Below are 57,671 nucleotides of genomic sequence, written 5' to 3'. Positions count from 1 at the left end.
TTCTTTTTCCATTTTAGCCCATGCTTCAGAACTCATGTGATAATTTTGAATATACATATCATAAGCACTTACTCTCATAGCTGTTATTAAAATTTGTTGTAAGTTTTTTGGTAATTTTTTGAATTTTCTTTCATTTACTAAAAATTGTAAATCTAATCCAGGTTCATGCCATCCTGTATAATAGTTTGATGCAATTTTATGAAATCCCATTTTAATATCCATACCAGGTCCAACCCATTCTAGTGCATCAACAGTTCCTCTTTCAAGTGAAGTATATAACTCTCCTGATGGAATATTAGTAACTGTAAGACCTAGTTTTGCCATAATTTCACCAGCAAATCCTGGAATTCTCATTTTAAGACCTTTTAAATCATCAAGAGTTTTGATTTCTTCTCTAAACCATCCACCCATTTGACTTCCACTACTTCCACCAGGAAATGATAGAACTTTATGCTTTTTATAAACTTTTTCCATAAGTTGCATTCCACCACCGTGATAGAACCAAGAATATTGCTCAGGAGTAGTCATACCAAATGGCATTGTACTAAATGGTAGAGTATTAATATCTTTACCTTTCCAGTAATAAGATGCACTATGACCCATGTCATACTGACCACCCTTAACCATATCTAAAACTCCAAATGGTGCTTTATGTTTATTTGAAGCGTCAACTCTAATTTTTAGTTGTCCATTAGACATTTCTTCAACCATTTTAGCCATATTTGTTGGTGCATCAAAGAATGGACTTAGAGTTGATCCCCAAGTTGTAGCTAGTTTCCATTTATAAACTTTGTCTTTTGCCATTGAAGCTGTACTTAATCCTGCAATTAAAGCTGAAGCAACAAGTAATTTAGTCGTTGTTTTTAACATCATCATTTTCTCCTTAGATTTGTTATTATCAATTCTAACGATACGAAATGATAATAATATGATATTTTATATCATATTATATAAAATTTACTTTGTTTTGAATATATACCCAGTATCTACTACAGTTTGAATATAATCGTGTACAAGTACCTTTCTTAGGCGTCGTATTAAACTTCTTATTGATTCTAAAGAAGCAAACTTTCCTTCCCAAACGTAATTTTCAATTGCTTCATATGATAAAACTTGATTTCTTTTAGTTAAAAAGAGATTCATAAGTAGTCTTTCTTTTTTAGTAAGTCTTTGCTCTTTTTTATTTATTACAAGTAAAGATGATTTATAATCAAAGTGGCAATCTTTATCAAAATGAATTAAATCATCTTGTATTTTGCACAATTTTTCTATTTTTATTTCTAACTCATCTATAAAAAATGGTTTTTTTAAGTAGTCATTACAGCCAAAATCATAGGATTGTTTAATATCATCAAGTTCAACACTTGCAGAAATAATAATTACAGGTATCTCCCTATAATATTCTCTAATTTTTTTCAATACTTTAATTCCATCAATATTTGGAACATTTATATCCAAAACAAAACAAGAAAAACCATCACCAATTTTTTCAATTGCATCTGATCCATCTATACATGATTCAACTTTATAACCTTTTATTTTTAATCTTTTTGTAATAGTTTCATTTAGTTTTTTATTATCTTCTAAAAGTAGAATATTCATGTTAAACCTTTTTATGAGGTAGTTTTATTGAAAAGATTACCTTTTCTTCTTCATTTCGAACAGTTATTGTTCCTCTCATTTTATCTTCAATAATTACTTTTGCCATATAAAGACCTAATCCTGTTCCATCATTTTTAGTTGTAAAGTATGGCTGAAAAATAGAGTGGATAATCTTTTCATCTATTTTTCCTGCATCGTCTATAATTTCAATTGTGTTAAAGTTTACACATCTTTGAATATTAATATCAATTGTTCCTTTTTTATTATCTACTAATTGCTTTTCAATAATTTTATTTTTTGCATTATTAATTAGGTTTAATAAAACCTGTTTAAATTCGTTTTCATAACCATAAATTAACAGTTCTTCATTTTCATTTTTATAGTTAAAATTCATTTTTATATTAGAATAAAATACCTGTTTTCCAATAATTTCATTAATTTCACTTAATGATTTTGAAATTGAGAATAGTTTTTTCTTAGTTGATGGTTTTAAAAAGTTTCTAAAATCATTTAGTGTTCTAGACATATATTTTATCTGAACCATAGAGTCTTTTACAAAGTCATTAACCTCAATATCTTTTAATTCATTTAGTATATATGATGTTTGAATATCTTGTACAAGAGCTGATAATTCAACTAAAGGCTCATTCCATTGATGAGCAATTGCTGCAATCATATCACCCATTTCTGCTAATTTACTTTGTTGAATTAGAAATTGTTTTTGTTGAACACGCTCACTAATATCATCCATAATACAAACAATACCCCCAACAGTTCCGTCAATATTTTTATAAACGGCTTTGTTTAAAATAATATGTTTCATTTGATTTGATGGAGTATAAAAAGTAAATTCTGATGTTGATGTTGAAAAAGTTTTTAATAGTTCTTTATCAATTGTTGTATTTTTTGATGCAACTTCATTTGTAAAAAAATCAAAGGCAGTTTTCCCAATAATTTGATCTCTATTTTCATTTACTAAGTTTGCAAAACCTAAATTACATCCTAAAAACTTTCCTTCAATATTTTTGTAATATATGGGATTTGGTATAGTATCTAGTAAAACTTTATCAAATTCTAACCTATTAGATAAAGCTAATTCAACTTTTAATCTTCTTTGAATATTTGCTCTTAAAGTTACTACTATAATACTTAAAATTAAAATTATAAGTATTGCAAGTATAAGGAATTTTGTAACTTCTTTGTACTGAGAACTAGGTTCATTTATAATAGTATAATCATTAAGATATTTAGAAACATCTAGATTAAATCTTTGTAGTTCATTGTAATCAAAAATATACTCATTAGGAGATTTTTCTAAGATAGGAATTTCAGATATTTTTTTGCCATTTAGCACTTCAATAGCCATCTTTGAAACAGCTTCCCCTTGACCAATTGCAGAAGTTAAAAGTCCACCTACAATTCCATAATTAAGATAAAAATCCCAAAGCCCGTAAATTGGAGAAGTACTTGATTTTCTTATTTGTTTGAAACTCTGTTTATATGTGAAATATTTTCCAGTAGTATCTTTAAAAAGAAGTACAAATAAAACAGCACTATTTTCATCTAAATTTGAGACTTTTTTAGTAATTCTATCAATCTCTAAGTTATCAATATACTCTATTTCAAAATCTTTTTCATATTTTTTAATTATTGGTCTTAAATCCCTTTTTACAGCATAACCTGTTTTAGAGGTGTCATTTATAATAAGTAGTTTTTTTAAGTTTGGATGTAAATCTTTTATTAGTTCGAAGTTTTTTTCTAAATCAACTTGTTCTACAACTCCTGTCATATATTTTTTCATATAATTTTGTTCTAAAAAAGCTTTATCAAAATTATTTATACCACAAAAAAGTACAGGTAGGTCTTCAAAAAGATAAGTATGGTAGTTTATAGCAAAATCAAAAGCATTATTATCACTTGCAATTATTAAGTCAAAATTTCTTTTTTGGAATTGTTGTTTATAAAGTTTCGCTAACTGATCTAGATATATTGGGTCTGCAACTCTTTTAGTATCCATATAAACAGTTGTTAGTTCAATATCTTCAAAATTTTTTAATTCTTTCTCAATAGTTTTAGAGATGTCATCACTCCAAATATATCCTTTATGATATGAATGAAGTAATAAGACCTCTTTAGGTTTATTTGCAAAAAGAAAGGTGATAAAAAGTAAGCTAAATAGTATTATTTTTTTCATTTAAGTCCTCTATTTAGCTATTATATCAAGATTTTGTAAAAATTACATAACCAGATTTTGGACCATGAGCACCAATTACAAGTGATTGCTCAATATCAGCTGTTTTTGAAGGTCCTGATATAAACACTCCATAGCCACTATTTTCAAAATTTATTTTTTCATATGCTTCATGCATATTTGAAATAATTTCTTTTTCATCAATTACAATTACAATATTTTGTGCAATAAAATATAAAGACCTATGTCTATTCTCTTCATTTTTCATCCAGATAGCGCCATTTTCTGCAACTGCAAAATTACCTTTTACAACTGCTAAATCAATATCTTTTAAATTATATGGATCTTCTTCTTCATTTGAATCTAAATTACCTAAAGTAAAACCATCTACATTAGAAGCAATTATTTTTTCATCTTTATATAATTCATTAATAGTTTTATCTAAATCTTTTTTATCAATTCTTAGAGCTTTCCCTCCAACACTTTCAATCATTGTTGCGAATTTCTCGAATTTATCTTCGTAAGTAATCCCAAAGTTTTCATAAGAAGGAAGTTCTACATCTACAACTGCATTATTTTTCTTGATGTTTTCTAATATTTTTTCTTTACTAGTCATCTAAGTCTCCTTGTTCAAACATTTCTTTAAAACTTTTCTCTGCCATTTTTGGCATATCTCTTTGTTTTCCCCATGCATTTGCTTTGTTATAAACAATAGAATCAGGAAGTTTAGGAACAATTTTTCTAGCCATTTTTCCTGCAAAATCAAATAGTTTTGGTTTAGTCATTAACCATGCAGTTACTTTCATAGCCATTTTCTTTTTTGAATCAATTAAATTTAATTCACTTAAATCTTGTCTTCTTGCATATAATTGTGAATCTAAATCGATTTTTACAGGACATACATTTGTACAAGAACCACATAAAGTACAAGCAAATGGTAAAGTATTGTGTTTTTCAGGCTCTTTAACGGATCCTAAAATAGAACCAATTGGTCCTGGAATTACATATTCATACGAATGACCTCCTGATCTTCTATAAACAGGACATGTATTCATACAAGCTCCACATCTAATACAATTTAATGCCTTTTTGTATTTAGGAGATGATAAAAATTCACTTCTTTTATTATCAACAATAATAATATGCATTTCTCCACCTTCAATTGGTGCATGAAAATGTGAAGTATAAGATGTAATTGGTTGACCTGTAGCTGATCTTGCTAATAGTCTTGTAAATACAGATAAGTCTTTTAATCTTGGAATTACTTTCTCAATTCCCATTGAAGCTATATGAAGTTTAGGAACAGAAGCTCCCATATCTGCATTTCCTTCATTTGTACAAACAACAACTCCTCCAGTTTCGGCAATTGCAAAGTTTACTCCCGTCATTCCAGCTTCTGCTGTTAAAAAATCTTCTCTTAAACTAGCACGTGCAGCACGTGTAAGATAAGTTGGATCATCATTTCCAGGTTCTGTTCCTAAGTGTTTTACAAAAGTATCCGAAACATCCATTTTTTTAAGATGAATTGCAGGAAGTACAATATGAGATGGGGGTTCATTTCTTAATTGAACAATTCTTTCACCTAAATCTGTATCAATTACTTCAATACCTCTATCTTCTAAAAAAGGATTTAAATGACACTCTTCTGTTAACATAGATTTTGATTTAACTAGTTTTTTTACATTTTTTTCTTTTAAAAGTTTATAAGCTATTTCATTATGCTCTTTAGCATCTGCTGCATAATGAACAGTGATACCTTTGGCATTTGCATTTTTTTCAAATTCTAAAAGATATGTATCTAAATTTGCCATAGTATGAGATTTAATTCTATTTGCAAACTCTCTTAATTGTTCCCATTCAGGAATTGTTTTACTTGCTATATCTCTTTTTTCTCTAACAAACCATAAAGCTTGGTCATGCCAATGCATTCTCTCATCATCTGCTACAAACTCTTTTGCATTTTGTGGATGTTTTGTACTCATACTTCTTCTCCTAATAGGATTTGAACAATATGTTTTACTTTTATTGGATGATTATTTCTATTTATAATTCCATCCATATGCATAAGGCATGACATATCTGCACCTGTCATTACAGCTGCCTCTGAATCTAAATGATCTTTTATTCTATCTTTTCCCATTGCAATTGAAAGATCTTCTTCAGCAACTGAGAATGTTCCACCAAAACCACAACACTCATCTTCTCTTTTTAAAGTTACAAGTTCAATTTGTGGTACTTTATTTAGTAAGTTTTTTAATTTAGAGTTATATGGAATATTAAGTTCACTAGCAGTTGCTAGTTTTAAAACTCTATGACCATGACATGAATTATGTAAACCTACTTTATGAGCAAAGGGCTTATCAAAGTTTAAATTTTCAACTTTTACTACATCATGTAGAAATTCACATACTTCATAAATAGAAGCTTTTACTTTATTATAATCTTTATCATTATTGAAAAAAGTTGCATAGTGTTCTTTTACCATTGATACACAAGAACCACTAGGTGCAACTATATAATCATACTCTTTAAAAGTTTTAACAAATTGTTTTGCTAAGACTTCAACATCTTTAGAACATCCTGAATTTGCCATTGGTTGACCACAACATGTTTGATTTAAAGGATAATCAATATCCAAACCTTGTTGCTTTAATATTTTATAAGTTGATTTACAAATATCAGGGTATAGCTCATTCATAAAACAGGGGATAAATAGACCTATTTTCATATAAACTCCTTTAAACTAGTTAAATAATTTTATTCTTAATATATGAAATAGGTATGATATTTTATTTTTTTAAAAAAATTGATATGTCATTTTCGAGGTAATCATCTTTTATTTTTATTTGTGAGCAGATACTTTTACAAAATTTAAGTACTGTATTTATAGAGACATTCGTTAAAGAATCTTCTTTTAAGAAATTAAAAACGAAACCCTTTTTAGAAGCTTTATATGAGCGCTTTATAAAAGTTAAAACTTCATCTTCATTTAACGTATTCATAGCTCCACTACATATATAATAATCTGCACTAGGAAGCTTGTCTTCAAGTATATTTTTCAAAACGAATTTTGTATCTAAGAATCTTTTTACAGCTTCGTTTATCATCTCTTCTTCACAATCAATACCAAGATAGTTTTTAGGTTTTAAATCTTTGTCAAATAAATAGTTATAATACTCTCCAAAACCACATCCTGCATCTACAATCTGACAATCTTTTATTTCATCTTCTATAAACTCTGTTAATATTTTAAATCGAAGATATTGAGTTTCTTCACAATTCCAATGAACACCTCTTGCACTTATTCCATATCTTTTTATAACTCTTTTATAAAATTGAGTGTTGTTTTTATATCCAATATTTGCCATAGTTTAACAGTTATCAATTTGTTCAATTATTACATTATTGTCTTTTAAGAATTTTGTAATTATTTCTGAGTTTGTATGTTCATAAGCTTTATCATATACAATTCTTTTTATTCCACTTGCTATTAAGTTTTTTGAACACTCACTACAAGGTTCTAATGTTACATAAATAGTTGCATCCTCTATGCTTATTCCCTTTCTAGCTGCCCAAATAATTGCATTCATTTCAGCATGTATTTCATAAGTTTTTGACCAATCATGATGATCTTTTGTATACTCTTCATTCCAGTGATCACTACAATTTGTAAATCCTGCTGGAGTTCCATTGTATCCTGTTGAAAGTATTCTTCCATCTTTTACAATTACAGCACCAACTTGTTTTGATACACATTTTGAAGCACTTGCTATCTCTTTTGCAATATTTATAAATGTTCTGTCTTTTAACATTTTTTGCCCTTAGTAAATTTTATAAGATTATAGCTAAAGATGATTTATTTTGGTATTTAATACTCTTAGTGGATAAAAATTATTCATATTAACTTAAATTGAGCTGATTTATTTTACTAAAAATAAAATTATAATTAAACTTGTGATAATATGTTAAAAATTTTAACAAACGATAAGAAAAGGCTGACTATGGATTTTAAAGAAATCAAAGAATTAATAAGAGTATTTGACAAGAGTGAATTAAACAAACTAAAAGTTAAAGATGGTGAATTTGAAATATCTATGCAAACTGGATTTGAAGGTGGTACTGTTGTAACTACTACTGCAGCACCTGTTGCTGCACCTGCTGTTGCTGCTGCACCTGTTGCGGCTGTTGATACAGTAGCACCTGTTGCTCCTGCTGCTGCAATTGCTGCTGATACAATTGATTCTCCAATGGTAGGAACATACTACTCTTCTCCATCACCTGAAGCACCTGCATTTATTAAAGTTGGGGATACAGTTAAGAAAGGTCAAACTTTATGTATTTTAGAAGCAATGAAAATTATGAATGAAGTTGAAGCTGAATTTGATTGTAAAATTGTTGAAATATTAGTAAAAGATGGTGATCCAGTTGAGTTTGATATGCCTATTTTTACTATAGAAAAAATATAAGAGAAGCTGAATATGGCTGAAATTAAAAAAATTCTAATTGCTAATAGAGGAGAGATAGTTCAAAGAGCTATTCGAACTATTAGAGAAATGGGCAAAAAATCAGTAGCAGTTTATTCTGCTGGTGATAAAAACGCATCATATTTAAAACATGCAGATGAAGCTGTATGTATTGGTGGAGTTAAATCTATTGATTCATATTTAAATATTCCTGCTTTAATAACAGCTGCTGAAATGACAGGTTGTGATGCAATTTTTCCAGGTTATGGATTTTTATCTGAAAATCAAGACTTTGTAGAAATTTGTAGACTTCATAATATTAAGTTTATTGGTCCATCTGTTGAAGTAATGGAAAAAATGGCTGATAAATCTAAAGCAAAAGATGAAATGATTAAAGCTGGTGTTCCTGTTGTTCCTGGTTCTAATGGAGCAGTTCATTCACTAGAAGAAGGTAGAAAAGTTGCAGAAGAAATTGGTTATCCAATTATGGCTAAAGCATCTGCTGGTGGTGGTGGTCGAGGAATGAGACTTGTTAACACTGCTGAAGATTTTGATCAATTATTTATGGCTGCCTCTTCTGAAGCATTAGCTGCTTTTGGTGATGGTACTATGTATTTAGAAAGATTTATCAATAACCCAAGACATATTGAAGTTCAAGTTATTGGAGATTCTCATGGTAATGCTATTCACATAGGGGAGCGAGATTGTTCTTTACAAAGAAGACATCAAAAAGTTATTGAAGAATCACCTGCAATTTTATTAAATGATGAAACTAGAGCACATTTACATGATGTTGCAGTAAAAGCTACAAAATTCCTTAAATATGAGGGTGCAGGTACTTTTGAATTCTTAGCAGATGATAAACAAAATATTTACTTTATGGAAATGAATACAAGACTTCAAGTTGAGCATCCAGTTTCTGAAATGGTAAGTGGAATTGATATTGTTGAATTAATGATTAAAGTTGCTCAAGGTGAAGAGTTACCACCACAAGAAAAAATTAAATTTAGAGGTCATGCTATTGAAGTAAGAATTACAGCAGAAGATCCTAATTCATTTTTACCAAGTCCTGGAAAAGTAACACAATGGATGGTTCCTGGTGGAAGAAATGTAAGAGTTGACTCTCATTTGTATGCAGGTTATGTTGTTCCTCCTTATTATGATTCAATGGTTGGAAAACTAATTGTTTGGGGTAGAGATAGAAATAAAGCTATTAATATTATGAAAAGAGCTTTAAACGAGTTTGAAGTTGAGGGAATTAGAACAACTATTCCTTTCCATAAAAAAATGATGGAAAATGAAGACTTTATTTCAAATAATTATGATACAAAATACTTAGAAAACTACAAATCACTTGATGATATTTAAGAATTAAGGGCAAAAGCCCTTCTTCTTAAAGCTTAAATTTATATTAAACTAGCTATAATCCGCAAAATTATACACATATATATACCCATTCAACTTTGATAATATAACCTCAAAGATTTACTTTTGATAATCTAACTAAATTTTACAAGATTAGAAGTACGTTATTCGTGCATTAATGGGATTAAATCCAACTTATATAAACGTGTGTATCAATTTTATAAATACATACTAAGGTAAAAAATGACTTTTAACGATTTTAATTTTAAAGAACAGTTACAAAAAGCAATCGATCACGCAGGTTTCAAAGAACCAAGTCCTATTCAAGCAGAAGCAATTCCTATTGTTCTACAGGGTAAAGATATGGTAGGACAAGCACATACAGGTACAGGTAAAACTGCTGCATTTGGTCTTCCTGTTATTAATATGATGAAAGGACAACAAGGTGTTGAAGCAGTTGTTATTGTTCCTACAAGAGAACTTGCAATGCAAGTTTCTGACGAATTATTTAGATTTGGTAAGAACTTAAACTTTAATACAGCAACTGTATACGGTGGACAATCTTACTCTATGCAATTAAGAAATATTGATAGATCTTCAATTATTGTTGCAACTCCAGGTAGATTTTTAGATTTATTAAGAGGTGGAAAAATTAATATTAAACCATCTTATGTAATTTTAGATGAAGCTGATGAAATGCTTGACATGGGATTCTTAGATGATATTAAAGAAATCTTTACTTTCTTACCAAAAGAAAGACAAACTTTATTATTCTCTGCAACTATGCCAATGGCTATTAAAAAACTTGCACAAACAATTTTAAAAGAACCAGAATTTGTTACATTAACTAAAAAAGATGTTACAAACTCAAAAATTACACAAACATATTATGTTGTAGATGAAAGAGAAAGAGATGATGCTTTAATTAGATTATACGATTTCAAAAACCCTACAAAATCAATTATTTTCTGTAGAACAAAAAAAGAAGTTGATAGATTATCTACTTTCTTAGTTTCTCAAGGATTTATGGCAAAAGGTCTTCATGGTGATATGGAGCAAAGACAAAGAGAAGAAGCAATTAGAGCTTTTAAATCATCTAAGTTAGAAATCTTAATTGCAACAGATGTAGCTGCTCGTGGTTTAGATGTAAATGATGTTTCTCACGTATTTAACTACCACTTACCATTTGATTCTGAATCTTATGTACATAGAATTGGTAGAACTGGACGTGCAGGTAAAGAAGGTGTTGCTGTTTCTATTGTAACTCCACATGAATTTAGAATGCTTCAAAAAATTGAGAAAAATATTGGTACAAAACTTGAAGGTAAGATTGTTCCAAATATTGATTCAGTTAAAATAAAAAAAGTTGCTGATTTAAAAGATAAAATTACAGAGCAAGACATTAAAGATTATGCTTTAGAATTAGTTGAAGAATTAAAAGAAGAGTTTGATATTTCTACAATTGCATTCAAATTAGCTTCAATGGTTGCATCTTCTACTTATGTAAAAGGTAACAACACTATTGGTAAATCTGAAAGTGATATTAAAAGATTAATCGAAAACGCTCAAAGAGGCGGTGGAGATGATAGAGGTCACAGAGGTGGTCGAGGTGGTGGATACCGAGGCGGAAATAGAGGTGGCTCAAGAGGCGGAAGATCTGGCGGTGGTAGATCTGATGGTCGTTCTGGTGGAAATCGAGATGGTAGATCAGGTGGTGGAAGATCTGATGGGCGTTCAGGTGGAAGATCTGAAGGTTCTAGATCATCTGGTGGTAGATCAGGTGATAGAAATAGAAGAAGAGATTAATCTCTTTTTCTATTTTCTATAAATATTCTCTGTATTTAAATAAACAATCTACTTTTTTCTTCAATTATTTCCATATCTTTACATCTATATAGTTTTTTTTCTATTTAAATTTACAAATTCTTTTGCCATAAATTATAGATATTTTTCATATATTAAATAGTTTATCTATAAATAGTTTAAGCTCTTTTAAAGGTTTAGTAAGTAAGTTTCCACTAAAATACTACCCACAAAAAATTACATATTGATTACAAAAGGGTTCCTTTGGATATTAAAACTTTCGATTCATTAGATAAGGCTACTGAAAAATCTGTTTCAAGCTTTGCTAAACTTTCACTTGCTCTACTTTTTATGGTAGTTGTATTTTTATGGTCATATACTTCACACGGAGATGTTCCTAATAATACATTTTTAGTTATTGGTGCTGTTTTTGGTGCATATATGGCGATGAACATTGGTGCTAATGATGTAGCAAATAATGTTGGACCTGCTGTTGGTTCAAAAGCAATGACTTTAATGTGGGCTATTATAATCGCTGCTACATTTGAAGCTCTAGGTGCTTTTGTCGCTGGTGGTGATGTTGTTAAAACTATTAAAAAAGGTATTATTGATCCTGCTTTAATCTCAGATCCTCAAATCTTTATTTGGGCAATGACTGCAGCACTTTTATCAGCTGCTTTATGGCTTAACTTTGCAACATCTGTTGGAGCTCCAGTTTCAACAACTCACTCAATTGTTGGTGGTGTTATGGGTGCAGGTATTGCAGCAGCTGGTTTTTCTATTGTAGATTGGGGAACAATGGGAAAAATTGCCGCTTCTTGGGTTATATCTCCTGTTTTAGGTGGAATTATTGCTGCAGCTTTTCTTTATCTTATTAAAACTAAGATTGTTTATAAAAAGGATATGGTAAGTTCCGCAAAAATAATTGTTCCTTATTTAATAGCTGTTATGACTTGGGCATTTTCTACTTATTTAATTTTAAAAGGTATTAAAAGATTAATAAAATTAGACTTCTTTACTGCTGCTGGAATTGCTTTAATAATTGCAGTAATAGCATATATACTAGTAAAACCATTAATTGCAAAAGCTGCAGTTAAGCTTGAAAATACAAGAGTTAGTGTTAATACACTATTTACAGTTCCTTTAATTTTTGCAGCTGCACTTTTATCATTTGCTCACGGTGCAAACGATGTTGCAAATGCAATTGGACCATTAGCAGCTATTAATGATGCTGTTATGAATAGTGAAATTCATTCAAAAGTTGATATTCCATTTTGGGTAATGGCTGTTGGTGCTATTGGTATTGCTGTTGGTCTTGCTTTATATGGACCAAAGCTTATTAAAACAGTTGGTTCTGAAATTACTGAATTAGATCAAATGAGAGCTTATTCTATTGCAATGGCTGCATCTATTACAGTTATTATTGCATCTCAATTAGGTTTACCTGTATCTTCTACACATATTGCAGTTGGTGGAGTATTTGGAGTTGGATTTTTACGAGAATATTTAGATTCTAATGAAGCTAGATTTTTACAAGGTTTAAGAAAAAAGTTTAAAAAACATAAAAAAGAGTTAGATTCTATGACTAAAGAGCTTGATGAACTTGAAGCATTAGAGAAAAAATCTAAATCTAACTATGTAAGGATTGTTGAACTTTATAAAGATATTGATGAAAAACAAGAAATTGTTAAACAAGAGAAAAAAGATGTTAAAGAAGCAAAAAGTGTTAAATATGTAAAAAGAGACGCTGTTAAAAAAATTGTTGCTGCATGGGTTATTACTGTACCTGCTGCTGCTATTTTATCAGCTGCTGTATTCTTTATGATTAAAGGTATTATGGGATAAGTAGGACTTCCTACTTATTCATATACACTTACACTTGGTTCTATTTGAAAGATTTTATTATTTTATGATAAAATCACCAAAAAAATAGGATTTTAAAATCGAAGCTATCTTATCCGTTCTTCCAATTTATTTTTTCATTTTATTAGGCTTTACAGCTAAAAAAGTTTTTAATGATGAAATTAATGAAAGAACTTTAGTTCTAATATCACTTTATTTTTTCCAACCTATATTAATCTTTTGGGGATTAACAAAAGCTCCAATTGATTATGCATTTATAGCTTCACCTTTAGTTTATTTAGCAATTGTTTTAATTGCTTTAGTAATACTTCTTTTAGTTAATAAAAAGATATTTAGAACTAGACAAGATCAATCAATCTATTTAGCAACTGCCTTAGTTGGAAATACGGGTAATTTAGGTATTCCTTTAGGAATTGCTCTTTTTGGGATTGCTTCAGTTCCTTATACTAGTATTATTAATATTGCAAATATCTTCTTTATTTATATATTCTCTGTTTACTTTTTTGCAAGGGAACAGTTTTCACTAAAAGAAGCAATTTATTCAATTCTAAAGATACCTGGAATTTGGTTTGCTTTTTTAGCTTTATTGGTTAATTATAGTGCTGTGGGAATCAATAAGAATATATATACTGCACTTGAAATGGGTGCATATACTTCTATGGTAATTCAGCTATTAATTTTTGGAATGTATTTATCAAAAATAAAAATAAAAGCAATGCCTTGGTATTCGTCTTTACATATAAGTTTTGTTAAGCATATTTTTCTGCCACTATTTGGTATTTTTATAATTCTTTACTTTACAGATTTAAACGCTTATGTAGCGTCTATTTTAATTATGGAGCTAATGGTACCACTTGCTGTTAATAATGTGAATTTAGCAGCTTTATATAACTGTAAACCCTATGATGTTACTGCTTCGATTTTAATATCATCTGTAATCTTTGTTGTTTTCTTATATCCTTATATTCAAATTATTGAATATTTTATTAAATAGGACTATTTATGTGTGGAATACTAGGTACAAATTTTTTATCTGCTAATTTTGAGCAAGCTTTGCAAATACAAAATAATCGTGGTCCAGACTATCAAAATAGTATAAAAGTTGAAGGTAAACAATTTGGTCATAACAGATTAGCAATTATTGATTTAAACCAAGAAGCAAATCAACCTATGGTTTTTGATGATATTTTAATTGTATTTAATGGGGAGATTTATAATTATAAAGAGTTGATTATTGATGAACAATTAGAATGTGTTACTGCATCTGATACTGAAGTATTAATAAGACTTTATCAAAAATATCAAACAGATTTTTTAAATAAATTAAATGGAATGTTCTCTTTTTGTCTTTATGATATGAAAAAAGAAAAATACTTTTGCGCTCGTGATAGATATGGTAAGAAACCATTTTTTTACTATTTTAAAGATAATAAATTTATTTTTGCTTCTTCTATTAAGTCTGTATTAAAACTACTTGATAAGAAACCAAATTTAAATAAAGTAGCAGTAAATAAATACTTGCAATATTTTGTTTCATATGGGGAAGATACTTTTTATCAAAATATATTAAAACTTGAAGCTGCAACTTATTTTACTTATGAGCCAAAAAAGTCAAAAGAATTAGTAAAAAAAAGATTTTATAAAATTAATACATATAAGAAAATAAAAGATGAACCGACAGCTTTAAAAGATATTGAAGAACTTTTATTTAAAAGTGTTGAAAGTAGATTAGTAGGAGATGTTGAAGTTGCATCACTTTTAAGTGGTGGAATTGATAGCTCACTAATATCTGCACTTTATACAAAAATATCTGGAAAGAGAATAAACACTTTTTCTGTAGGTTATGATGAATATAAAAACTATTGTGAGTTAGATTATGCAAAAATAACTGCAAAACATATTAATTCAAATCATCACCCTGTAATAATAGGTAAAAAAGAGTATATAGATAACTTTCATGATACTTTAGATGCTCTAGAAGAGCCTCATGGAGATTCTGCTGCTATTCCTTTGAATATACTAACACAAAAGATTCATCAAAGTGGAATTAAAACTGTTTTATCAGGTGAAGGTAGTGATGAAATCTTTTTAGGTTATGATAACTACTCTAAATTTTTAAAATATTATGAGTTTGAAAAATCATTGTCTCAAGGCCAAGGTGAGTTTTTAAATACTATAATTTCTGCTTTACAAAATAATACAAAAGAGAGTGAATACTTAAGAAGAATTGTAAAAAAGCAAACTTTATACAACTCATTTGGAGAAATTTATACTGATATTCAAAGAAAAAAACTTTTTAATAAAGTGCCAACTTACAAAGCAGAAAAACCAAAAAATGATCCTGTTGACTGGATGAGTTATATTGATTTAAAAATATGGTTAGGAGAATCTCTTTTATCAAAAGTCGATAGAATTTCTATGAGAAACTCACTTGAAGTTCGAACTCCTTTTTTAGATTTTAATTTAGTTAATTATATGTTTTCTATAGAATCTTCTATAAAAGTTGGAAACACAAATAAGCATTTGTTAAAACAAATTGCAGGAAAATATATACCTCAGACTATTATAAATAGAACGAAAAAAGGATTTAATTCACCTTTTAATGAATGGTTAAATGAAGAATATGGAAAATCAATGTTTGATACTATTATTGATGTAAATAATACAACTAAACTATTTAATGAAGCATATATTAGACACATATATGAACTTTCTTTAAATAGAAAATTTAAGCAACATTTTTATTCTTTATTTATATTTTCTTTATGGTTTAAAAAAGAGTATATTTCTTAAGAAACAAAATTGTAAAATGAATTTTTATATAACTTATAATATTTTAAAGAGGACTATATGACAGTATTAATACCAGTTGATTCAACTTCTAGAGATGAATGTGTTATTGCTTCAATTGAAGAGAATAAATCTTGGGCTTTTGTAAAATTAGATGGTGGTAAAATAGCTAGTATCGAATTTGTAGATAGAAGAGAAGATATATTAGAATGGATTGACGCAGTAGTTGTAATAAATGATCAAGAATATGTTTGGCCATTTATGGATGAGGGAATAATTGCTTTAGTTGCTCCTACTCAAAAAAGCATTGATGAAATTATTGAAGCTTTTTTATTCAAAGATCTACACGACTTCTCAGTATAAATGATTTTTACAAAAAAAGATCAAACTACTTTAGATAAAATTATTACCTCAAGACGTGATGTTAGAGGTAATAATTTTATAAATAAAAAAATATCACAAAAGAAACTTTTAAAGATTTTAAACTCTGCACAAAATGCACCCTCAGTTGGATACTCACAGCCTTGGCGTTTTGTAATTGTTGATGAAAATAAAAAAGAGTTAGTTTATGATCATTTTAAAAAATCTTATAATAAAAGTAAGAAAAAGTTTAAAGAGAGAAAATTATATAACTCACTAAAACTTGAGGGAATAAAAGAATCAAATATAAATATTGCTGTTTATTATAAAAAAAGTAAAAGTAATATTTTGGGTCAAACATATATGAAAAGAACAGGAGAATACTCTGTTGTATGTGCAATTTTAAATATGTGGTTAACAGCACGTGCTTTAAATATAGGTATGGGTTGGGTTTCTATCTTAAAACCAAAAAAGATAAATAAAATTTTTGATATTAAAAGTGAAGATTATAAATTTATTGCATATTTATGTTTTGGATATACAAAAGAGTTTTTTGATGAACCTGAATTAAAAAAACTCGGTTGGGAAAAGAAAAAGAAGATTAAAAATCTTATATTAAAAAAGGAAAATAAATGAAAAAAATGATTGGTAAACTTGGAGTTACTTCTGTTCTTTTGATTGCAATGAGCATGAGTCTTAATGCAAAAGAGAAAGTATATAAATTAAAAATGGCAACAACTTGGGGAAAATCTACAACACCTTTAATTGACTCTGCTACAAATATGGCAAGACTTGCAGAAGAGATGTCAAATGGAAGATTAAAAATTAGAGTTGATACTTCAAATAAACATAAAGCTCCTTTAGGAATTCTTGATATGGTAAAAGGTGGACAGTATGACATGGGTCACAGTGCATCGTATTATTGGAAAGGTAAAGATATTGATACTTTACCTTTTACATCTATGCCTTTTGGATTAACTGCACCTGAACAATATGCATGGTTTTATCATGGTGGGGGAATGGAGTTAATGCAAAAAGTTTATTCTAAACATGGAGTTTTATCTTTCCCTGGTGGAAGTACTGGTGTTCAAATGGGTGGATGGTTTAGAAATGAAATCAAAACACTTGATGACCTAAAAGGTTTAAGAATGAGAATCCCAGGATTTGCAGGTGAAATTATGGCAAAACTTGGAGTTAAAGTTACAAATATTGCTCCTGGTGAACTTTATACTACTTTAGAGCGAAATACTATTGATGCTTTAGAATGGGTTGGACCTGCAATGGATATTAAAATGGGATTCCATAAAATTGCACCATTTTATTACACAGGATGGCATGAACCAGCTTCTGAAATGCAGTTTTTAATTAATGAAAAGAAGTTTAATAAATTACCAAAAGATTTACAACAAGTTATGATTGTAGCAATGAGAGTATCTGCTTATGATATGTATATTCAACATTATGACATGAGTGCTCAAGCTTGGGATAAAATGAAAAAAGAACAGCCAAATATTAAAATTAAAACTTTCCCAACTCCTGTAATGAATGCAATGAAAAAAGCAAATAATGAGTTAAGAGTTGAACTTGGAAATAAAAGTCCTGTATTAAAAGAAGTTTTAGATTCACAAGAAGCTTACATGAAAAAAGCTAGAGAGTGGACTAAAATGTCAGATTATTTATACTTAAAAGATAATCTGTAATATTTATTCTACATTTAATTAAGAGCCTTTAAGCTCTTAATTAAAATCCTCCATTTGGATCAAAACCCATATCTTGCATTCCAAAATCCATACCAGAATCAAAATTAGCAAAGTTAGGATTTTCATAACCTTTTTGTACAGATATATTCTGTAATTGCAATATATCAGCTTTTGGATCAATTCCTTGAGGACATACAAAAGTACATGCAGAACATAAAGTACAATCCCATATTCCTTTATCTTGTATTGAATCGATTATAGCAGAGCTATCAAGCACTTTTTTATCATTTACATATCTTAATGCTCTTGTTAGTGCGAAGGGTCCTAGGAACTCTTTATTTACTTCATACACAGGACAAGAACTATAACATGCATTACAAAGAATACAGTTACTTTGAGCATCAATTAATTTTACATCATTTTCTGATATTTTAATTTCACTATTTGTTTGAAGAAAAGCTTTAGAGTTTTTTATTAACAATGTTTCATGTGAAACATCTACAACTAAATCTTTTATAACTGCTCTATTTTTTAAAGGTTCAATTAAATCATTTTCATTTATTACAGTTTTACAAGCAAGTTGCTCTACCCCATTTACCCTAACGGCACATGAACCACAAACACCACTTTTACAACCACATCTAAAAGTTAAACTTGCATCACTTGTAGCTTTTATTTCAGTAAGAGCTTGTAAGAGATTTGTTTTACTTACAGTAAAAGTATCAATAGCGTTTTGATTATTTTGTTTACTAAATCTTTTTATATTTATATTCATAATACATCCTCAAAAGATAAAACTAAGTTATTATCAATCTTTTTTATTAGAGAATTTTTTTGATAAGATTTTGATTCTTCTGGATAATCATTTCTATAATGAGCACCTCGACTCTCTTCTCTATTTAGTGCTGTTTTGGCAATTACTTCAGCAATTTCTATCATATTTATAAACTCTAAAAATTCAACTAAGTTTTTATTGTACTCAGTAGATTTATCTAAAACTCCCATCTTAGGAATTTTACTTTTAATTATCTCTAACTCTTTTATTGCAAACTCAAGATTTTTTTTATTTCTAAATAGTCCTACATTATCAAAAAATAGTTTCCCTAAATACTCTTTACTTTCATAAAAGTTTATTTCATTTGGATATGAATATATCTCTTTTATATATTGTATTTGTTTTGATAATTCTTTGCTTTCAATATCTTCTAAACTCTTTATTTCTTTAGCATTTTTTGATGCATTTATTCCTGCAACTTTTCCAAAAGTAACTATTTCAAGTAGTGAATTGCCACCTAGCCTATTCGCTCCATGTATAGAAGTTTGTGCAACTTCACCACATGCATATAAAGATTTTATATTAGTATTTGTGTTTATATCAGTTTTTACTCCACCCATTGAATAATGAGCTGCTGGATTTATAGGTAAAAGTTCTTCTTCAATTTTTATTCCAGAGAATTCTAAAGCTAATCTTTTTTCTTGTGGCATTACTTCATTTATTTTTTCAAGTCCTAAATGTCTTAAGTCTAAGTATACTTTTTCATTAGCTTTAATTTTTTCATAAATGGCACGTGCTACTTCGTCTCTTGGTTTTAGCTCATCTATAAATCGTTGTCCATCTTGATTTAATAAATATCCACCCTCTCCTCTGGCACTTTCACTTACTAAAATATTACTATTAACAAGTGCAGTTGGATGAAATTGAACAAACTCAATATTTGACAAGTTAACATTAGCATTTAATGATACTGCTAAGCCATCGGCTGTATTAGAAAATGAATTTGTAGTAAAGTTTGTGTAAATTCCAGCATAACCACCACTGGCTATTATGGTACTTTTGGCTTTGAATTCTTTTACCACACCACTAATAATGTCAAGAGCAATTACTCCAGCACATATATCGTTTTCAATTATAAAGTCTAATAAGATATGTTCATTAATAAATTCTATATCATTCTTAATACACTGGTCAAATAAAGTATGAACAATTTTCAAACCTGTATAATCACTTGAATAACATGTTCGAATTTTCTTCGTACCTCCAAATTTTCTTTGAGCAATATTACTATTTTCATTTTTTGTGAAAGGTACTCCAACTTTATCAAGCCATAAAATAGTCTCTTTAGCATTTTTACACATGAAGTTTATATTCTCTTTATTTGCTAAACCTCTAGAAGCTGTATATGTGTCATTTACATGTATATCAACACTATCATCATCTTCATATAAAACTGCATTTATTCCACCTTGAGCTTGTACAGTTTGCGAGTGTGTTGGATAAGTCTTTGAAAGAACGGCAACTGTTGATCCATTTTCTTTTGCGTTTAAAGCAGCACTTAGTCCTGCAGCTCCTGAGCCAATAATTAATACATCATACATGTTATTCCCAAAAATCTTTTAATTGTTCATCTTTTTGTGTCATGGGTTGCTTTTGTATTTCTAAATCTAATTGTTCAATTTGTGCAAGTGCATCTTCAAAATCATCACTATTTATCTCATCAAATTGCTCTTTTATTTCTTTTTTTTCTATTTTTGCTTTTGGTTTATTTTTCATCTGTTCTTTTAATATTAGGTATTCAGATATTAATTCTTCATACATTTTAAAATCCATAAGAATAAAACTAGGCTTTCCATCTCGTAAAATAACAGCTTTATCAATCTCTTTTTTAGATATTTTATCAAAAACCATTTTACTTTTCCTGATTAATTCTGTTGAAGAAAACATTTCATTTGATCTGTATTGTAGTAAATCCATTTAAACTCCTATACGTATTAGTATATGTATTATAACACAAAAATAAAAATATTTTAGTAGAAGAAATTATATTTTTTGTAAAAATTTGATTAGTTTATTTTGCTATTAATAGAGATCAAACATATAATTACATATTATTTTATATGTAATTATATGCGTATAGAGTTATTTAGAAAATATTAATTCAGCCCATTCTGTAATAGGACCTCTTAATACTTTCTGTAATTTTATTGCGAATGTATTTACTAAAGTACTTTCGTTTTTTGTAGATTTTAACAGTGTTGTTAGTGAGTTTGTATATTTATTTACATAGAAGTTATCTATTTGCTTATTTGAACCTAGTATTACAACTTTTGATGTATTATCTATTCTTGACAATACCATTTGCATTGTTTTATTGGACATGTTTTGTGCTTCATCTATTATGATAAATGAATTAGAAATTGTTCTTCCTCTCATTTCTCCAACCCACATAGTTTCTATACTATAGTTTTGAATCATTTGTTCAACTCTTGCTGTTACTTCACTATCATCTAATTCACTTATATTTTCAATATTTTTCTTAGAGTTTCTTTTTTTATGTTCACTTCTTATTATGTACTCTAAACTATCCATTAAAGGATGATTATAGATTTTAAATTTTTCTTCAAATCCTGGTAAATATCCAATATCTTCACCTTTATCTAATGATTCTACAGAGTTTCTAATATAGATAATTTTTTGATATTTCTTTTGTCTTACAAGTTTTAATGCTCCACTTAATGCAAGAAGAGTTTTTCCTGAACCAGCTTTTGCTTCAATTATTAAAACATTAAATATATGAGAGATAATTGCATTTGAAAAGAATAATTGTTCTTTATTTAATGGTGTTATTATTTGATTTCTTATCTCCGTTTCATCTAAAACTTTGATTCTTTTATTTTGAATATTTGCTAATATTACTTGATCTGAATCTTTTACTTTAAAACAGTATGAATAATTATAAGGTTTATACTCTTTATCAAATATTGCTATATCTTTATTATCAAAATCTTCTAAGTCTTCAAAATTTATCTCAACATCTTTGATAAACTCGTAGTTGAAGTCATCTTTATTTGATCCAAGAAGTGATTGTGTTTTTATATCAAGTGATACTGCTCTTGTTCTTGCCATTATGTCTAAAGACAAAAACTCTATCTCTTTTTTATAATATACTTTTGAAAAATCTGCAATCTCAAGAATTTTTCTATCATTGATAATATTTAAAGAAACATTTTTTGTATTTATATCATATTCATCTTTTGAGATAATATCTATAATTGCACTTTGTGAAGTTTTTATTTCAAGTCTAATTATTTTGTAGTTTTCTTTTTTTAAAGAACTTTTTATTTCAGAGTTTTCTAATATTCTAGCAAACTCTCTTGCTTGAAAATTTATCTCATCAAAACCAGATTTTTTACTATCAATTTCATCTAAAACTGTTTCAGGAAGAATGATTAAATTCTTACTGTCTTGTGATAGTTTAAAAATATTTGTTGCATCTTCTAGTAATATATTTGTGTCAAGGACATAGTATTTATCAAAATTCATTATTTCTCTTTCTGTTTAAAAACTTTATATACTATATATGAACCTACAACTAATGTAATTAGTGTAAATGATATTGAAAAAGTTTTTGTAATTACATATCCAACTATTAATAGTGATAGAATTGTTGGAACTTCATTATATGCTCTAAAAAAACTTCCACTTCTTTCATAGTCATCTCTTTCTAGTTTCTTTCTATAATAGCCTAATGAATAAGAATAGATTACAAGAAGTAAAGCAAAAAATAGTTTTGCATGCATCCATCCTCCAGCTTGGCCTGATAATAAATATGGATTTAAATAAAGCATTACAGCTCCACTAATAATTGCAGCCCACATAGCTGGAATTCCAATATATTTATACATCTTTAATTCTTGTATTTTTACAACATCAACAAAATCTTTTTTATCTTTATTCTCTGTATGATATACATAAAGTCTTGGTTGATAAAAAAGCATTGCCATCCATGACATAAAAGCCATCACATGAAAAGTTAATATCCAAGTGTAGTATTGCATTATGAATCCTTGTGTTTGATTTTTTTAAGCCAATCATTTAAAGTTTTTTCATAGCCTATATTTTTACTCTCATAAAATTTTAAATCTTTTTCTAAATACTCTTGTTTAACATATCCACCAAAATCATGAGGATATAAATAGCCTATATGCTGCGAATCAAGATGTTTTGGTATATTGAGTAGTTCACCATCTTTTATGTCTTGTAGAGCTTTATTGATAGCTTTATAAGCACTGTTAGATTTTGGACTTGATGTAAGATAAATTATACATTGAGCTAACATGATTCTAGATTCTGGATAGCCTATTTTATTACAAGCAGTCATTGTATTTACACTTAAATTAAAAGCATGAGGATTTGCATTTCCAATATCTTCGCTTGCAAAAATTACTAATCGTCTAGTGATAAAATCTACACTCTCTCCTGCGTTTATTAATCTACTCATATAATATAAGGCTGCATCAACATTTGATCCACGAATAGATTTAATCATTGCACTTGCTAAATCATAGTGTGTATCTGATGAAGAAACTCCATCCCCTATTACATTCTCTCTTAACTCTTTTACTAAAGTAATATCAATATCTTTTGATACTTTATATGCAAAATTTAAAAGTGTAAGCATAGCTCTTGCATCTCCTGAGCTTGAATGTATTAAATGCTCTTTAGCTTCTTGAGTAATATTTGCATCAACATCATTTAAAGCAATGCATAGAATTTTTTGCATTTCTTCTTTTGTAAAAGCTTTAAATTCATAAAGAAAAGACCTAGAACGAATTGCATTTGTTAAAGTGAAAAAAGGATTTTCAGTACTAGCTCCTATAATGGTAGCATCATAATTTTCCATTATTGGAAGTAATACTTCTTGTTGGTTTTTTGATAGCCTATGAACTTCATCAATAAAGATTAAAGGTTTAATTAAAGCATTTTTGTATCTTTCAAATACTTTACGTAAATCTTCAACTTTAATACTAGTAGCATTAAAATAGTAATAATCTGTATTTATTTCTTTAGCAATAATCTTAGCTAGGGTAGTTTTTCCAGTTCCAGGTTTTCCATAAAAAAATAGATGTGGAATATCTTTTTGTTTGATAAGTTTATAAAGGGCTTTGTCTTTTGAGATTATATGGGATTGACCAACAAAGTTATCTAAATTTGTTGGTCTAAGTTTGTTAGAAAGATCTGTCATCTTCACTTTCATTTAAAAAGCTTCTTAAGTTTCTATACTCTTCTTTTGAAAGAAATCTACTTTTACCTGTAGGTAAATTATTTAGTGAAATTCCACCAAATTCATATCTTTTAAGATCCATAATATCAAGTCCAAAGTGAGCAAAGAATCTTCTTAATTCTCTGTTTTTACCTTCAACAATTGCTACTTTTATTTTAGAAAAGTTTTCATTGTTTGATTGAATACTATAACCTATAAAAGGTGCAAATGTCATAGATTTAATTTTACTTGTTTTAAATGCTCCATCTGTTGCATCTTCAAGCTCTAAACCTTGCATCATTGCAGATTCAACTTTTGGTCCAATAGTTCCATTTACTTTTAACTTATACTTTCTTTCTAAATTTGAGTGCATTAATGCATCAACAATTTTAACAGAATCTGATAATAGTAATAAACCTTCACTAGCATAATCTAAACGTCCAACAGACATAAAGTGTTGATATCTTTTATCTAATGAATCATAAATAGTTTTTCGACCTTGAGGGTCTTTTTTAGATACTATTTCACCCTTTGGTTTATTATAAATAATAACCGTAGGCATTTTATTTTTATCTTCTTTGATTAAAGTTTTATTGATATGTACTTCATCATTAATAGTAACTTTAGTTGCTAAGTTATCAACAACTTTACCATTAACTTTTACTTTACCCTCTTCTATTAATCTATCAGCTTCTCTTCTTGAGTATTTACTATTATGAGATAAGAATTTATTTAATCTAGTCTCTTCTAATTCTTCTTCGTGTTTCATTTTATACCAGCTTCTATTAAGTCATGTATATGAAGAACGCCAATTAATTTGTCTTCTTCATCTGTTACAATCAATAATTGTATTTTATAATCTTCTATTACTTGTAAGGCATCACTTGCTAATAAGTCTTTGTTTTTTAACATCTTAGGGTTTTTTGAAGCTAATGTTTCTACTTTACAATCAATTGTAAAGTCTTTATTCATTAACGCTCTTCTTAAATCTCCATCACTTAATAATCCAACAACTTTATTCTCTTCATCTGTAATGATTACACTTCCAAGTCTACCTTCACTCATTTGTAAAATGGCATCTTTAAGTTTTGTTTCACGTGAAACGATAGGAAGATTCTCCCGTCTTAGTAAGTCATCTACTTTAATAAATAGTTGTTTCCCTAAACTTCCACCTGGGTGGAATGATGCAAAATCTTTCTTTTGGAAATCTCTTTTTTTCATTAAACAAACAGCTAAGGCATCACCCATTGCCATTGTAAGAGTTGTTGATGACATTGGAGCAACATCTAAAGGACAACCTTCTTTTTCAACATTTATATTAATAAATACATCTGAATATTTTGCTAATGTAGAGTTTTCATTTCTTGCCATTGCAATTAATGGAATATTAAATCTTTTAAGATGAGGAAGAATTTGAACTAATTCTTCACTCTCCCCTGAATATGAAATACCAAGAACAATATCTTCTTTTCCTATCATACCTAAATCACCATGCATGGCTTCAGTAGGATGAAGGAAAAAAGAACTAGTACCAGTACTTGCAAGTGTTGCAGCAATTTTTGTTCCTACAAGTCCTGATTTACCAACACCTGTAATAATTAGTTTACCTTTAGACTTTGTGATTAAATCAATAGCTTTTTCTATATCGAAAGATATCTTCTGCGCTGCTTTTTCTAATTCCTTAGCTTCTGTTAACAGAAGATCTTTAACTATTTGCTTAAAATCCATTATAACTCCTTATTGTACAAATACAGTAGGTACAATCATTGGGTATTTTTTATATTTTCTAATACAGTGTTTTCTTACAACTTTTCTTAATTCATCTTCTAATATTCTAGAATTTTTGAAAATACCTGGTTTAACATTTGCTAAGAATGTTGCAAGTAAATCTTCAATCTCTTTTGCAAAGAATTTATCTTGTTTATCTGGAACTAAACCAAATGAAGTAACTTTTGCTCTTTGTGCTAATGTTCTATCATCTTCATTTACTTGAGCAACAATCATAACAACACCTTCATTTGCCATTGTTTGTCTATCAATTACAATATCATCAGAAATTTTGTGGTTTAATTGATTGTCAATATATACTTTTCCAGATTTTACAGTTTTTACTTTTTTCATGTATTTAGGAGTTACTTCAATTTGCTCTCCTGCATTCATAATATAAAGATTTCTTTCTAAAATCCCACAATCCATACCCGTTTTACCATGTTTTAAAGCATGATTATATTCACCGTGAACTGGCATAAAGAATTTAGGTTTAACAAGTCTAAGCATTAGTTTTTGCTCTTCTTGTGCAGCATGTCCTGATACGTGAATATCTGGATAATCTTGATATGCTACTTTTGCTCCAGCTTTTAATAAGTGATTAATAATACCAGATACACTACCCTCGTTTCCAGGAATTGCTTTTGCTGATAATACGATTTGATCTGTTGGTTTAATTTTAATATGTCTATGCTCATGAATTGCCATTCTATAAAGTGCTGACATTGATTCTCCTTGAGAACCAGTTGTTACAATTAAAACTTCTTCATCTTTATATTTATTTACTTCATGTGCATCAATAAAAGAGTCTTTTGGAAACTTAACATATCCAAGACCCATTGCTAAGTCTAAGTTTTTTTCCATTGATCTACCAATTACACATACTTTTCTTCCACTTGAAATTCCTCTATCAATTGCCTGTGCAACTCTGTGAATGTTCGATGAGAAAGTAGACATAATAACTCTACCTTTTGCTTGTGCAAAAATTCTATCAAATGTAGGCCCTACTGTTTTTTCTGTTCTTGTAAATCCTGGTGAGTGAGAATTTGTTGAATCTGATGTTAATAATAAAACACCTTTTTCTCCATAATATGCAAGTCTATGTAAATCTGTAGGATATCCATCAATTGGAGTATGGTCAATTTTAAAGTCACCTGTGTGAATCATTGTTCCAGCTTCAGTAGTAACAGCAATTGCAGATGAATCAATAATTGAGTGAGTTACGTGCATCCATTCAACTTCAAATTCACCAATTTTAATAGGTTTTCTCTTCTCAACAGCTCTAAAGAATTTTCTATATTCTCTCATTTTATGTTCATCAAATTTTGAACCAATCATTTCTAATGGTAATGAAGTTCCATAAACTGGGAATTGCATTTCTTTAAATAAATATGGCATTGCACCAATATGATCTTCATGTCCATGAGTAATAATAATTGCTTCAATTTTATGTTTGATTTCTCTTAAGTAAGTAAAATCAGGAATTAATATATCAACACCATGCATAGTCTCATCAGGGAAGTTCATACCAACATCAACAATAATTGCAGACTTATCAGTCTCAATAATCATCATGTTTCCACCAATTTCACCTAGTCCACCTAATGGAGTAATTCTAATTTTTGCAGATGTGTTTAAGTTTAATTTGTAGTGTGGATTTAATCTATCTTTTTGAATTTTTTCATTAACTAAATGAGCTTTTTTAAGATCATTCATCCAACCCTCACCTGTCATTTCTGTAGGTAGTTTAGCTTTTGGTCTTTTATTTTGATTTGGTCTCCTATTTTGATTAGGATTAGGTTTTTGTACCTTTTCAGAAGTTGGTTTTGCTTCTTGCGTATTATTTTGCTTTTTTTCTGTTGGAGTATTTTCCACAGGTTTTGCAACAGCTTCTGTATTAACAGGAGTTTCTTTTTGTTTTATTTCTTCGTTTTTAATTTCTTCCATCTTTTACCTTTGTATACAATTGGCTATACAAAGATGAACTAACTTCATGAGGTCTTATATTATCACTAAGGTCTAATTCTTCATAATACTTGGATACTAAATCTTTACTTATAATTGAAGATAGATTTTTAGATAACTTCTTTCTAGGCTGTACAAAACATGCCTTAAGAAATTTATTAAAATCTCTATCAATTGATTTATTCATATCTTTTCTAATATAAAGAATTGAAGACATAACTTTTGGTCGAGGATCAAATGATTCAGGAGGAACATCAAATAATATTCGTGATTCAATTGAAACTAAATCAGCAATAACTCCTAAAGATGAAAACTCTTTATCCTTAGGCTTTGCCGAGAATTTTAAAGCTACTTCTTTTTGAATCATTACTATGATACTTTCACAGTTATCGTCTTCAAAGGCTCTTAATATAATATTCGTTGCAATATAGTATGGTAAGTTTGCGATTAAGTCGTATTTACCATTATGCAGAGTTTCTTGTTTATCCCAAGCTTCTAAAACATCAGTGTGGATCAGTTTTAGTCTATTCTCTTCTATTTCTATTGCAAATTTTGACTCTAAAATACTGATTAAATCAGTATCTACTTCATAAGCAGTCATCTCTTTGTACTTGACTAGATTTTTAGTCAAATCACCTAATCCAGGCCCAATTTCCACTAGGTAGTTGTTATTGTTGGGCATCGATTGGATGATCTTATCCAAAACCGTAGTATCTTTTAAAAAATTTTGTCCGTATTTCTTTTTTGCTTTTATATTTTCCATAATTGCAAGGAGTATAACTGCTTTTAACTTACATTTAGATAAGATAATAACTAATAATAATTAAGGAATTTATTTGAGTAGTTTTGCAAAAAGAATTATACCTTGTTTGGATGTTGATAACGGAAGAGTAGTAAAAGGAATTAACTTTGTTGGACTTCGAGATGCAGGTGATCCTGTAGAAGTTGCAAAGAGATACAATAATGAAGGTGCTGATGAAATAACTTTTTTGGATATTACTGCAAGTCATGAAAATAGAGGAACTATTGTAGATATTGTAAAAGAAGTTGCAAAAGAAGTTTTTATTCCATTAACAGTTGGTGGAGGTATTAGAAAACTTGAAGATATATACAGTTTACTAAATGTTGGTTGTGACAAAGTATCAATCAATTCTTCAGCTGTAACTAATCCTGATTTAATAAATGAAAGTGCTAAAAGATTTGGTTCACAGTGTATTGTTACTGCAATTGATGTTAAAAAAGTAGCAGATGGTTCTTATCACGTTTTTGTAAAAGGTGGTAGAGAAGATACTGGACTTGATGCTGTTGCTTGGGCAAAAGAAGTATATAACAGAGGTGCAGGTGAGATTTTACTTACATCTATGGATACAGATGGAGCAAAGACAGGTTTTGAGCTTAATATTACAGAACAAATATCATCAATTATTGATATTCCCGTAATTGCAAGTGGTGGAGCTGGAACTATGGCACATATGAAAGAGGCTTTTGAACATGGTGCAAGTGCTGCATTAGCAGCATCTATTTTCCACTTTAAAGAAATAGATATTATGGACTTAAAAAGATATTTAAGAGCAAATAATATTCCAGTTAGGATATAAAAATGAAATTAAAAGTCAAAACCTTAGCTTTATTTTTACTTGCCCTACTTTTACCAATGTCCCTATTCTCTTATGAGATTAGTTTTAGTAAAAAGTTTTCAAAATCAGTAACACCAGATTTACTAAGTACATATATCTCTATTTCTGTAGAAGATAAGTCTGAAAAATTTATAAATAAGCATATTGAAATATTTAATAAATATATAAAAAACAATGATGATGTAAATAAATATGATGGAAGTTTTACTCTTAGTCCAAAATATAAGTATTTTAAAAATACTCAAGAGTTTATTGGCTATGTTGGAAACTTAAGATACATAATAAAATCAAAAAATGCTAGTAGTTTAAATAAATTTATAAATGATTTGATTGAAATGGAAAGTAAGTATAATAGACAAAATATAAAAATTAATATATCAAATGTTTCATGGACAACTAGTACAAAACTTTATGATAATAGTTTAGATGCTTTAAGAATTAATGCAATGACTTGGATTGAAAAATATTCTGCTTCATTAAAAAATATTTTATTAAAAGATTGTGAAGTTAAAAGTATTGATATAGATAAAACAAGTAAAAAATTTACAAAAAATATAAATATGGAAACATATTCATCTAAAAGAGTTTCAAATATAGCTCCTGATAATTCTACAAAAGAGATTAAAATAGATGCTGTTTTTTTATTGGAGTGTAAATGATTGTATGTGCTGGAAGAAATGAAACTTTTAAATTTGCAGAAGCAATTGGTGTTGGTTTAATAGAATCAGCAATTAATCTAACTAGAATTTGCTTATTTAATAAACCAGATTTTATACTTTTTATTGGAAGTGCTGGTTCTTATGGTAATCATGAGGTATTTGATATTATAGAATCAAGAAGAGCTGCTAATATTGAGCTATCTTTTTTAACAAATAGCTCATATACTCCTTTAGATAATGTATTAGAATCTGATAATAAAATGGTAAAAAATGACACAATTGTAAACTCGTCAAATTATATATCAACAAATGAAGAGTTAGCAAAACAATATAATGAATATGGTATTGGTATTGAAAATATGGAGTATTTTTCAGTTTTACAAGTAGCTCGTGAATTTGAAATACCTGTTGCTGGAATATTTATAGTAACAAATTATACAAATGAAAATGCTCATGAAGATTTTTTAAAGAATCATCAAGAAGCAATGAAAAAATTGACTGAATATTTAGTTGATAAAAATATCATAAAATAGTAAGAAATAATAAATAAAAGAAATGGAAGAATAATGGCAAAAGAAGGAACACCCTCTATATATGACTTTTCACTTGATGAATTAAAGGAAACTTTAAAACCATCATTTAGAGCAAAGCAGGTATATAATTGGTTATATAAACAGTATGCATCTTCATATGATGAGATGAAAAACATACCAAAAGATTTGAAAGAAGAACTAGAAGAAAAGTACCCTATTGATGTAATGAGTATTCTAAAAAAAGAAGTAAGTAGTGATGGAAGTATTAAATATCTTTTTAAATTAAGAGATAATTTAACAGTTGAAGCTGTACTTTTACTTATGAAAGAAAAAAAGAAGAATGAAGAAGGTGTAATTGTTCGTAGTGAAAAATATACTGTATGTGTTTCTTCTCAAGTTGGATGTAAAGTAGGTTGTACTTTCTGTTTAACTGCAAAAGGTGGTTTTGTTAGAAACCTTACAGTTGGAGAATATATAGCTCAAATTGTAAATATTAAAAGAGACAATGACATTCCTGCAAATAAATCTGTAAACATAGTATATATGGGAATGGGTGAGCCACTTGATAACTTTAAAAACTTTACACGTGCAGTTAATGTATTTGCAGAAGAGGAAGGTTTATCAATCAATAAAAGAAGACAAACAGTTTCAACTTCAGGAGTTGCTTCAAAGATTGAAAAACTAGGAGAGTTTGACTTAGGAATTCAACTTGCGATTTCACTTCATGCTGTTGATGATGAGTTAAGGTCTGAATTAATTCCTATGAATAAAGCATATAATATTCAAACAATTATTGATGCTGTTAAAAAATTCCCAGTTGATACAAGAAAAAAAGTAATGTTCGAATACCTAGTAATCAAGGGTAAAAATGACAGTATTGAAGCAGCTGCTAAATTAATTAAACTATTAAATGGTATAAATGCAAAAGTAAATTTAATTTTCTTTAATCCATACCCAGGAACTGATTATGAAAGACCAGAAGTGGAAGATATGATTAGATTTAAAGATTATTTAAATGATAGAGGTCTTATTTGTACTATTAGAGAATCAAAAGGAATTGATATCTCAGCTGCTTGTGGACAATTAAAAGAGAAGGACGCAAATGGGCTTACTTGAGATAGCAATGCTAATTTTCATTGCAATTGTAGCAATAGTATCAGGCGTAGGATTTTATATTTATAATAAGAAAGAGGAGAAGTAAACAATGTCAATTACAAGCGGGGCAATTACAAGATTTGCACCAAGTCCAACTGGATATTTACATATTGGAGGTCTACGAACTGCACTTTATAGTTATCTTTGGGCAAAGAAAACAAAGGGTGAGTTTAAACTAAGAATAGAAGATACAGATAATGCTAGAAATAATGAAGATGCCGTAAGAGCAATTTTAGAAGCTTTTGATTGGGTTGGAATGCCAAGTGACTGTGAAATCGAATACCAATCAAAAAGAGTTGATATTTATAAAAAATATATTAATCAACTTTTAGAAGAGGGTAAAGCATATAAGTGTTATATGAGTAGAGATGAACTTGATGCTTTAAGAGCTTCACAAGAAGCTGCTAAAGAAAATCCTAGATATGATGGAACTTGGAGACCAGAAGATGGTAAAGTACTACCAGAGATTCCAGCAGATATTGAACCTGTTATTAGAATTAAAGCTCCAAAAGAAGGTGCTATTACTTTTGAAGATGGTGTAAAAGGTTCTATGAAATTTGATGCAAACCAAGTTGATGATTTTGTAATTGCACGTGCAAATGGAATGCCTATATATAACTTTGTTGTAGCTATTGATGATCATTTAATGGGAATGACTGATGTTTTAAGAGGTGATGACCACCTTACAAATACTCCTAAACAAATTGTAATCTACAATGCTTTAGGTTTTGATGTTCCAAAGTTTTATCATATGCCAATGATTAATAATCCACAGGGTAAGAAACTATCTAAAAGAGATGGAGCTATGGATGTAATGCAATATAAAGCTGATGGATATTTACCTGAAGCACTTTTAAATTTCTTAGTAAGACTTGGTTGGTCAAATGGTGATCAAGAAGTATTTTCAATGGATGAAATGTTAGAACTATTTGATCCAAATAATATTAATAAATCAGCATCTTCTTATAATGCAGAAAAACTTTTATGGTTAAACTCTGAATATATAAAAGCAGTTTCAAATGATAGATTAGTTGAAGAGTTAAAAGCTTTTGATTTAGATTTACACGATTATTCTAAAAAAATGGAAATCTTAGATTTATCAAAACAAAGAGCACAAACTTTACTTGAATTAAAAACAGCTGTTAATACTATTTTAGAAGTACCAACTTCATATGAAGCAAAAGGAAGTAAGAAGTTTGTAAAAGAGGGTACTATTGAGATGTTAAATAAGTACTTAGCTTTACTAGAAGAGAATAAAGATGAATTATATTCTGTTGAAAATGTTGAAGCAATTACAAAACCATTTATTGAAAGTAATGGTTTAAAATTTCCACAATTGTTCCAACCAATTAGAATTGCATTAACAGGTGGAACACAAGCACCTTCAGTTTATGATATTATTTCTGTTTTAGGCTTTGATGAAACAAAATCAAGACTAAATACTGCAATTGAAAAGAACTTTAACAAAGAATAAATCTTAAGTTTTCATTTTAAATTTTAGGTACCACTGGGTACCTAAAATGGTTACTAATATTTTTAAGGTGGATAGCATGAAAATACTACTAATGGAAGATGATTTAATCCTAAATGAAATCATTACAGAGCACCTAGAAGAGAATAACTATGAAATAGTTTCAGTATTCAATGGAGAAGAAGCTCAAGAAAAAATTTATTCACAAACATTTGACTTATTACTTTTGGATGTTAATGTTCCAAACTTATCAGGCTTTGAATTATTAGAGGATATAAGAAATAAAGAGATAAAAACTCCTGCTATTTTTATTACTTCTGCAAATATGCTTGAAGATATAGAAGAGGGTTTTAAAGTTGGTTGTGATGACTATATAAAAAAACCTTTTGAGTTAAAAGAGTTAGATTTACGTATTAATAATATTAGAAGATTACATAATATTTCTCCTAGTTCTAAAATAGAATTATCAAATAATACATACTTAGATACAAAAAACTTATATATTCAAAAAGATAATAAGCAAATTCACATTACACAAAAAGAGAGTGATGTATTACTTTATTTAAATAAGAATAAAAATAAAAATGTAAGTATTGAAGAACTGAGTTTAAATGTTTGGTCTTATGAAGATGCACCGCTTGCATCAACTATACGAACATATATAAAGAGTTTACGAAAAATACTTGGAGAAGAGTGCATAATAAATACAAGAGGGGTTGGTTATAGATTTAACGCTTAGTGAAAAAAGAACCTTTATAAGATTTCTTAGCCTTTTTTTAGGCTCTTCTTTTATTTTAATGTTACTTGTAGCATTTTTTTATTTTGAAAATGAAAAAAGATTATATTTTGATTTAGCAAAATCAAATATGCAAAATAAAGTTTCAAAAATATCTTCAAAGATAATTTTTTCACATATGACAGATACACCTTTTGATAGAACAAAGATATTAGATACAAATAAATATAAGATATCTTTTTATAATGAAAAAAAAGAAAAAATATATGGGAACCTTGAGTCTAAAATAGACTTTTCAAAAGACATAATAAAAGATGATAAAAAACAATTTATATTAATAGACAAATCAACTTTAGGTCATTTAGGAGTATATTATATAGCTATTGAAGAGAATAGTTACTTTGATAAAATAAAAGAGTTAAAAGTAAATATCATACTCTTTTTTCTTATTTTATACTCTTTAATATCCTTAATAGGATTTTATTTAGCAAAACTATTTTTAAAACCAATCAAAGAAGAGAGAGAAAAACTAAATAATTTTATTAGAGATACAACCCATGAGTTAAATACTCCAATAACTGCAATTTTAATGTCTACAGAAAAAGAAAACTTAAATGAAAAACAAATCCAAAGAGTAAGACTTAGTGCAAAAAGGGTATCTGAAATATACAAAGATTTAATTTATATTTTTTTACAAGGAAGTGATGAAAATAAAAGTACTGAAAAGATATATCTTAATAGTTTAATCTTAGAGCAGTTAGAATATCTAGAACCTCTAGCTTCAAAGAAAAAAATAAAAATAAATACTACACTAGAAAACTTTGAATATTTAATAAACAAAGATGATGCAATTAGAGTGATAAACAATCTAATCTCAAATGCAATTAAATACAACAAAATAAGCGGGCAAATAAATATATCTTTAAAAAATAGAATACTAGAAATCTCTGATACGGGTATTGGTATAGAAGAAGATAAATTAAAAGATATTTACAGAAGATACTATAGAGCTACAAAAGAGCAGGGTGGCTTTGGAATAGGGCTAAATATTGTAAGTCATATTTGTGCTAAATATAATATCAAAATAGATGTAGAATCTAAAAAAAATATAGGAACAACTTTCTTTCTCTCTTTTTAATATTTAATCTCTCCACACATACTCCACATAAAATCGATAAACTTCTCTTATAAAATTAAAAATGGAGTTTCACAAATGAAAAATTTATTCAAAGTAATAGTTGCAATGCTCTTAAGTATTGGAATTTTAAATGCCCAAGCCTTATCTCAAACAGGTGAAAAAAATGGTTATGAAGTTGTATTAACATCTGAAAAATCTCTTATTGTTGGGAATAATGATATTTATGCACAATTAAGCAAAGATGGAAATGGTGTTACAGATGTAAAAGTAAAAATAAAAGTATTTATGCCAGAGATGCCAGGTATGCCATATATGGAATATAAAGCGAAAGCTAAATTAGTAGATGGAAAATATAAGATGATGGTTAACTTTTCAATGGGTGGAACATGGCAGTATCACTTAAAGTTTAAAGATAAAGATGGAAAGATTCATACAGTAAGAGGAAGTGTGAATATCTAATGAAAAAAGTAGCTATAGCTTTATCTTTTGCTATTTCATCAAGCTTTGCATTAAGTCTTGATGAAATTGTAGATACTGCTTTAAAAAATAATCAAAACTTAAAAAGTATTCAATCTTCAATAAATGTAGCAGATGAGAATATCAATCTTTCAAGAAAATGGATGAATCCAACTTTAACTCTTGGTGTAAATGACATTCATTTTGACGAACCTTTTAAAAGAGATCAAGAAGCAATGCAAGCACAATATATTGGTTTTTCTCAAGTTATTCCTGTTGGAAATAAGCTAGATATTAAAGAAGAGATTTCACAAAAAGATAAAACTATTGCTGCTTTACAATTAGAAGATACAAAACTAATACTAAAATCTAAAATATATGAGATTTCATATAATATTTTAATATTAGAAAGAAAATTAGAACTTTTAAAAAAATACGAACAAAATATTAAAAAAATAGAAAAATTATCTCAAGGATTATATTCTCTTGGTAAATCAAGTCAAAATGAAATACTAAGTGCAAAAATTGCATATTCAAATGTGCAAATTCAAAAGCAAAATCTAAAAAATATGATAGATAATCTATATTTAAAACTAGAGCAAATTTCATATAAAAAAATTGATACTATTGATGCTTCTTTAGAAGTAGGAAAATTAGTTTTAAATATGGATATACAAAATCATCCAAAGATAAAAATACAAGAAGAAAAAATAGGTAAATTTAATGAACTTTCAAAACTAGAACTAGAAAAACAAAAAGGTGATATAAAAGTAAATGTTGCTTATTTTAATAGAGATTCTAAGTTTAAAGATTATGCAAATATCTCAGTAAATATTCCCTTATCTATTTATAAAACAGAAAAAGTAAAAGCTTTAAAACAAAAAATTAAAGCTAAAGAAGAGCGTAATAGATTAGAAGATATAAAACAGAACTTTAAAATAGAACTTATGTCTTTAGAAAATAATATTAATAGTGCATATAAAAACTATTCAATGATACATGAAACTATTATTCCTCTAAAACAAAAAATGCAGAAAAATCTTGAAAATTACAATAGCTTTTCTTCTATTAAACCTCAAATGATAATACAGAATTTAAATGAGTTAATCTCTTATGAACTTAAATCTTATGAACAATTAGAAAAGTATTATTCAAACTACTCAAAATCAAAATACTATAGATATAAGGCACTTAAATGAATATAATAAAAGCCACATTCTTAAGTATTCTTACAATAAGTGTAATGAATGCAAAGATAATAGAAGTAGAACAACTATTTAATAAAAAAACAACTTTGGTAAAAGAAGAAAAAATTGGAATTACTAAAAGCTTTTATGGAAAAACAAAAATTGATGAATCAAATGTAGTAGATATAGTTACAAGATTTGATGGTTTTATAACGAAACTAAATGCTAATAAAAACTTTATGTATGTAAAAAAAGGTGAGCCTTTATTTTCTATATATAGTGATGATATCTTAAGTATACAAAAAGAGATACAAGTAGCAAGAAGTATAAATAAAAATCTTTATAGAAGTTCACTAGAGAAACTAAAAGTATTAGATTTAGCTAAGGAAGAGATTAATAAAATTAAAAAGAATAAAAGTTCAATTGATGGAATAAAAATATTATCTCCAATAAATTCAATAGTAATAAAGAAGAATATCAATAATAAAAGTGCAGTTAAAAAAGGAAAACTTCTTTTACAACTAGCAGACATAAATAAGTTATGGTTTATAGCTCAGGTTTATCAAAAAGATTTGACTTTTATAAAAAATGATATGAGTGCTTATATTTATATTGATGGTTTAACACAAGCTATTAAATCAAAAGTTGATTTTATCTATCCTATGGTAAATGAAAAAACAAAAACTATAGATGTCCGTTTTATAATTGATAATAAAGACTTAAACCTTTATCCAAATATGTTTGCAAGTGTAAAAATCAAATCACTTAATAAAACAATATTAACACTACCAAAAACGGCAGTATTAACTAAAGGAAGTAATCACTATGTATTTAAACCAATATCCAATAGAGAGTTTGAACCTATAAAAGTTGAAGCTAAAAGAATTTCTTCAAATAAATATGAAATATCAGATGGTTTAGAAAAAGGTGATAAAGTTATAAATAATGCTTTATTCCTACTTGACTCAGATGCTATTACAAATGCACTTTATAACTCTGACTCTGATGATGACTGGTAGGAAATAGCTATGGTAGAGAGTGTAATATCATATAGTATTAGAAATAAGTTTTTAATACTATTTTCAGTAATCATTTTAACTTTTGCATCTATTTGGGCTGTTAAGAATACAGCCTTAGATGCCTTACCTGACTTATCACCTCCTCAAGTAATTGTAGAAGTTAAGTGGGCAGGGCAGAGTCCTAAAACTATTGAAGAACAAGTATCCTATCCATTGATTTCAAATCTTATGTCTTTACCTAATATAGATACAGTACGAGCTATGAGTTCTTTTCAAAATGCACTTATATATATTATCTTTAAAGATGGAACTGATTTATATGATTCAAGAAATAGAATTTTAGAGCAGTTATCTCAACTACAAGGTACATTTCCACAAGGGGTAGATGTAGCAATTGGTCCTGATGCAACTGGTGTTGGTTGGGCTTATGAATATGCTTTAAAATCAGATACTAAATCTTTAGATGAATTGCGAACATTACAAGACTATTATTATAAGTATGCCTTACTTGGTGTTGATGGAGTTAGTGAAATTGCATCTATTGGTGGTTTTATAAAAAACTACGAAATCACACTAAATCAAGATAAATTAGTGCAGTATGACTTAAGTATTAAAGATGTCAAAAATGCACTAAGTAAAAACAATGATGAAAAAGGTGGAAGAATAATTTTAGAAAATGGTTTTGAACATATGATTCAAGCTAAAGGTTATTTACAAAGTGTTGTTGATATTGAAAATATTACAGTAAAAACTACAAATTCCATTCCTTTAAAAATTAGTGACATTGCTGAGGTTAATATAACTTCTTCAAATAGACGTGGTATGGCTGATTTAAATGGTGAAGGTGATACTGTTGGTGGTATTGTAGTAGTTCGATATGGAGAGAATCCTTATGCTGTTATAAAAGCTGTAAAGCAAAAGTTAAAAACTTTGAGTGTAGATGGTGTTGAAGTAGTTGAAACTTATGATAGAACAACACTAATTGATAAAGCAATAGATACTTTAACAAATACCTTACTTGAAGAGTCTATTATTGTTATGATTATAACAGGACTATTTTTATTCCATTTTAGATCAGCACTTATTATTATCATTACTTTACCACTTACAGTGTTAATTACATTTTTACTTATGAAAGCTTTTGGTATGGGGTCAAATATCATGAGTTTAGGTGGAATTGCAATTGCTATTGGAGCGATGGTAGATGCAACAATTGTAATGGTTGAAAATGCTCATAAATATCTTCAAGGAAAAGAGAATATTTCAAATGAAGAAAGAGTTTCTATTATAATTAAATCGGCAAAACAAGTAGGGCGACCTATCTTTTTTGCTCTTATTTTGGTTGTAGTCTCTTTTTTACCAATTTTTGCTTTAACAGGGCAAGAGGGAAGACTTTTTACTCCTCTAGCTTTTACTAAATCTTTTGCAATGATTTCTGGAGCAATTCTTTCTATTACAATAGTGCCTATTTTAATGGTCTTCTTTATAAAGGGAAAAATAATGAGTGAAAATAAAAACTGGTTAAATAAGTTTTTTATTTTCCTTTATTCTCCACTTTTAAAACTATCTTTAAAATTAAGATATTTTGTTGTTGTAGCATTTGTTGCAACGATAGTTTTAGCATATCCAGTTTATAAAAAACAAAATTGGGAATTTATGCCAATGATGAATGAAACAGTATTTATGTATATGCCTGTAACTCCTTATGGTTTAGGTATTGATTTAGCAAGAGAGCTAACATTTAAAACTGATAAGATTCTAAAATCTTTTCCTGAAGTACAAACTGTATTTGGAAAAGCAGGTCGAGCTGATACTGCAACAGATCCAGCTCCACTAGCTATGATTGAGACAATAGTTACATTTAAACCAGAGAATGAGTGGCGTCCTGGAATGACATATAAAAAACTAATGGAAGAGATGGATAAGAAACTACAAGTTGCAGGACTTATAAATTCTTGGACATATCCAATTAGAGGTAGAATTGATATGCTTTTAACAGGTATTAGAACTCCTCTTGGAATAAAACTATATGGAAATAACCATCAAAAACTAGAAGAGACAGCAGGAATAATAGAGCAAAAACTAAAAAAATTTGATAAAACACTTTCTGTTTCAACAGATAAGATTAATTCAGGATATTATTTAAATATCAATATAGATGAAGAGATGATATCACGATATGGGATTAATAAAAATGATATTTTATCAACTATATCGCTTGGAGTTGCAGGTGCAAAAGTATCAACTTTCTTAGATGGTTTAGAGCGTTATCCTATGACTTTAAGATTTGAAACAACTCAAAGAGAAGATATTACAAGTTTACGTAATTTACAGATTAAGACAAAACTTGGTTTTCAGCCTCTTGAAATGTTTGCCGAGCTTAAGTATGAAGAAGGTCCTTCTATTATTAAATCTGAAAAAGCATTAAATGTAAACTTTATATACATTACACCTAAAAGTGGAATATCTGCAAAACAATATAAAGATGAAGCAAAAACTTTGTTAGAAGATATAAAACTTCCATCTGGTTTTTATTATGAATGGGCAGGGCAGAGTGAATATTTAGAATCAGCAATGCAGCGATTAGCTTATATTATTCCTTTGACTTTTATTCTTATTTTTATACTTATATATTTTGCACTAAAAAATATTACATATACGATGATTATTTTCTTTACACTACCTTTTGCATTAACTGGTGGAATATTTTATTTAGATTTCTTGGATTTTAATATCTCAATTGCAGTAATTGTTGGTTTTCTAGCTTTACTTGGTGTTGCTGCTGAAACTTCTATTGTTATGATTGTTTATTTACATGAAGCAATGATAGAGTTAAAACAAAAGTGCAAAAAAATAGAAAAAGAAGATATTTATAATGCTATATATAAAGGTGCGGTGCTTAGGTTACGTCCTAAACTTATGACTTTATTTGCAATATTAGGAGGACTTATTCCTATTATGTATATAAATGGAGTAGGAAGTGAAGTGATGCAAAGAATTGCAGCCCCAATGATTGGTGGGATGGTCTCTTCAGCATTTTTAACATTGATAGTAATACCATCAATTTTTTATATATTAGCTATAAAAAAAGGTGGAAGAATGGAAGATTGTGACTTAAGTCATTAAATTTAATAATCTACACACTTACTACACAATAATAATATAGAATACCACTGAATATTTGATAAAAATGAAATAAATAAAAAGTGAAGTCGCTTTCTTTATTTGAAAGTAAATAATGAAAATGGTAAACTTAAATTACCAAAAAATAAAAGGAAATATTATGAATACTAAAATGAAATTAGCTGGAATTATGTTAGGAGCTGCTTTAACTACTACAACTGCATTTGCAGGAAATGGTTCATGTGGTGCTGGTAAATGTGGTGGAGATATGAAGAAAACTGAAAAAATGGACAAAAAAGGTTCATGTGGTGCTGGTAAATGTGGTGGTGAAATGAAAGAAAAAGCTGAGAAAAAAGCTGGTTCTTGTGGAGCTGGTAAATGTGGTGGCGATATGAAGAAAACTGAGAAAAAAGCTGGTTCTTGTGGAGCTGGTAAGTGTGGTAGCAAATAGTTTTTCAACTATTTGAAAAGATAAATAATGATAAATTTAAATGGATGTGGACTAGGCTTAAGAAGTGATTTTTTACTTGATATAAAAAAGAGTAAATTTCAACCAGATTGGTGGGAGGTAACTCCTGAAAACTGGATGCATATGCCTAAAATCTTTGAAAAATTTTTTGAAGAAGCAGTGTTTTCAAGACCTACTGTTGCACATGGTTTATCATTATCAATCGGATCTGCTGACAAACTTAATAGAAAGTTTGTTAAGCAGATCAAAACCTTCCTAGATAGATACAATATCGAATTTTATTCTGAACATCTTTCTTTCTCATCAATAGATAATAAACAATCTTACGAGCTATTACCCGTGCCAATGACAAAAAAAATGGTAAATATTATAGCTGATAGAGTAAAAGAGGTTGAGGATATAATTCAAAGAAATTTAATACTTGAAAATGCTACATATTATTTAGTTCCATACTCAGAAATGAGAGAAGTTGATTTTATAAATGAAGTAATGGAAAAATCAGGTGCTCAAATGCTTTTAGATGTAAATAATGTCTTTGTAAACTCTGTAAATCACTCTTTTAAAGCTAGAAAATTCATTGATGAAATAGATAAAAGTAAAGTAGCTTATATGCACATGGCAGGACATTATTTTGATGAAGAATCTAGTTTAAAAATCGATTCACATGGAATGCCAATTTGTTCTGGTGTTTGGAAACTTTTAGATTATACATTAAAACAAATTGATGCACCTGTAATGATTGAACGAGATAATAATGTACCTCCTTTAAAAGAACTTGCAGTTGAGTATAAGAGAATGGAAAGTATTTGTAAGGCAGTTCGTAATGACAAATAAGAAAATCAAAAAATCAGAAAATAGTATAGAAAGAGACGTTCAAGACAGATTCTTTGATATTATAAGTGATCAAAAAAATAATCCTAATAGTTCTGCATATGGTGTTTATCAAAAACTGGTTTTTTATAGATTTGAAGAAATTATAAAAACTACATTTATGGAGTTTTCTAAATATATTAGTGAAGATAAACTAGAAAAAAGCATTTATGAATTTTTGAAAAATCCTCCTAGTACACCTTTTGTATGGCAGATTGCAAATGACTATAGAAAGTTTGTAAAAAAACAGAAACTTTTTCATAAGCAAAAATACTTATATGAACTTTTATATTTTGACTGGATTGAAGTTGAAATATATATGAAAGAGTATAAAAAGATTAAAAAGAGTGATTTCTCATGGGAAAATTCTTACCTTTTATCTCCTTGGAGTAGAGTAAAAAAATGTAAATTTGACATTATAAATAAAGACTATGAAACAAAAAGAGAAAACTTTTTAATAATATACTATGATTATAAAAGTGATGATGTTTTATTTCGAGAAATAAATCAATTTATATTTGCACTAATTAAAAGAGCAAATAAAAAGCAGAGTATTTCTGATACTTTAGAGCTTTTATGTAAAGAAAATGAGATTGATTTTGTTGAAGCCAAAGAGGTTTTAGAAGAGCCTTTAAAAGAGTTAATTCTTTCAAAGGCAATTTATAAAGCTTAAAACTTTTATCTTTAACTTTTAAATAGTTTTGTTACAAACTTCTTTTAATATTCTATTTGTATAAAAATATGCAAATATAGCTGCAGAATAAATCATAAATAAAATCCCAAACCATAAATAAATATAATCTAATTCAAAATATTTTACTATTACCCATGCAATAATTAGTTTTGCAAATATCTGTCTATATAAACTAATAAATAAAATCATCTTAGGTTTTTTTATACCTTGTAATGTCGATACACAAATAAATAAAACAATGTAAGCATAGAAAATCCAAATCTCAACAAGTAAATAATCAACTCCAAAGTTTACAACCGTTTCATTTGAATCAAATTGTGAGATAAAAAATCTACCAAGAACTGTTAATATGATTATTCCGACTGTAGAAATTATGAAACCATATTTAAGTGCAACTTTTAATGTCTCAATAACTCTATCATATTTTTTTGCACCATAGTTATTTGATACTAGTGTTAAAACAGCAGTATTAAGTCCAAGAGCAGGTAAAAGCATCAGTTGCTCAACTCTATATCCAATACCATATCCCGCAACTGCTTGCATACCGTAGTGAGATACAAAGTATGTGAGAATTAGTGAACCAAATGCCATAGTTAACATACTTAAACTAATAGGTAAGCCTTGGTTCATAAATAGTTTGTATACTCTTATATTTGGAAGAAAGTATTCAAGCTTTTTAAAATGTATAACTTTTGTTTGAAGTACTTTATATAACATGAATAACATATTGATTACTTGAATTAAAACAGTTGCTATTGCAATACCTTGTATTCCCATAGCAGGTATAAATAAGAATCCATAAATAAATAAAGGATTTAAAACAAGGTTTGCAAAGAATCCAAATATTAAAGTATTTCTATATGTTTTTGTATCACCTTGTGCAACAAGCACTGAGTTTAGTGAAAAGTTAAACATAAAAAATACGGTACCAAATAAAATTGGATTTATATACTCGATTGAAGTTTCTAAATATTGCTCACTTGCACCTAGTAAAATGAATAACGATGGCGCTGTAAAATATCCAATGATACTTAAAAATATACCAAGTAAAGGTATAAAAAATAAACCCTTATGTGCATAAATTGAAGCTAGTTTATATTTTTTCTTCCCAAATGCATTTCCTAATAGTGCTGTAATTGCAGAGGAAAAACCATATCCAAGGCCAATGATTACAAAGAATATCATAAAAGAAAGAGATAAAGCTGCAATTGCTTGGGTTGATATAAGTCCTGCGTAGAATGTATCTACTACATTATACATAGTATTAAAAAACATTCCAACACTAGCTGGAATTGCAAGCTGTTTTATTAAAGTTGGTATATCTTGTGTTGTTAAGTGTGCTGATTTTCTCAAAATTGAATCCGTATTTATATTAGTTTATTTAAAAAATGATTATAGTGTAAAAAGTAAGAGTTAGAACTTTATGTAGTTAAATTATTTAAAAGAATTAGAAAAGAAGAGTTTAGTCTTCTATTCTAATCATTGCAGGTTTAGCTGTAACAAAGCTTGTTGCTTCAATTTTAGCTAATGCTTTATTTATATCACTTTCAATACACGTGTGAGTTGAAAGTAAAAGGTGAGCACAAGTTTTATTAAGTGGTTTTTGAATCATTTTTTCAATTGAAATATCATATTCACTTAAAATAGTTGCAATTTTTGCTAAAACTCCTGCTTTATCTTCAACTCTAAGTCTTAAATAGTATTTTGTTTTAATATCATCTTTACTCATCAGTTTTAAATCTTCACCATAAGAAGTTTCAAAACCAAGCATAGGAGAACCTTTACCTCGTCTTGCAATATCAACTATATTTGCAATAACAGCAGATGCTGTAGCATCACCTCCTGCTCCTGGTCCATAATACATTGTTTCACCAACTTTATCACCAATAACAGAAACACCGTTCATAACACCATCAACTTTAGCAATCATCTCACTATTTGGAATTAAAACCGGATGAACTCTAAGTTCAATCTCTTTTCCTATTTTTTTAGCAATTGTAAGAAGTTTAATTGAATAATCAAACTCATTTGCAAAATCAATATCTTCAGGTGAAATATTTTGAATACCTTCAATTAAGATATCTTCAGGTTTTGCATCAATTCCATAAGCGATTGATCCTAAAATTAGTAATTTATGAGCAGCATCAAAACCACCAACATCAAATGTTGGATCAGCTTCAGCGTACCCTAAATCTTGAGATTCTTGTAAAATAGTTTCATAATCAACACCCTCGTCAATCATCTTTGTAAGCATATAGTTACAAGTACCATTCATGATACCTTTAATTGATTCAATATTATTTGCAGTTAATCCATCTCTTAATGCATTAATAATTGGAATTCCACCAGCTACTGCTGCTTCATATTCAAAAGCAGTATCTCCTGCAATTTCTTGAAGTTCATATCTGTGATAAGCAAGTAAGGCTTTATTTGCAGTAACTACTGCTTTACCTTTTTCTAAAGCTCTTTTTACAACATCATAAGGCTTTTCAATACCACCCATAAGTTCAACAACAATATCAATTGAATCATCATTTAAAACTTCATCAATATTGTCTGTTAGCTTAATAGATACATCTCTTTGTTTGTTTAAGTTTGAAACTACTCCAAGAACTGGTTCTATCTCAACACCAGCACGTGCAGTAATAATATTTTTATTATCTCTTAAAATATTTGCAACACTAGCTCCTACAGTTCCAACTCCAATAATTCCTACTTTTAACATTTTTATTCCTATTCTATTTTTCTAATGATTTTAAATATTTCTTTATATTTTTTGCTGCTTGTCTAATTCTTTTTTCATTTTCAATTAGTGCAATTCTTACGTAATTATCACCATAGTGACCAAATCCAATACCAGGACTAACTGCCACTTTTGCATGTGTAATTAATTGTTTTGAGAATTCCATACTTCCTAAATGCTCTGCACATTTTGGAATTTTTGCCCAAATAAACATAGAAGCATTTGGAACATCCATATCCCAACCTGCATCTTTAAATGCATCAATCATAACATCACGTCTAAATCTATATTTTTCAATATGATCTTCAACACATTGTTGTGGACCATCTAAAGCAACAGTTGCTGCTACTTGAATAGGTGTAAACATACCATAATCAAGCCATGATTTGATTCTTTTTAAAGCACCTACAAGTTTCTCATTTCCAACAATAAATCCAACTCTCCATCCTGCCATATTGTATGACTTTGATAAAGTAAATGATTCAACTGCAACATCAAGAGCGCCTTTTGCCCCAAAGATTGATGGAGTTTTATATCCATCAAAAGTAATATCTGCATAAGCAATATCTGAAATTACATAGAATCTTTCTCTTTTTGCCATATCAACTAATCTTTGATAAAACTCTTCTGTTACTGTTGCACAAGTTGGATTGTGTGGGAAGTTAACTAATACATATTTAACTTTTGGAATTGATTCATCTAAAGTTTTTTGTAGTCTTTTAAAAAATAAATCTTCATCAACTTTAAAATCACTTCCAAATGAAAGCTCAAACTTATGAATAGCTGCTCCACTTAACATAAATGCATATGAGTGAATTGGATATGTAGGATCAGGTACAACTGCAACATCACCAACGTTTACAATTGCTTGAACTAAGTGAACATAACCCTCTTTTGAACCCATTGTTGCACATGCATGTTTATCAGGGTCTAAATAATCAACCCCATATTTTCTTTTATACCAATTACAAATAGCAAGTCTTAGTTTATAAATACCAGCACTTGCAGAGTAACCATGGTTCTTTGCTTTATCGGCAGTCTCTTTTAACTTATCAATAATATGTTGTGGTGCAGGACCATCAGGATTCCCCATAGAAAAATCTATAATATCTTCACCAGCACGTCTTGCTTCCATTTTTATATTATTAACTTCTGCAAACACGTAGTTTGGAAGTCGCTTCATTCTTTCAAACTCTATTTCATCAAACACTTATTACTCCTTAGTAATACTAATCCCACGCTTTAAATTAGCAAGGGAATACAAATCATTTATTTTTATATATGTTGTATTATTTGGTACATCAACTTTTAAAGTTTGATGTAAACTATCATCTTTAAAGTTTTCTATAATATTTAAATCATTATCATAAAAAACAACATCTGGATGCCATCTATTCCCATTATTAGAAGTTATTTTCAAACTGTTTGTATTTGAAACTTTTAATAAATAAGGTCTAAGTGGTTTCTTTAGTGATAATTGATTCTGTGTTATTAAATCTTCTGCTTTATTAATATTTGAATTATCACTATTTATTGAATATCTCCAGCTATAAGCTCCCTCTCTTTTAATATAGCTTACTTGACAATTATTTTTCGCAAGTGCTTTTGCTAATCGGAGAGGGTTAATGGCGGCTTCAGTTTTTAGTTTTATATTCCAAATAAAGCTGTTTTCATCATATCTAGCATCTTGAACAAGATAGTAATAGTGACCTAAAGACCTAAGTGCATCTTTTAAAATTAATAAAGATTTTTTAGGTGTATCACTTATTTTAAATGATACATCTATATATTTTGTAGAACGATATTTTAATTTTAATAATCCATTAGCTTGTAATTTACTTGTTAATGCAATATAGTTACCAGAGGCTGAAGAGCCCTTAAAGATATAGTTTATTAGGTTCTTATGCGTACTATATGCACTTGGACCTAAAATATCCCTAATTTGTGTATTTACATTTGCATTTAAAGCTATACTACAAGCTATTATTAAAATTAATTTTTTTATCATAATAAATCTCTTATCTTTTTAAATTATAAATTAAAATCCCAGCAGCTACTGATACGTTTAACGAATCAAATTCATGTTCCATTGCAATTGATACTTTTAAATCAAGTTTTTTAGCAACCTTAGGAGAAATACCTTCTCCCTCACTTCCTAAAAATAGTGCAACTTTATCAGTTTTTTCGATTTTACCGTATTTTTTTAAGTCAACACCATCAGTTGTTGCACCTATTAAAGTAAAGCCACAATCTCTTAACTCACTTGATAAATCGGCAGATCTTGGATGTACCATAAATGGTAAATCAAGTAATGCACCAGAACTTGTTCTTACAATTCCAGCGTTGTTAATAGTTTTGATATTTGAAGCAATAATCCCTTCAATACCCATTGAATAAGCAGTTCTTGCGATTGCTCCAATATTTCCAACATCAGTAACTCCATCTAAAACTAAGATAAAGTTCATATCTTTGAATTCTTTAATTGGTGCATAATTAAATTGAACTAACTTTAAAAAGAAACCTTGATGATTTCCACCTTTTGCAAGCGCTTGTGCTTTTTGGTTATCTACTTTGTAGATTACTTTTTTTAAACTTGCAAACTTTGAGAAAAGTTTTTTATCTATCTCTTTTGAAAGAAAAACTTCTTCAATTAATTCTGGGTGATTCTCTAGTACGTATAGTACGATTTGTTTTCCATATATTATCATGGCTAGATTTTATCTAAAAGTTGTTGATAAACCTCTTTTGTAGATTGTCCTGTAAGTTTTGAAATAAGTTTTGCTTTAATTTTAGGAGCTAAATCAAGGTCTTGAATATCTTTTAATTCAAGATGTGTACCACTTATCTCTAGAGGTTCTATAACTACAACCCATTCCCCTCTTATATTTATATCTTTAAACTCTTCAAAAAGATTTGAAGCAGTGTTTTTATAAGTTGTTTGGTGTAGTTTTGTAATTTCTTTTGCTAAAAATATTGTTCTATTTGGAGCTTCTTTTTTTAACTCTTCAAGTAGTTTTGCTAGTCTATGAGGTGATTCATAAAGAATTCCTAATTTATCATCATTTAAAATAGCATTTAATTTAGAAGCTCTTGATGCTCCTTTATGGTCTAAAAAACCATGAAATGAAAAAGTTGTGCTGACAAATCCACTCATTGCATATGCAGTTAATACAGCATTTGCACCAGGTAATACATCATATTTTATATCATTTTTTATACAGTAATCAACAAGCGTAGCTCCCGGGTCTGAAACACAAGGCATTCCTGCATCACTTACATAAACAACATTTTTAGTAAAAGTTTCTTTTGATAATGTTTCTAGGACTTTTTTTTCATTGTGAGAGTGATAAGATTTGTACTCTTTATCTTTAAAGTCTAGATTATTTTTTTCACCTAAAAGTGAAAGTAGTTTTTTTGTGACTCGTGTATCTTCACAAAAAATTAGTTCCGCCTCCAGTAAAAGTTGAAGAGATCTTTTAGAAATGTCTTCAAGATTACCAATTGGAGTAGGAACTAAGCACAACATAATAGTAAACTATTTTGCTGCAGCAGCATATTTAGCTTTGAATTTCTCAACTCTACCAGCAGCATCAACAATTTTTTGCTCTCCAGTAAAGAACGGGTGACACTCTGAACAAATATCTATTCTCATAGTTTCAACATTTGATTTAGTTTCAAATGAGTTACCACAAGCACAAGATACTGTACAAGTTTTGTAATCTGGGTGTATATCTTTTTTCACGCCATATTCCTTATAATAATTAATGTAAAACAAAAGGTCAAGTCTATGTTGCCCTTTATTAAACTCTTTGAAGCGGGATTATATCTAAAAATACTTAATAATATCTGAATTTAAGTTTGTTATAATATTTGATGTTTTATTACTTTTAAATTGCCCTTTATTAAAAGTATTTTGTCTTTTTGCAAGTTTGATTGTATTTAATGCAATTTTTTCTTCTAATTGCTTTTTATTTAACTTTCCATCTAAAAATTCTAAAGTTTCTAGTATTCCTATTGATGACATACAGTTGGGCTTTCTAGTGTATTTTTTTTCTAAATAAATCACTTCATCAATGATTCCATCATTCATCATCATAGAAGTTCTTTGAGCAATTCTTTTTTTAAGTTCTTCTTTTTCCCAAAGTATTTCAAAGAGTTTTAAATCTTTCGCAATTGGAACTTTTGGATTTTCTTTAAAATAAACACTTGGAGTTAGATTTGTTTTTTTATAAATTGCATAAGCTTTTTCAACTCTATACTTATCATTTCTTTCAATTTTTGACATATACTCTTTATCTAAAGAGTATAATAAATCATAAACTTCACCAACATTAGAGTCAAGTTTAACTTTAAAATCAACGCCTGTTGAAATACCCTCTATTAAGCTTTTTAAATAAAAGCCAGTTCCTCCAACAATTATAAGGTTTTTATTATTTTGTTGGGCAAACTTTTTTGCTTTTTTATAACAATTAATAAACTGAATAACATCAAACTCTTCATTTGGAAAAACTTCATTAATTCCAAAATGAATAATATCTCCACGTTCTTCTTTTGTAGGTTTTGCGGATGCTACATCTATTTCTTTGTAAACAGATAATGAATCAAGTGATAATATTATTGAGTTTGTTTTATATGCTAGTTCTAAAGATAAACCTGTTTTTCCAGATGCTGTTGAGCCTATAATTGCGATTTCTTTCATAAAAAGATTTTAGCAAAACTCTTGTGAAAGCAATCTTATTTTTAGTTTTCTATTGAATCTTCTTATTTTTACAATCTTCTAAAGTTTGATTTAGTTTGTTAATTTCTTTTTCTTTTTCAATTAAAGTTTTTAATAAGTTTGAAACATCTTCATTATTTGATTCTACAACATGAGTTTGTGTTTTTGAAGCACAAGCTGTAAATAGTGTAAAGATGAATAGAATAGATAGAGTAAGTTTTAATATTTTCATGAGTTTTCTTTCTTTTTTACTTAAAAACAAAAAGCAATTAAGCTTTTTGTTTTAATTATACTATAAACCTAAAGATTTAAGAGTTTTTAATGTAAGAGCACCTTCATTTAATTTGTTTGCTCTTTGGTATGCTTGTACAGCAGCTTTTGTTTCTGGTCCATAAACACCATCAATTTTAGTGATGTTGAATTTTTTAGCTTTTAATGCTCTTTGTAAATCTGAAACTACGTTAGCAGTTGTATTTGTTTCACAAAGTATTCCTTGCCATTTAAGGTAAGAATCTGCAACTTTAACTTTTGTTGGTACATTAGTATAAAGTGCTGGAATGTTAGTTTTAACTTCTTTTGCAGGAGTAGCAACTACTCTTGTTTTAACCATTTTGCATACAGCTGGAATTTTAACTTCTTTAGTAGTAGCAGGAGTTGCAACAACTTTTTTAGTTACCATTTTGTAAACAGCTGGAATAACAATTTTTCTAGTAGTAGCAGGAGTTGCTTCAACTTGAGTTGGTACTGATTTATAAGTAGCTGGAATTTTAATCTCTTTAGTAGTAGCAGGAGTTGCAACAACTCTTCTTTCTACAGTTTTATAAACAGCAGGAGTTTTAACAGCTCTTGTAGATGCTGGTTTATCAATTACTTTTGAAGTAAGTGTTTTATAAACAGCTGGGATTTCAACTAAACATAAAATATCACCAGTAGAGTTATCAACTTTTTCAATTTCACCTCTACCTTTTTTCCATGCAGTATAAGCTGGTTTTACTAAAATCTTTTCAGATACAGTTTTATATGTAGCAGGAACTGTAACTAATTTAGTTTTTTCTGGTTCAACCATAATAGTTTCTTTTACAGTTTTATAAGTAGCTGGAACTGTAACTATTCTTGAAGATTCAGGAGATGCCATTACTTTTTGAGAAGCATTTTTATATGTACCTGGAACAACAACTAATTTAGTTGTTTCTGGTTTAATTAAAACTTTTTCTGTAATAGTTTTATATGTAGCAGGAACTGCAACTAATTTTGAAGATGCTTCTCTAATAGTAACTTTTTTTTCTACAACTTTATAAGTTGCAGGAGTAATTGATATATTAGTTCTAGCTTCTTTTAACATTTTTTGAATATTTTTAGTTTCATATTTTGCAGGAACTAAAACTTTTGCGTAACATTCACCAGCTTTTGCATTTGCAGGAACTAGAGAATTACTTACAGCATTTGAATCTTTTGATTCTGCATTCATTGCATTAATTGAAGATAAAGCTTTTGATTTATCCATTTCTAATTGAGAGATTTTTGCATTTTGCGCATCAATTTCTTTTTGTAATTGAATAACTTTATCAGAAGAAGTTCCCATTGTATCTTTAGATGTACAACCAGTCATTCCAATAACAGCAGCAGTTGCTAAAATCGCAGAATTTCTTAAATATTTTGACATTTTGATCCTTTTTTAAATAATTTATAAATCCTATCTAAATAATTAAAAATATTACTTTAAAATAAGTTTAAACATGATAATATTACATTTATTATAAATTTGAGAAGAAAAATTTGAAAAAAATTATAGTATCAACATTAGTTGGATTTATCGGAGCTGCATCTTTAAGTGCTGCTGATTGTGTTATGGTAAAGGACTTGAACGTTCAATTTAAAAATGCATCTACAGTATATGCGGACTCATCAGAAATGAAAGAAATAAGAGAATATGCTCAATTCTTAAAAGAAACAGATTTATATACAGTTATTGAAGGACATACAAGTTCTTTATCAGGTGCTAAATATAATTATGATTTATCAAATAGAAGAGCTACTAAAGTAAGAGCTGAATTAATTAGATTAGGTGTAAGTCCGTCTAAAGTAAGAGCTATGGGATTTGGTGAATCAACACCATTATATAACAATAACACTGAATCAGGTGCTGCACAAAATAGAAGAGTTATTGGTGAAGTATTTAACTCAGCAACTGAAGTATCAAACTACTTAGCAACACAAAAAAGTAGAATTGCTAATACTAAATATCAAGAGCAATAAAACATATATAAATAAAGACGAATTTTAGTCTTTATTTATTTTTATCTTAATTTACCTTTTTATTATTCTTAGGTAAAATCCTTTCCATGGAAAAACTGCTAAAAAAACTTAATGATTTTAATGAACTAGTAATGTTCAAACATTCTATATTTTCACTACCTTTTATTTTTATTGCAATGGTTGTTGCAGCAAATGGTTGGTTTGGATTTAAACTAATGATTCTAGGAATCTTTGCAGCACTAACTGCTAGAAATTTTGCAATGGGATTTAATAGATATATGGATAGAGATATTGATGCTTTAAATCCAAGAACAGTTAATAGGCCAAATGTTGATGGAAGGATTTCAGCTTTTCAAATGCTTGTCTTTACAATAGCAAATGCTTTTGGATTTATATTAATTGCGTATTTTGTAAATGATTTAGCTCTATATTTATCAATACCAATTTTATTTGTAATAGGTTCTTATTCCTACTTTAAAAGATTTTCATATCTTGCACATATAATATTAGGAATATCATTAGGACTTGCTCCAATTGCTGGCGTTGTAACAGTTCTAGAGACTATTCCTTTATGGACAATTTTTTTAAGTATTGGAGTGATGTTTTGGGTTGCAGGATTTGATTTACTTTATTCTTTGCAAGATATCGAAGTAGATAAAAAATTAAATCTTCACTCAATCCCTTCAAAATTTGGTGCTAAAAAGACAATGCTTATATCAAAAGTATTTCATATTTTAACAGTAGTCTTTTGGTTACTATTTGTAATAAACTCAGAGAGCTCAGCTTTTGCGTATTTAGCAGTAATAATAAGTGCAGTGATGCTAAGTTATGAACATTATTTAGTAAATAAAGATTTTACAAAAATAGATAAAGCTTTCTTTACAGTAAATGGATATCTAGGAATAGTTTTCTTTATTTTAATTGTATTAGATAATATTTTTTACTAAAAAACAAAGAAATATTCTCACCTAAAAGGTATATAAGTTTTTATGTGGTAATATTCTTTCCTTATTTAAAGCGCGTCTGTGGCTCAACTGGATAGAGCACTGGGTTTCGGCCCCGGCGGTTGGGGGTTCGAATCCCTCCAGGCGTACCATCTAAAAGCCCGATTTAATCACTGTTTGCAGTGTTTAGGTCGGGCTTTTTTTATGTCTATTAAAATATACTTTCCAACCTATTTCCAACTTAAAAAATATTTTTCTCTTCAATGAATAATAGATAATTTAGCTTTATTACTTGAATACTTAAGATTTTATCTCTAAAGTGTTCTGTTTGGATTATGATCATACCAATATCTAACATGAATCTACAATATTTCTTTATCGACGATAATAAAAACTTATTATACCTTCAGATAAGAGATTTTGTGGATCATAGATTTAAAGATATAATCCACAGAGAAGATAGAAGATCATTGGTGCACCGGAAGAGATCTTGTGGATCATAGATCTAAAAATATAGACTACAGAGAAGATAGAAGATCATTGGTGCACCGGAAGAGATCTTGTGGATCATAAAATAAGTTATCTTAAACACAATGATCCTTTAAGATATTATTTACTAAAATATTAACAACTAAAATATTAGATTAAGGTATAGAATGATAAAAGAATTAAATTTAGAAAATGCGGTTAAGTACCATTATGATAAATTTCCTCCTGAGAATCTAGATTATCATAAATTAATGAAACAATTAGTCAAGTCAACAGAAGCAATCGCACGATTTGATCAAATGATTAAAGAAATGCATAATAGTGAGATCTTATTGGCACCTTTAAGAAGTAAAGAAGCAGTAGTTTCCTCTCGTATGGAAGGAACAATTAGTACAGTAGATGAGATATTACAATACGAGGCAGATTTTGGTGGATCAACAGATACAAAAGGAATGGTTCGATCTGATGTAATAGAAACTAATTTATATCAAAAAGCATTAAAATCGGCTCAAGAAGCAATTGATACAGGATATCCATTAAGTGAATATTTAATTAAATCAGCACATCAAGAGTTATTATCATTTGGTCGTGGTGCAAAAAAATCTCCTGGAGAATATAAGACAGCACAGAATTATTTAGGGGATAAAGCCCAAAAAAATATCTCATTTATTCCTATAAGTCCAGAAAAATTGAATGATGGAATGGAGCAATTATTTAAATATATAAATGAAGAAGATGAAATATTACTATTAAAAACAGCAATAGCGCATATAGAATTTGAAGCATTACATCCATTTAAAGATGGAAATGGACGAATTGGAAGGATGATAATAACTCTTATGCTTTGGAAGTCAGGAGTAATATCTCAACCACATTTTTATATAAGTGGTTATTTTGAGGAAAATAAAGATATATATATAGAAAAAATGAGAAATGTATCTCTAGAAAATAATTGGACTGATTGGTGTATATTTTTCCTTCAAGCAATTGAAGAACAGTCAATAAAAAATTTAGAAATCGCGGAAAGTATTAGTAATTTATATAATGAGATGAAAGAAAAGTTTAGAGAAGTTCTCTCTTCTCAATATAGTTTAAATGCCTTAGACTTTGTCTTTACAAACCCCTTGTTTCGAAATAGTAAATTTATTAATGAAAGTGGAATTCCTAAGTCAACAGCAAAAAGATTTCCTAAAATATTAATAGAGGAAGGATTACTGAAAGTTCAAGATGAATCATCAGGAACTCGATCTGCATTATATTCTTTTGAGCCTTTAATGAGATTAGTTAGAGTATAAAAGATTTTAATATTTTAGTTTCAAGTGTTTGGGTAATATTCCAAAATTAATTACGAATTATAAGTTTTCAGGATATATAATTTCCTGATTCTTATATAGTAAATATTGATTAGAGCTTTAAAAATATACTTTTCAATCTAAAAATAAATAGAATATTCAATTTTATTGAAAACTATTCTATAATTTAATTCATTTATGATGATGCTCTTTTTTCTTTTAATTCTAAATATTTTTCATATCTTTGAAACTCATTTTTAAAATCATTACCTATAAACGAATACTCAGTTAATAAAAGCCCCATACTGATTATGAATAAAGTAAGGATAGATGAATTATATGAACTGGTGATAACGATAGTTATTGTATCAATAATTAGAATATACATAAGAAACTTCTCAAAGAATTTTTCTTTGATCTTATATAAAAGTTTAAATATCAATCTATCTAATAAACCTAATGGTCTCATATTATTTCTCCTTTATTTTTGCAGTTCTTATTTCTGAATCAATACTAATCCAAAATGATGTAATTATTGGAAGAAAAATTAAAAGCAATAACTTCAATAATTTTAATCTTAGTTTAAATGAGAGATATGAATACTGTTCTTCTTTTACTTTATTCATAACTCACTCCTTATTTATTTATTACATAAACAGGTTTTGTTTGTGAAAAGAAAGCCAGGGCAAGTAACAATACAAAAAATGATACTACTGCTAATGGAACATATATAATTGTTTGTAGTAGTGTAATTCCTATACCAACGAAGAAAGTTGTACGTTTTATATTTAATACTAAAATAAATATAAATAAAACTGCAGCAAATATCATTAGTAATATTCCATTTAGAATGTCACCATCAATTGCTAATTCTTTTAAATACCAACTATTTCCATAATATGCAATACCTGTAATAACTGCATAGACAATAAAGAAGTCCATTTCTATACATTTAAATTTGTATTTTTTATAAGTCTTCTCATTTATATAATTTATAAACATCAATAATAAATAACATAAAAGTAGAACTCCGATTACTGTTAAAACTTTCATTATAGCTCCTAGTGTATCCATATTGGATATATTTAATGAAATTATAACCTAATTTAGTATGTTCTGTCAAGTAGTCATTATCTGTATCAGTTAATTTTATGCTATAATACTACTAATATAGATAAATAAGGATGTTTATGACAAAAGGTCAATTTAATTTAAAACTAAAAAACTTAGAACTTTCATTAAATGTATTCTCTAGAATTTCTAATATATCTTATTCAACAATTAATAATTGGGGTTTTATTAAAGATAATGGTAAAGCTATAGCAGTTCCAGATTGGGTTGAGCCTTTTTTAGATTATTATGAAAAAGCAAAAAAATATGATTATTTAAAAAATGAGATATGTGATGTTATGAAAGAGTTAGAAAATAAATAATAGATTTTAAAAAAGTTTTTTGATATAATATTTTTAGCAAATTATAAAGGAACAATGAAAACTGAGTCTTTACTCTAACATTGCTGCTTTATGATTATCTATCTTGTATAAAATACATACTAATGTGTGTTATTTACAATTATATATTTAAAACTCCAATACTTTTGTGTGTAACTATCCTCTCTTATTCTAAATGCTAATATCTTTTACAATGAAGATAATCTACAAAAACTAACAACTATTATTTCATTAAATGAAATAAAACAATTTATTAATGAAGATCACATGTATAGAAAGTACACTCTCAAGAAACATTAAATTTAAAACATGTTCAATAATGTACAGAGACTGTGAAAGAACTAAAGCCATTGATAACAACAAATTAGCTAAAATATAGATATCAAAGATTAACAAAAAGGCCTAACATGCCGAACTACAAAGAAGGATTAAACCGTAATCAACAACTTCTTTTCCCTCCCAGTTTAGATGAATATGTTGATGAAAATAATCCAGTAAGAGCTATTGACAGCTATGTCGATAGTATAGATTTATCTGCTGTTGGAGTATTTACTTGTAACGGTGGTTCTGAAGGTCAACCAGCATATCATCCAGCACTACTTTTAAAGATTTACCTCTATGGATATCTTAATAGTATCAGAAGTTCTAGAAAGCTTGAACGTGAACTTAAACGTAATATTGAGATGATGTGGCTTTGCATGGGACTTTCTCCTGGATATAAA

At 28.3% G+C, this 57,671-nt stretch carries 59 protein-coding genes and 1 tRNA gene (1 of these 60 running past the window's edge); 29 read left to right on the top strand and 31 right to left on the bottom strand.

What is annotated here, in order from left to right:
- The 8 genes from GBG18_RS04260 to GBG18_RS04225 all read right to left on the bottom strand — a co-directional run.
- On the bottom strand, positions 1 to 870 hold the 5' portion of the coding sequence (locus tag GBG18_RS04260; RefSeq protein WP_152188747.1) for a TRAP transporter substrate-binding protein. It extends 201 nt beyond the left edge of the window; 870 of the gene's 1,071 nt are visible here — the first part of the coding sequence; it begins with the start codon at positions 868 to 870; its stop codon lies off the left edge, out of view.
- Positions 871 to 957: 87 nt separating this feature from the next.
- Positions 958 to 1,602, bottom strand: coding sequence for a response regulator transcription factor (locus tag GBG18_RS04255; RefSeq protein ID WP_152188701.1), 645 nt, complete (start codon positions 1,600 to 1,602; stop codon positions 958 to 960).
- Position 1,603: 1 nt separating this feature from the next.
- On the bottom strand, positions 1,604 to 3,796 hold the full coding sequence (locus tag GBG18_RS04250) for a sensor histidine kinase (RefSeq protein WP_152188700.1): 2,193 nt from the start codon (positions 3,794 to 3,796) through the stop codon (positions 1,604 to 1,606).
- Between the two features lie 25 nt (positions 3,797 to 3,821).
- Positions 3,822 to 4,409 (bottom strand): LutC/YkgG family protein, encoded by a 588-nt coding sequence (locus GBG18_RS04245; protein WP_152188698.1) that lies wholly within the window; start codon positions 4,407 to 4,409, stop codon positions 3,822 to 3,824.
- Entirely contained in the window at positions 4,402 to 5,775 is a 1,374-nt protein-coding gene (locus GBG18_RS04240) for a lactate utilization protein B (protein ID WP_152188696.1), read from the bottom strand. The genes GBG18_RS04245 and GBG18_RS04240 overlap by 8 nt, the downstream gene beginning before the upstream one ends.
- Entirely contained in the window at positions 5,772 to 6,521 is a 750-nt protein-coding gene (locus GBG18_RS04235) for a (Fe-S)-binding protein (protein ID WP_152188695.1), read from the bottom strand. The genes GBG18_RS04240 and GBG18_RS04235 overlap by 4 nt, the downstream gene beginning before the upstream one ends.
- A gap of 61 nt (positions 6,522 to 6,582) precedes the next feature.
- Entirely contained in the window at positions 6,583 to 7,161 is a 579-nt protein-coding gene (locus GBG18_RS04230; protein WP_226896401.1) for a class I SAM-dependent methyltransferase, read from the bottom strand.
- Positions 7,162 to 7,164: 3 nt separating this feature from the next.
- A complete protein-coding gene (locus GBG18_RS04225; RefSeq protein WP_152188693.1) occupies positions 7,165 to 7,605 on the bottom strand; it encodes a deoxycytidylate deaminase in 441 nt (146 codons plus the stop codon).
- A gap of 189 nt (positions 7,606 to 7,794) precedes the next feature.
- Between GBG18_RS04225 and accB the strand changes: the two genes are divergently transcribed.
- The 9 genes from accB to GBG18_RS04180 all read left to right on the top strand — a co-directional run bounded on the left by accB (position 7,795) and on the right by GBG18_RS04180 (position 18,137).
- Positions 7,795 to 8,259, top strand: coding sequence for an acetyl-CoA carboxylase biotin carboxyl carrier protein (gene accB / locus GBG18_RS04220; RefSeq protein WP_152188691.1), 465 nt, complete (start codon positions 7,795 to 7,797; stop codon positions 8,257 to 8,259).
- A gap of 12 nt (positions 8,260 to 8,271) precedes the next feature.
- Positions 8,272 to 9,624, top strand: a complete 1,353-nt coding sequence (locus tag GBG18_RS04215) for an acetyl-CoA carboxylase biotin carboxylase subunit (RefSeq protein WP_152188689.1) — start codon at positions 8,272 to 8,274, stop codon at positions 9,622 to 9,624.
- Positions 9,625 to 9,864: 240 nt separating this feature from the next.
- Positions 9,865 to 11,427: a DEAD/DEAH box helicase gene (locus GBG18_RS04210; protein WP_152188688.1), complete on the top strand. Its 1,563-nt coding sequence runs from the start codon at positions 9,865 to 9,867 to the stop codon at positions 11,425 to 11,427.
- Positions 11,428 to 11,688: 261 nt separating this feature from the next.
- A complete protein-coding gene (locus GBG18_RS04205; protein WP_226896400.1) occupies positions 11,689 to 13,269 on the top strand; it encodes an inorganic phosphate transporter in 1,581 nt (526 codons plus the stop codon).
- A gap of 97 nt (positions 13,270 to 13,366) precedes the next feature.
- Positions 13,367 to 14,281, top strand: a complete 915-nt coding sequence (locus GBG18_RS15725; RefSeq protein WP_152188686.1) for an AEC family transporter — start codon at positions 13,367 to 13,369, stop codon at positions 14,279 to 14,281.
- An 8-nt stretch (positions 14,282 to 14,289) separates the two neighbouring features.
- The gene (gene asnB / locus GBG18_RS04195; protein ID WP_152188684.1) at positions 14,290 to 16,080 is read left to right on the top strand and encodes an asparagine synthase (glutamine-hydrolyzing); all 1,791 of its coding nucleotides are present in this window, start codon (positions 14,290 to 14,292) and stop codon (positions 16,078 to 16,080) included.
- Between the two features lie 57 nt (positions 16,081 to 16,137).
- Positions 16,138 to 16,440, top strand: coding sequence for a hypothetical protein (locus GBG18_RS04190; RefSeq protein WP_152188682.1), 303 nt, complete (start codon positions 16,138 to 16,140; stop codon positions 16,438 to 16,440).
- Positions 16,441 to 17,073 (top strand): 5,6-dimethylbenzimidazole synthase, encoded by a 633-nt coding sequence (bluB, locus tag GBG18_RS04185; protein WP_152188680.1) that lies wholly within the window; start codon positions 16,441 to 16,443, stop codon positions 17,071 to 17,073.
- Entirely contained in the window at positions 17,070 to 18,137 is a 1,068-nt protein-coding gene (locus GBG18_RS04180; RefSeq protein ID WP_152188678.1) for a TRAP transporter substrate-binding protein, read from the top strand. Before bluB ends, GBG18_RS04180 begins: the two co-directional genes overlap by 4 nt.
- A 40-nt stretch (positions 18,138 to 18,177) precedes the next feature.
- Here GBG18_RS04180 and GBG18_RS04175 read toward each other — a convergent pair whose 3' ends face one another.
- From GBG18_RS04175 to rsmA, 10 genes are all read right to left on the bottom strand, one after another.
- Positions 18,178 to 18,912 carry a succinate dehydrogenase/fumarate reductase iron-sulfur subunit gene (locus GBG18_RS04175; protein ID WP_152188677.1) on the bottom strand — a complete coding sequence of 245 codons (735 nt, stop codon included), beginning with the start codon at positions 18,910 to 18,912 and terminating at the stop codon, positions 18,178 to 18,180.
- Entirely contained in the window at positions 18,909 to 20,513 is a 1,605-nt protein-coding gene (locus tag GBG18_RS04170) for an FAD-dependent oxidoreductase (RefSeq protein ID WP_152188675.1), read from the bottom strand. The genes GBG18_RS04175 and GBG18_RS04170 overlap by 4 nt, the downstream gene beginning before the upstream one ends.
- A 1-nt stretch (position 20,514) precedes the next feature.
- Positions 20,515 to 20,889 (bottom strand): hypothetical protein, encoded by a 375-nt coding sequence (locus GBG18_RS04165; RefSeq protein ID WP_152188673.1) that lies wholly within the window; start codon positions 20,887 to 20,889, stop codon positions 20,515 to 20,517.
- Between the two features lie 165 nt (positions 20,890 to 21,054).
- Positions 21,055 to 22,458, bottom strand: a complete 1,404-nt coding sequence (locus tag GBG18_RS04160) for a PhoH family protein (protein ID WP_152188672.1) — start codon at positions 22,456 to 22,458, stop codon at positions 21,055 to 21,057.
- Complete coding sequence (gene hemJ, locus GBG18_RS04155; RefSeq protein ID WP_152188670.1) at positions 22,458 to 22,973, bottom strand: protoporphyrinogen oxidase HemJ; 516 nt, start codon at positions 22,971 to 22,973, stop codon at positions 22,458 to 22,460. The genes GBG18_RS04160 and hemJ overlap by 1 nt, the downstream gene beginning before the upstream one ends.
- Positions 22,973 to 24,160: a replication-associated recombination protein A gene (locus GBG18_RS04150; protein ID WP_152188742.1), complete on the bottom strand. Its 1,188-nt coding sequence runs from the start codon at positions 24,158 to 24,160 to the stop codon at positions 22,973 to 22,975. The genes hemJ and GBG18_RS04150 overlap by 1 nt, the downstream gene beginning before the upstream one ends.
- Positions 24,144 to 24,947 (bottom strand): pseudouridine synthase, encoded by an 804-nt coding sequence (locus GBG18_RS04145; protein ID WP_152188668.1) that lies wholly within the window; start codon positions 24,945 to 24,947, stop codon positions 24,144 to 24,146. The genes GBG18_RS04150 and GBG18_RS04145 overlap by 17 nt, the downstream gene beginning before the upstream one ends.
- Complete coding sequence (locus GBG18_RS04140; RefSeq protein ID WP_152188667.1) at positions 24,944 to 25,906, bottom strand: KpsF/GutQ family sugar-phosphate isomerase; 963 nt, start codon at positions 25,904 to 25,906, stop codon at positions 24,944 to 24,946. Before GBG18_RS04140 ends, GBG18_RS04145 begins: the two co-directional genes overlap by 4 nt.
- A gap of 9 nt (positions 25,907 to 25,915) precedes the next feature.
- A complete protein-coding gene (locus GBG18_RS04135) occupies positions 25,916 to 27,892 on the bottom strand; it encodes a ribonuclease J (protein WP_193311070.1) in 1,977 nt (658 codons plus the stop codon).
- The gene (gene rsmA, locus GBG18_RS04130) at positions 27,879 to 28,673 is read right to left on the bottom strand and encodes a 16S rRNA (adenine(1518)-N(6)/adenine(1519)-N(6))-dimethyltransferase RsmA (RefSeq protein ID WP_152188665.1); all 795 of its coding nucleotides are present in this window, start codon (positions 28,671 to 28,673) and stop codon (positions 27,879 to 27,881) included. The genes GBG18_RS04135 and rsmA overlap by 14 nt, the downstream gene beginning before the upstream one ends.
- 73 nt (positions 28,674 to 28,746) lie before the next feature.
- Between rsmA and hisF the strand changes: the two genes are divergently transcribed.
- The 14 genes from hisF (at position 28,747) to GBG18_RS04060 (ending at position 43,036) form a co-directional block, all read left to right on the top strand.
- Complete coding sequence (hisF, locus tag GBG18_RS04125) at positions 28,747 to 29,508, top strand: imidazole glycerol phosphate synthase subunit HisF (protein WP_152188664.1); 762 nt, start codon at positions 28,747 to 28,749, stop codon at positions 29,506 to 29,508.
- Positions 29,509 to 29,510: 2 nt separating this feature from the next.
- Positions 29,511 to 30,206 carry an SIMPL domain-containing protein gene (locus tag GBG18_RS04120; protein ID WP_152188662.1) on the top strand — a complete coding sequence of 232 codons (696 nt, stop codon included), beginning with the start codon at positions 29,511 to 29,513 and terminating at the stop codon, positions 30,204 to 30,206.
- Positions 30,203 to 30,739 (top strand): phosphorylase family protein, encoded by a 537-nt coding sequence (locus GBG18_RS04115; RefSeq protein WP_152188660.1) that lies wholly within the window; start codon positions 30,203 to 30,205, stop codon positions 30,737 to 30,739. The genes GBG18_RS04120 and GBG18_RS04115 overlap by 4 nt, the downstream gene beginning before the upstream one ends.
- A 33-nt stretch (positions 30,740 to 30,772) precedes the next feature.
- On the top strand, positions 30,773 to 31,855 hold the full coding sequence (rlmN, locus tag GBG18_RS04110) for a dual-specificity RNA methyltransferase RlmN (protein WP_152188658.1): 1,083 nt from the start codon (positions 30,773 to 30,775) through the stop codon (positions 31,853 to 31,855).
- 88 nt (positions 31,856 to 31,943) lie between these two features.
- Positions 31,944 to 33,368: a glutamate--tRNA ligase gene (gltX, locus tag GBG18_RS04105; RefSeq protein WP_152188656.1), complete on the top strand. Its 1,425-nt coding sequence runs from the start codon at positions 31,944 to 31,946 to the stop codon at positions 33,366 to 33,368.
- A gap of 76 nt (positions 33,369 to 33,444) precedes the next feature.
- On the top strand, positions 33,445 to 34,104 hold the full coding sequence (locus GBG18_RS04100) for a response regulator transcription factor (protein WP_152188654.1): 660 nt from the start codon (positions 33,445 to 33,447) through the stop codon (positions 34,102 to 34,104).
- A gap of 58 nt (positions 34,105 to 34,162) precedes the next feature.
- A complete protein-coding gene (locus GBG18_RS04095; protein ID WP_193311069.1) occupies positions 34,163 to 35,239 on the top strand; it encodes a sensor histidine kinase in 1,077 nt (358 codons plus the stop codon).
- Positions 35,240 to 35,314: 75 nt separating this feature from the next.
- On the top strand, positions 35,315 to 35,698 hold the full coding sequence (locus tag GBG18_RS04090) for a FixH family protein (protein WP_152188650.1): 384 nt from the start codon (positions 35,315 to 35,317) through the stop codon (positions 35,696 to 35,698).
- Positions 35,698 to 36,894 carry a TolC family protein gene (locus tag GBG18_RS04085; protein WP_152188648.1) on the top strand — a complete coding sequence of 399 codons (1,197 nt, stop codon included), beginning with the start codon at positions 35,698 to 35,700 and terminating at the stop codon, positions 36,892 to 36,894. The genes GBG18_RS04090 and GBG18_RS04085 overlap by 1 nt, the downstream gene beginning before the upstream one ends.
- A complete protein-coding gene (locus tag GBG18_RS04080; protein ID WP_226896397.1) occupies positions 36,891 to 37,901 on the top strand; it encodes an efflux RND transporter periplasmic adaptor subunit in 1,011 nt (336 codons plus the stop codon). Before GBG18_RS04085 ends, GBG18_RS04080 begins: the two co-directional genes overlap by 4 nt.
- 9 nt (positions 37,902 to 37,910) lie before the next feature.
- A complete protein-coding gene (locus tag GBG18_RS04075; protein WP_152188647.1) occupies positions 37,911 to 41,027 on the top strand; it encodes an efflux RND transporter permease subunit in 3,117 nt (1,038 codons plus the stop codon).
- A gap of 157 nt (positions 41,028 to 41,184) precedes the next feature.
- Positions 41,185 to 41,475, top strand: coding sequence for an HvfA family oxazolone/thioamide-modified RiPP metallophore (locus tag GBG18_RS04070; RefSeq protein WP_152188645.1), 291 nt, complete (start codon positions 41,185 to 41,187; stop codon positions 41,473 to 41,475).
- A 27-nt stretch (positions 41,476 to 41,502) separates the two neighbouring features.
- Positions 41,503 to 42,327: an MbnB/TglH/ChrH family RiPP precursor modification enzyme gene (locus tag GBG18_RS04065; RefSeq protein WP_152188643.1), complete on the top strand. Its 825-nt coding sequence runs from the start codon at positions 41,503 to 41,505 to the stop codon at positions 42,325 to 42,327.
- Positions 42,317 to 43,036, top strand: coding sequence for a putative DNA-binding domain-containing protein (locus tag GBG18_RS04060; RefSeq protein WP_152188642.1), 720 nt, complete (start codon positions 42,317 to 42,319; stop codon positions 43,034 to 43,036). Before GBG18_RS04065 ends, GBG18_RS04060 begins: the two co-directional genes overlap by 11 nt.
- Positions 43,037 to 43,054: 18 nt before the next feature.
- On the opposite strand, the gene GBG18_RS04055 is transcribed toward GBG18_RS04060, so the two are convergent.
- The 10 genes from GBG18_RS04055 to GBG18_RS04010 all read right to left on the bottom strand — a co-directional run bounded on the left by GBG18_RS04055 (position 43,055) and on the right by GBG18_RS04010 (position 52,180).
- Positions 43,055 to 44,410 carry an MATE family efflux transporter gene (locus GBG18_RS04055; protein WP_152188640.1) on the bottom strand — a complete coding sequence of 452 codons (1,356 nt, stop codon included), beginning with the start codon at positions 44,408 to 44,410 and terminating at the stop codon, positions 43,055 to 43,057.
- A gap of 109 nt (positions 44,411 to 44,519) precedes the next feature.
- Positions 44,520 to 45,782, bottom strand: a complete 1,263-nt coding sequence (locus GBG18_RS04050) for a homoserine dehydrogenase (protein ID WP_152188638.1) — start codon at positions 45,780 to 45,782, stop codon at positions 44,520 to 44,522.
- A gap of 13 nt (positions 45,783 to 45,795) precedes the next feature.
- Positions 45,796 to 47,010: an LL-diaminopimelate aminotransferase gene (locus GBG18_RS04045; protein WP_152188636.1), complete on the bottom strand. Its 1,215-nt coding sequence runs from the start codon at positions 47,008 to 47,010 to the stop codon at positions 45,796 to 45,798.
- 3 nt (positions 47,011 to 47,013) lie between these two features.
- On the bottom strand, positions 47,014 to 47,808 hold the full coding sequence (locus tag GBG18_RS04040) for a hypothetical protein (RefSeq protein ID WP_152188635.1): 795 nt from the start codon (positions 47,806 to 47,808) through the stop codon (positions 47,014 to 47,016).
- Positions 47,809 to 47,818: 10 nt separating this feature from the next.
- On the bottom strand, positions 47,819 to 48,508 hold the full coding sequence (gene rlmB, locus GBG18_RS04035) for a 23S rRNA (guanosine(2251)-2'-O)-methyltransferase RlmB (RefSeq protein ID WP_152188633.1): 690 nt from the start codon (positions 48,506 to 48,508) through the stop codon (positions 47,819 to 47,821).
- A 2-nt stretch (positions 48,509 to 48,510) separates the two neighbouring features.
- Positions 48,511 to 49,326, bottom strand: coding sequence for a 16S rRNA (cytidine(1402)-2'-O)-methyltransferase (rsmI, locus tag GBG18_RS04030; RefSeq protein WP_152188631.1), 816 nt, complete (start codon positions 49,324 to 49,326; stop codon positions 48,511 to 48,513).
- A gap of 9 nt (positions 49,327 to 49,335) precedes the next feature.
- Positions 49,336 to 49,542, bottom strand: coding sequence for a 50S ribosomal protein L31 (gene rpmE, locus GBG18_RS04025; protein ID WP_152188629.1), 207 nt, complete (start codon positions 49,540 to 49,542; stop codon positions 49,336 to 49,338).
- An 84-nt stretch (positions 49,543 to 49,626) separates the two neighbouring features.
- The gene (miaA, locus tag GBG18_RS04020) at positions 49,627 to 50,499 is read right to left on the bottom strand and encodes a tRNA (adenosine(37)-N6)-dimethylallyltransferase MiaA (RefSeq protein ID WP_152188627.1); all 873 of its coding nucleotides are present in this window, start codon (positions 50,497 to 50,499) and stop codon (positions 49,627 to 49,629) included.
- A 49-nt stretch (positions 50,500 to 50,548) separates the two neighbouring features.
- Positions 50,549 to 50,749 (bottom strand): hypothetical protein, encoded by a 201-nt coding sequence (locus tag GBG18_RS04015; RefSeq protein ID WP_152188625.1) that lies wholly within the window; start codon positions 50,747 to 50,749, stop codon positions 50,549 to 50,551.
- A gap of 60 nt (positions 50,750 to 50,809) precedes the next feature.
- The gene (locus tag GBG18_RS04010) at positions 50,810 to 52,180 is read right to left on the bottom strand and encodes a peptidoglycan-binding domain-containing protein (RefSeq protein ID WP_152188624.1); all 1,371 of its coding nucleotides are present in this window, start codon (positions 52,178 to 52,180) and stop codon (positions 50,810 to 50,812) included.
- Positions 52,181 to 52,293: 113 nt separating this feature from the next.
- Here GBG18_RS04010 and GBG18_RS04005 point away from each other — a divergent pair, with 113 nt between their 5' ends.
- From GBG18_RS04005 to GBG18_RS03990, 4 genes are all read left to right on the top strand, one after another.
- The gene (locus tag GBG18_RS04005) at positions 52,294 to 52,773 is read left to right on the top strand and encodes an OmpA family protein (RefSeq protein ID WP_152188622.1); all 480 of its coding nucleotides are present in this window, start codon (positions 52,294 to 52,296) and stop codon (positions 52,771 to 52,773) included.
- A gap of 86 nt (positions 52,774 to 52,859) precedes the next feature.
- Positions 52,860 to 53,720 (top strand): menaquinone biosynthesis prenyltransferase MqnP, encoded by an 861-nt coding sequence (mqnP, locus tag GBG18_RS04000; protein WP_152188620.1) that lies wholly within the window; start codon positions 52,860 to 52,862, stop codon positions 53,718 to 53,720.
- 72 nt (positions 53,721 to 53,792) lie between these two features.
- Positions 53,793 to 53,869: transfer RNA gene (locus tag GBG18_RS03995), tRNA-Arg, on the top strand.
- 504 nt (positions 53,870 to 54,373) lie between these two features.
- On the top strand, positions 54,374 to 55,501 hold the full coding sequence (locus GBG18_RS03990; RefSeq protein WP_152188618.1) for a Fic family protein: 1,128 nt from the start codon (positions 54,374 to 54,376) through the stop codon (positions 55,499 to 55,501).
- A 193-nt stretch (positions 55,502 to 55,694) separates the two neighbouring features.
- On the opposite strand, the gene GBG18_RS03985 is transcribed toward GBG18_RS03990, so the two are convergent.
- The 3 genes from GBG18_RS03985 to GBG18_RS03980 are packed head-to-tail and all read right to left on the bottom strand — an operon-like array spanning position 55,695 to position 56,551.
- Entirely contained in the window at positions 55,695 to 55,967 is a 273-nt protein-coding gene (locus GBG18_RS03985; protein ID WP_152188616.1) for a hypothetical protein, read from the bottom strand.
- A 1-nt stretch (position 55,968) separates the two neighbouring features.
- Positions 55,969 to 56,124 carry a hypothetical protein gene (locus GBG18_RS15295; protein WP_193311068.1) on the bottom strand — a complete coding sequence of 52 codons (156 nt, stop codon included), beginning with the start codon at positions 56,122 to 56,124 and terminating at the stop codon, positions 55,969 to 55,971.
- Positions 56,125 to 56,134: 10 nt separating this feature from the next.
- Positions 56,135 to 56,551 carry a hypothetical protein gene (locus GBG18_RS03980; RefSeq protein ID WP_152188614.1) on the bottom strand — a complete coding sequence of 139 codons (417 nt, stop codon included), beginning with the start codon at positions 56,549 to 56,551 and terminating at the stop codon, positions 56,135 to 56,137.
- Between the two features lie 137 nt (positions 56,552 to 56,688).
- Between GBG18_RS03980 and GBG18_RS03975 the strand changes: the two genes are divergently transcribed.
- On the top strand, positions 56,689 to 56,931 hold the full coding sequence (locus GBG18_RS03975; RefSeq protein ID WP_152188612.1) for a hypothetical protein: 243 nt from the start codon (positions 56,689 to 56,691) through the stop codon (positions 56,929 to 56,931).
- A 425-nt stretch (positions 56,932 to 57,356) separates the two neighbouring features.
- On the top strand, positions 57,357 to 57,671 hold a 315-nt coding region (locus tag GBG18_RS03970), incomplete at its 3' end, for a transposase (RefSeq protein WP_193311067.1).

The organism is Poseidonibacter ostreae, from assembly GCF_009208075.1.
In the GTDB taxonomy this organism is placed as follows: domain Bacteria; phylum Campylobacterota; class Campylobacteria; order Campylobacterales; family Arcobacteraceae; genus Poseidonibacter; species Poseidonibacter ostreae.
The sequence above is the reverse complement of the archived record's forward strand: the minus strand, read 5'-3'. Positions and strand labels throughout refer to the sequence as shown.

Coding starts and splice junctions, on each gene's coding strand:
- rsmA (WP_152188665.1), bottom strand. CDS start 28,673: ATGGAAAATATAAAAGCAAAAAAGAAATACGGACAAAATTTTTTAAAA.
- miaA (WP_152188627.1), bottom strand. CDS start 50,499: ATGAAAGAAATCGCAATTATAGGCTCAACAGCATCTGGAAAAACAGGT.
- GBG18_RS04095 (WP_193311069.1), top strand. CDS start 34,163: ATGTTACTTGTAGCATTTTTTTATTTTGAAAATGAAAAAAGATTATAT.
- rlmB (WP_152188633.1), bottom strand. CDS start 48,508: ATGATAATATATGGAAAACAAATCGTACTATACGTACTAGAGAATCAC.
- GBG18_RS04060 (WP_152188642.1), top strand. CDS start 42,317: ATGACAAATAAGAAAATCAAAAAATCAGAAAATAGTATAGAAAGAGAC.
- GBG18_RS04175 (WP_152188677.1), bottom strand. CDS start 18,912: ATGAATATAAATATAAAAAGATTTAGTAAACAAAATAATCAAAACGCT.
- GBG18_RS04145 (WP_152188668.1), bottom strand. CDS start 24,947: ATGAAACACGAAGAAGAATTAGAAGAGACTAGATTAAATAAATTCTTA.
- GBG18_RS04085 (WP_152188648.1), top strand. CDS start 35,698: ATGAAAAAAGTAGCTATAGCTTTATCTTTTGCTATTTCATCAAGCTTT.
- GBG18_RS03985 (WP_152188616.1), bottom strand. CDS start 55,967: ATGAGACCATTAGGTTTATTAGATAGATTGATATTTAAACTTTTATAT.
- GBG18_RS04170 (WP_152188675.1), bottom strand. CDS start 20,513: ATGTATGATGTATTAATTATTGGCTCAGGAGCTGCAGGACTAAGTGCT.
- GBG18_RS04070 (WP_152188645.1), top strand. CDS start 41,185: ATGAATACTAAAATGAAATTAGCTGGAATTATGTTAGGAGCTGCTTTA.
- GBG18_RS04230 (WP_226896401.1), bottom strand. CDS start 7,161: ATGGCAAATATTGGATATAAAAACAACACTCAATTTTATAAAAGAGTT.
- GBG18_RS04015 (WP_152188625.1), bottom strand. CDS start 50,749: ATGAAAATATTAAAACTTACTCTATCTATTCTATTCATCTTTACACTA.
- accB (WP_152188691.1), top strand. CDS start 7,795: ATGGATTTTAAAGAAATCAAAGAATTAATAAGAGTATTTGACAAGAGT.
- gltX (WP_152188656.1), top strand. CDS start 31,944: ATGTCAATTACAAGCGGGGCAATTACAAGATTTGCACCAAGTCCAACT.
- GBG18_RS04160 (WP_152188672.1), bottom strand. CDS start 22,458: ATGAATTTTGATAAATACTATGTCCTTGACACAAATATATTACTAGAA.
- GBG18_RS15295 (WP_193311068.1), bottom strand. CDS start 56,124: ATGAATAAAGTAAAAGAAGAACAGTATTCATATCTCTCATTTAAACTA.
- GBG18_RS04250 (WP_152188700.1), bottom strand. CDS start 3,796: ATGAAAAAAATAATACTATTTAGCTTACTTTTTATCACCTTTCTTTTT.
- GBG18_RS04050 (WP_152188638.1), bottom strand. CDS start 45,782: ATGTTAAAAGTAGGAATTATTGGAGTTGGAACTGTAGGAGCTAGTGTT.
- GBG18_RS03980 (WP_152188614.1), bottom strand. CDS start 56,551: ATGAAAGTTTTAACAGTAATCGGAGTTCTACTTTTATGTTATTTATTA.
- GBG18_RS04065 (WP_152188643.1), top strand. CDS start 41,503: ATGATAAATTTAAATGGATGTGGACTAGGCTTAAGAAGTGATTTTTTA.
- rsmI (WP_152188631.1), bottom strand. CDS start 49,326: ATGTTGTGCTTAGTTCCTACTCCAATTGGTAATCTTGAAGACATTTCT.
- GBG18_RS03990 (WP_152188618.1), top strand. CDS start 54,374: ATGATAAAAGAATTAAATTTAGAAAATGCGGTTAAGTACCATTATGAT.
- GBG18_RS04255 (WP_152188701.1), bottom strand. CDS start 1,602: ATGAATATTCTACTTTTAGAAGATAATAAAAAACTAAATGAAACTATT.
- GBG18_RS04235 (WP_152188695.1), bottom strand. CDS start 6,521: ATGAAAATAGGTCTATTTATCCCCTGTTTTATGAATGAGCTATACCCT.
- GBG18_RS04135 (WP_193311070.1), bottom strand. CDS start 27,892: ATGGAAGAAATTAAAAACGAAGAAATAAAACAAAAAGAAACTCCTGTT.
- GBG18_RS04090 (WP_152188650.1), top strand. CDS start 35,315: ATGAAAAATTTATTCAAAGTAATAGTTGCAATGCTCTTAAGTATTGGA.
- GBG18_RS03975 (WP_152188612.1), top strand. CDS start 56,689: ATGACAAAAGGTCAATTTAATTTAAAACTAAAAAACTTAGAACTTTCA.
- GBG18_RS04210 (WP_152188688.1), top strand. CDS start 9,865: ATGACTTTTAACGATTTTAATTTTAAAGAACAGTTACAAAAAGCAATC.
- GBG18_RS04010 (WP_152188624.1), bottom strand. CDS start 52,180: ATGTCAAAATATTTAAGAAATTCTGCGATTTTAGCAACTGCTGCTGTT.
- GBG18_RS04245 (WP_152188698.1), bottom strand. CDS start 4,409: ATGACTAGTAAAGAAAAAATATTAGAAAACATCAAGAAAAATAATGCA.
- rlmN (WP_152188658.1), top strand. CDS start 30,773: ATGGCAAAAGAAGGAACACCCTCTATATATGACTTTTCACTTGATGAA.
- GBG18_RS04150 (WP_152188742.1), bottom strand. CDS start 24,160: ATGACAGATCTTTCTAACAAACTTAGACCAACAAATTTAGATAACTTT.
- GBG18_RS04100 (WP_152188654.1), top strand. CDS start 33,445: ATGAAAATACTACTAATGGAAGATGATTTAATCCTAAATGAAATCATT.
- bluB (WP_152188680.1), top strand. CDS start 16,441: ATGATTTTTACAAAAAAAGATCAAACTACTTTAGATAAAATTATTACC.
- GBG18_RS04190 (WP_152188682.1), top strand. CDS start 16,138: ATGACAGTATTAATACCAGTTGATTCAACTTCTAGAGATGAATGTGTT.
- GBG18_RS04215 (WP_152188689.1), top strand. CDS start 8,272: ATGGCTGAAATTAAAAAAATTCTAATTGCTAATAGAGGAGAGATAGTT.
- GBG18_RS04240 (WP_152188696.1), bottom strand. CDS start 5,775: ATGAGTACAAAACATCCACAAAATGCAAAAGAGTTTGTAGCAGATGAT.
- GBG18_RS04180 (WP_152188678.1), top strand. CDS start 17,070: ATGAAAAAAATGATTGGTAAACTTGGAGTTACTTCTGTTCTTTTGATT.
- mqnP (WP_152188620.1), top strand. CDS start 52,860: ATGGAAAAACTGCTAAAAAAACTTAATGATTTTAATGAACTAGTAATG.
- GBG18_RS04165 (WP_152188673.1), bottom strand. CDS start 20,889: ATGGATTTACTACAATACAGATCAAATGAAATGTTTTCTTCAACAGAA.
- asnB (WP_152188684.1), top strand. CDS start 14,290: ATGTGTGGAATACTAGGTACAAATTTTTTATCTGCTAATTTTGAGCAA.
- GBG18_RS04140 (WP_152188667.1), bottom strand. CDS start 25,906: ATGGATTTTAAGCAAATAGTTAAAGATCTTCTGTTAACAGAAGCTAAG.
- GBG18_RS04040 (WP_152188635.1), bottom strand. CDS start 47,808: ATGATAAAAAAATTAATTTTAATAATAGCTTGTAGTATAGCTTTAAAT.
- GBG18_RS04225 (WP_152188693.1), bottom strand. CDS start 7,605: ATGTTAAAAGACAGAACATTTATAAATATTGCAAAAGAGATAGCAAGT.
- hemJ (WP_152188670.1), bottom strand. CDS start 22,973: ATGCAATACTACACTTGGATATTAACTTTTCATGTGATGGCTTTTATG.
- GBG18_RS04075 (WP_152188647.1), top strand. CDS start 37,911: ATGGTAGAGAGTGTAATATCATATAGTATTAGAAATAAGTTTTTAATA.
- GBG18_RS04120 (WP_152188662.1), top strand. CDS start 29,511: ATGAAATTAAAAGTCAAAACCTTAGCTTTATTTTTACTTGCCCTACTT.
- GBG18_RS04115 (WP_152188660.1), top strand. CDS start 30,203: ATGATTGTATGTGCTGGAAGAAATGAAACTTTTAAATTTGCAGAAGCA.
- GBG18_RS04080 (WP_226896397.1), top strand. CDS start 36,891: ATGAATATAATAAAAGCCACATTCTTAAGTATTCTTACAATAAGTGTA.